This window comes from Salmonella sp. NW38 (assembly GCF_051807745.1).
GTDB classification, from domain to species: domain Bacteria; phylum Pseudomonadota; class Gammaproteobacteria; order Enterobacterales; family Enterobacteriaceae; genus Salmonella; species Salmonella enterica.
The window spans coordinates 460035-517705 of the sequence record NZ_JAMMTO010000002.1; the positions used below are offsets into that span (position 1 = coordinate 460035).

The following is a 57671-nucleotide window of genomic DNA, read 5'->3' on the forward strand; positions in this document are numbered from 1 at the left end:
AACATAAAATCTATACGGCTGCGCTCGGCGCCATATTTGACTTCACTTTTCAGAATATTGTACCCCGCCAGCGCCGGCAGGCGATTCTCCTGAATCGCTTCTTTCGTTAGCTGGTTCGCCCGCAGCGTATTCACGCAAATGAATGCGCCGGATTGCGTTTCAGTCAATTCCCAGGTATGCGGATATTTGCGTTTAGTATTTTCTGATGTCGAATACCAGACGGTATCGCCTGGCGTGGCGCAGCCGGTCATTGCGCCGGTATTAGGACAGTGCAGCGTAAGCGTCGTACCGTCAGGGGTGATCACATCGGCTAAAAAACGTTTATAGCGCTGAATCAACGTAGCGCGTTGTAAAGGGGGGGAGAATAGCATCGACATTCCTTCATTATTATTCGCCCAGCGTCCAGCGCTGCAGCTCGGCATAGCGGGTACGGCCTTGCCCATACGAAGAGGCGTAAAGCGCAAATGACGTAACCGGAAATGACCAGCAAAAGCCCGGCGGCGGGATAGCCACCGTATGGCTGGCGTCGCGCAGCAGCGTAATATGCGGGTGAAAAGGCTGCGGGCTTTGGTAACAACCGCTGCGGGCGGCCTGCGCGCGCAGCATATTAGCCAACTGCAACAACCCGTGCGGCGGCTGGCGCATCCCCAGCCACACCACGCGTGAACGCAGCCACTGACCGGCGTCATCCAGATGTAGCGTAAAGCCCGGCTGGCGAATTCGTCCGGCCAGTTGCGCAAGCGCGCGCTGCTTATCGTTACTGACGTCGCCTAAAAAGGCCAGCGTCAGGTGTAGGTTCGCCGCTGCCACGGGGCGTCCGTCTTCAGAGGCAAAATGGGTGGCGCGCCAGGCGATAATTTGCGCGCGCGCGTCGTCGGGTAAGTCAATCGCAAAAAACAGCCGTTTTGGCTCAGACATAGGGATACTCGGTTATGGATTAACACGATGCTACAATGCGGCGCAAAGAAAGTTAACCCCGTGGAGCCGTTTGTGACGTCATTGCCCGTTGCCGCCGTATTGCCTGAATTGTTGACAGCCCTCAAAACCGCGCCGCAGGTTTTGTTGTCCGCGCCTACCGGGGCGGGGAAATCCACCTGGCTGCCGTTGCAACTCCTGCAACAAGGTCCGGTTGCTGGAAAAATTCTCCTGCTTGAACCGCGTCGTCTGGCGGCGCGTAATGTCGCGCAGCGTCTGGCGGAAGCGTTGAATGAAAAGCCTGGCGAAACGGTAGGTTACCGGATGCGCGCGCAAAGCTGCGTGGGGCCGCGTACCCGGCTGGAAGTGGTGACAGAAGGCGTATTGACCAGAATGATTCAGCGCGATCCCGAATTACGCGGCGTGGGGCTGGTGATACTGGATGAATTTCATGAGCGCAGTTTACAGGCGGATTTAGCGTTGGCGCTGTTGCTGGATATCCAGCAAGGGCTTCGTGACGATCTCAGGCTGTTAATCATGTCAGCGACGCTGGATAACGACAGGCTCTGTCAGCGACTGCCTGATGCGCCGACGATCGTCTCGGAGGGGCGCGCGTTCCCGGTGGAGCGACGTTATCAACCGCTTGCGGCGCATTTGCGTTTTGATGAAGCCGTCGCGATGGCGACAGCGGAACTGCTGCGCAATGAAAACGGTTCGCTGCTGCTATTTTTACCCGGCGTAGGCGAAATACAGCGCGTTCATGAACATCTGGCGTCGCGGGTAGGGAGTGATGTCCTGCTTTGTCCGCTGTATGGCGCATTGTCTCTGGAGGCGCAACGCAAAGCGATTGTTCCCGCACCCGCCGGGATGCGTAAAGTGGTGTTGGCGACTAACATTGCCGAAACCAGTTTGACGATTGAAGGGATTCGTCTGGTCGTCGATAGCGCTCAGGAGCGCGTGGCGCGATTCGACGCGCGAACGGGACTGACGCGGCTGGTTACGCAGCGTATCAGTCAGGCGTCAATGACGCAGCGTGCGGGGCGCGCCGGACGACTGGCGCCGGGAATCTGTTTACATCTGCTGGCAAAAGAACAGGCGGAGCGGGCGGCGGCGCAAAGCGATCCGGAAATCTTACACAGCGACCTCTCCGGTTTGTTGATGGAGGTGTTGCAGTGGGGATGTCACGATCCGGCATCGCTTTTCTGGCTGGACAGGCCGCCGGAGGTGAATCTTCAGGCCGCCCGCCGTTTATTATTGATGTTAGGCGCGCTGGAGGGCGAGCGATTAAGCGCGCGGGGGCGGAAAATGGCGGCAATGGGTAACGATCCGCGTCTGGCGGCGATGTTAGTCAACGCCGACGAGGGCGATAGCGCCGCCACCGCCGCCATGCTCGCGGCCATCCTTGAGGACCCGCCGCGCGGCGGCGGTACGGATTTAAGCGTGCTATTTTCGCGGCGACAGCCGGGCTGGCAGCAGCGTAGCCAGCAGCTTTTAAAACGGCTGCAGGTGCGTAATGGCGAGCCGGATAGCGCGCTTATTATGCCGCTATTGGCCAGAGCGTTTAGCGACCGCATCGCGCGGCGCCGTGGTCAGGAAGGGCGCTATCAGTTAGCCAATGGTATGGGAGCGATGCTAGATGCGGATGACGCGTTGGGACGTCATGAATGGCTGATCGCGCCGCTGTTGCTGCAAGGGAGCGCCTCGCCGGACGCCCGAATATTGTTGGCGCAGCCGCTGGATATTGCCTCGCTGATTCAGTCGTGTCCTGATTTACTACGCCAGTCTGACACGGTTGAATGGGACGAAGCGCAGGGAACGTTGAAAGCGTGGCGCAGAATGCGTATTGGACAGTTGACGGTTAGCGTTCAGCCACTGGCGAAGCCGTCTGAAGAGGAGCTTCATCAGGCGATGCTGAACGGCATCCGCGATAAAGGTCTGGCCGTCCTTAACTGGACGCCGGAAGCGGAGCAGTTCCGTCTGCGTCTGCACTGTGCGGCGAAATGGCTGCCGGAATATGACTGGCCTGCCGTGGACGAGGCGTCGCTGCTGGCGACTCTGGAAAACTGGTTGCTGCCGCACATGACAGGCGTACAGTCGTTACGGAGTCTGAAATCTCTGAATGTGACTCAGGCGTTACGGGGACTGCTTGACTATGCCATGCTGCAACGTCTGGATAGTGAACTGCCTGGGCATTACACTGTGCCGACGGGAAGCCGAATAACGATTCGTTATCATGAAGATAACCCGCCCGCTCTGGCGGTCAGAATGCAGGAAATGTTTGGCGAAGCGAAGACTCCAACCATCGCTCAGGGCCGCGTGCCGCTGGTGCTGGAGCTGCTTTCGCCTGCGCAGCGACCGCTACAGATTACGCGCGATTTAAGCGCTTTCTGGCAGGGGGCGTATCGCGAAGTGCAAAAAGAGATGAAGGGCCGTTACCCCAAACATGTCTGGCCGGACGATCCGGCGAATACGGCCCCAACGCGGCGCACGAAGAAGTATTCGTGACGTGTTATACGTTGCCTCCAGGCCGGATAAGGCGTTAATCGCCATCCGGCAAAAGGGTAAATTGAGAGATTTCTTCTTCTGTCGTCTGGCGGAAGAATAGAGAATCGGGCCTTTGCGCCTGTATGTTGCGGAGAAAAAGCATGGCGGGGAATGACCGCGAGCCGATTGGACGTAAGGGGAAACCGTCACGTCCTGTGAAACAAAAGGTGAGCCGTCGTCGGCAGCATGACGACGATTATGATGATGACTATGAGGATGAAGAACCGATGCCGCGTAAAGGTAAGGGCAAAGGGCGTAAGCCTCGTGGCAAGCGCGGCTGGCTGTGGCTATTGCTAAAACTGTTTATCGTTTTTGTGGTGCTGTTCGCCATTTACGGCGTCTATCTGGATCAAAAAATCCGCAGCCGTATTGATGGCAAGGTCTGGCAGCTTCCGGCGGCGGTATATGGCCGGATGGTGAACCTTGAGCCAGACATGCCTGTCAGCAAAAACGAGATGGTGAAATTGCTGGAAGCGACGCAGTATCGTCTGGTGACGAAGATGACCCGTCCCGGCGAATTTACCGTGCAGGCCAATAGCATTGAGATGATCCGTCGTCCGTTTGACTTCCCGGACAGCAAAGAAGGGCAGGTGCGCGCGCGGCTGACGTTCAGTGACGGGCGTCTGGAAACCATCGTCAATCTGGATAACAACCGCCAGTTTGGCTTCTTCCGTCTCGATCCGCGGCTTATCACCATGCTTTCTTCGCCAAATGGCGAGCAGCGTTTATTCGTCCCGCGCAGCGGTTTCCCGGATCTGCTGGTCGATACGCTGTTGGCGACGGAAGACCGTCATTTCTATGAGCATGATGGCATTAGTCTTTACTCTATCGGGCGTGCGGTGCTGGCCAACCTGACGGCGGGACGCACGGTGCAGGGGGCCAGTACGCTAACCCAGCAGCTGGTGAAGAACCTGTTCCTCTCCAGCGAAAGATCATACTGGCGTAAAGCGAATGAAGCCTACATGGCGCTGATCATGGATGCCCGTTACAGTAAAGATCGTATTCTTGAGCTGTACATGAACGAGGTCTACCTCGGTCAAAGCGGGGACAATGAAATTCGCGGTTTTCCTCTGGCGAGCCTGTATTACTTTGGTCGTCCGGTAGAGGAACTGAGCCTCGATCAGCAGGCGTTACTGGTTGGGATGGTTAAAGGGGCGTCGATTTATAACCCGTGGCGCAACCCGAAACTGGCGCTGGAGCGTCGTAACCTGGTGTTACGCCTGTTACAGCAGCAGAAAATCATCGATCAGGAACTCTATGACATGCTGAGCGCGCGTCCGCTTGGCGTACAGCCGCGCGGCGGCGTTATTTCACCGCAGCCAGCGTTTATGCAGATGGTTCGTCAGGAACTGCAGGCGAAGCTGGGGGATAAAATTAAAGATCTCTCCGGCGTGAAGATCTTCACCACCTTTGACTCCGTGGCGCAGGATGCCGCAGAAAAAGCCGTTGTCGAAGGCATTCCGGCGTTGAAGAAGCAGCGTAAATTGAGCGATCTGGAAACCGCGATGGTGGTAGTGGATCGCTTTAGCGGCGAGGTGCGCGCGATGGTTGGCGGGGCGGAGCCGCAGTATGCCGGCTATAACCGTGCCATGCAGGCGCGCCGTTCCATCGGGTCGCTGGCGAAACCGGCGACCTATCTGACCGCGTTAAGTCAGCCGAACTTATACCGTCTGAACACCTGGATTGCCGATGCGCCGATTTCTCTGCGCCAGCCGAATGGTCAGGTCTGGTCGCCGCAGAACGACGATCGTCGCTACAGCGAAAGCGGGAAAGTGATGCTGGTGGATGCGTTAACTCGCTCAATGAACGTACCGACGGTCAATCTGGGGATGGCGTTAGGTTTACCGGCGGTAACCGATACCTGGACGAAGCTCGGCGTGCCGAAAGATCAGCTCAATCCGGTTCCGGCGATGCTGTTAGGGGCGCTGAACCTGACGCCGATCGAAGTGGCGCAAGCGTTCCAGACTATCGCCAGCGGCGGAAATCGCGCGCCGTTATCAGCGCTGCGTTCGGTTATTGCGGAAGATGGTAAGGTGCTGTACCAAAGTTATCCGCAAGCTGAACGCGCCGTACCGGCACAGGCGGCTTACCTGACGCTATGGACAATGCAGCAGGTCGTCCAGCGTGGTACGGGGCGTCAGCTTGGCGCGAAATATCCGGGTCTGCATCTGGCGGGTAAAACCGGGACGACAAACAACAATGTCGATACCTGGTTTGCCGGTATCGACGGCAGCCAGGTGACTATCACCTGGGTAGGCCGTGATAACAACCAGCCGACGAAATTGTACGGTGCCAGCGGCGCGATGGCGATTTACCAGCGCTATCTGGCGAACCAGACGCCGACGCCTTTAGTTCTGACGCCGCCGGAAGATGTGGTGGATATGGGCGTTGATTACGACGGTAATTTTGTCTGTAGCGGCGGTATGCGCACTCTGCCGGTCTGGACGGACGATCCAAATACGCTGTGCCAGCAGGGCGAGATGATGCAGCAACAGCAGCCGTCAGGCAATCCGTTCGATCAGTCGTCTCAGCCGCAACAGCCTGCGCAGCAACAGCCGCCGAAAGAAGAGAAGAGCGACGGCGTTGCCGGCTGGATTAAGGAGATGTTCGGCGGCAATTAATCACGGTAATAGTGCCGGGTGGCGCTGTGCTTACCCGGTCTACACCGTTACGACTCCATTACGCGCGACGTAGGCCGAATAAGATGCTTACGTCGCCATCCGGCAAATCCCCTATAAATAACATTTCAGTCTAATTTATTAACCCTTCCTTTTCATCTGGTTGTTTCTTAACCCCTTAGTTTTCGTAGGGCCGCGTATCGCTTGCCATTGCGACGATATTTCGCCTATCATGCTGCTGTTATAATAATAATTATCGTTTACGTTATCATTCACTTTCATCAGAGATATACCAATGGCGCGTCTTAAAACTGCTCAGCCAAACTCCTCACTGCGTAAAATCGCAGTTGTAGTAGCCACAGCGGTTAGCGGCATGTCTGTCTATGCACAGGCGGCGGTTCAACCGAAAGAAGAAACCATTACCGTAACCGCAGCGCCTGTCGCGCAGGAAAGTGCCTGGGGGCCGGCTCCGACCATTGCCGCGAAGCGTTCCGCCACCACCACCAAAACTGATACACCTATCGAAAAAACGCCACAGTCGGTTTCGGTGGTCACTAACGAAGAGATGCAGATGCATCAATTCCAGTCAGTAAAAGAAGCGTTGGGTTACACGCCGGGCGTAACGGTAAGCAGCCGCGGCGCTTCCAATACCTATGACTTCGTGATTATCCGTGGCTTCTCTTCCGTCGGCCTGAGCCAGAATAACTATCTGGATGGCCTGAAATTGCAGGGTAACTTCTACAACGATGCGGTTATTGATCCCTACATGCTTGAGCGTGTTGAGTTGATGCGTGGCCCAACGTCCGTTCTCTACGGTAAGAGCAACCCGGGCGGTATCATTTCGATGGTTAGCAAGCGGCCGACTACTGAGCCGCTGAAAGAAATTCAATTCAAAATGGGGACGGACAATTTGTTCCAGACCGGTTTTGATTTTAGTGATTCCCTGGATGACAACGGTGAGTTCTCATATCGTCTGACGGGACTGGCGCGTTCGACAAATGAGCAGCAAAAGAGTTCTGAGTCGCAGCGCTATGCGATTGCGCCCTCTTTTACCTGGCGTCCGGATGAGAAAACGAATTTTACGTTCCTTTCTTATTTCCAGAACGAACCAGAGACCGGCTACTACGGCTGGCTGCCGAAAGAGGGAACGGTTGAACCATTACCGAATGGTAAACGTCTGCCAACGGATTTCAACGAAGGGGCGTCAAACAACACCTATTCTCGTAACGAGAAAATGGTGGGATACAGTTTCGAGCATGGCTTCAACGACACTTTTACCGTGCGCCAGAATTTACGTTTTGTCGAAATGAAAACCGCGCAAAAAAGCGTCTATGGCACGGGGATTGCGGCGGACGGCCATACGCTTAACCGCGGTACTATCGTTGACAACGAGCGTTTACAGAATTTCAGCGTAGATACACAACTGGAAAGTAAATTCGCGACCGGCGATATTGATCATACGTTGCTGACGGGTGTCGATTTCATGCGTATGCGTAATGATATTAACGCGACGTTTGGTAGCGCGCCGTCAATCGATCTCTATAACAATTACCATCCTGAATACTTTGCTTTCGGCGGCGCTGAGCCGTACCAGATGAACGAAAGTAAACAAACAGGCCTTTATGTTCAGGATCAGGCGGAATGGAATAAGTGGGTATTTACTCTCGGCGGCCGTTATGACTGGTCTAAACAAGCGACAACGGTGCGTCAGAATTCCACTACGCCGACAGAAGGATATATTGAACGTAATGACCACCAGTTCACCTGGCGCGGTGGCGTAAACTACGTATTCGATAATGGAATTTCACCTTACTTCAGCTATAGCCAATCTTTCGAGCCAAGCGCCTTCGATTTGTGGAGCACCCCACGCGTTTCTTACAAGCCGTCAAAAGGCGAGCAATATGAAGCAGGGGTGAAATATGTACCGAAAGACATGCCGGTTGTTGTTACGGGTGCCGTTTATCAGTTGACCAAAACCAATAACCTGACCGCCGATCCAACCAACCCATTAGCGCAGGTGCCGGCAGGCGAAATTCGTGCGCGAGGTGTAGAGCTGGAAGCCAAAGCAGCATTGACGGCTAACATCAATATGACGGCGTCTTACACTTATACTGATGCTGAATACACGAAAGACACTAATCTGAAAGGGAATACGCCAGAGCAGGTGCCTGAACACATGGCGTCGTTGTGGGGCGATTACACCTTCAACGACGGTCCGTTGTCAGGTTTAACGCTGGGAACAGGCGGTCGTTTTATTGGTTCCAGTTACGGCGATCCGGCCAATAGCTTCAAGGTAGGCAGCGCAGCGGTGATGGATGCGGTCGTCAAGTACGATCTGGCGCGTTTTGGTATGGCGGGCTCCAGCATTGCGGTTAACGTTAATAATCTGCTCGACCGCGAATACGTCGCCAGCTGCTTCCAGACCTACGGCTGTTTCTGGGGCGCAGAACGTCAGGTCGTTGCAACGGCAACCTTCCGTTTCTAATTTCTTTTTGGGCACGGCTTGCCGTGCCCGTTTTACAAGTTGGCTGCGATGCAGGAAAACCACATTCATTCCGATACCACCTTTGCGCTGCGAAGCGTCGCCTTTCGTGTGCCGGGCCGCACGCTTTTACACCCTCTCTCGTTAACGTTTCCCGCAGGTCGCGTCACCGGACTTATCGGCCATAATGGTTCCGGTAAATCCACGCTGTTAAAAATGCTGGGCCGCCATCAGCCGCCTTCCGAAGGGGATATTCTGCTCGACAATCAGCCGCTGGCGAGCTGGAGCAGCAAGGCGTTTGCCCGCAAAGTTGCCTATCTGCCTCAACAATTGCCGCAGGCGGAAGGAATGACGGTGCGCGAACTGGTAGCGATTGGCCGCTATCCGTGGCACGGCGCGCTGGGGCGCTTTGGCGTCGCGGACCGGGAAAAAGTAGACGAGGCGATTACGCTGGTCGGCTTAAAACCGCTGGCGCATCGTCTGGTAGACAGTCTTTCCGGCGGCGAGCGCCAGCGCGCGTGGATTGCCATGCTGGTCGCGCAGGACAGCCGTTGTCTGCTGCTGGATGAGCCGACGTCAGCGCTGGATATCGCCCATCAGGTTGACGTGCTGGCGCTGGTGCATCGTTTAAGCCAGCAGCGCGGGCTGACGGTGGTTGCGGTGCTGCACGATATCAACATGGCGGCCCGCTACTGTGATTATTTAGTCGCGCTACGCGGCGGTGAAATGATTGCGCAAGGAACGCCTGCGGAACTGATGCGCAGTGACACGCTGGAGCAGATTTACGGTATCCCGATGGGTATCCTTCAGCATCCGGCGGGCGCGGCACCTGTGAGTTTTGTGTATTAATGCGTGATTTATATCCTCTTACTCGCCGCCGTTTATTAACGGCGATGGCGCTCTCGCCGCTGCTGTGGCAAATGAATACGGCGCAGGCTGCCGCTATCGATCCCCGCCGGATTGTGGCGCTGGAGTGGCTGCCGGTTGAGCTGCTGCTGGCGCTCGGTATTACGCCTTATGGCGTGGCGGACGTACCAAATTATAAGCTGTGGGTTAGCGAACCGCCGTTGCCGGATTCGGTGATTGATGTGGGTCTTCGCACTGAACCCAATCTCGAACTGCTGACGGAGATGAAGCCGTCGTTTATGGTCTGGTCGGCAGGTTACGGACCCTCGCCGGAAAAATTGGCGCGGATCGCGCCGGGGCGCGGGTTCGATTTTAGCGACGGCAAAAAGCCGCTGGCGGTGGCCCGACGCTCGCTGGTTGAACTGGCGCAGACGCTGAATCTGGAAGCTGCGGCAGAAAAACATCTGGCGCAATACGATCGCTTCATCGCCAGCCAGAAGCCGCATTTTATCCGCCGCGGGGGGCGTCCGTTACTGATGACGACGCTTATCGATCCACGGCATATGCTGGTGCTCGGCCCGAATTGCCTGTTCCAGGAGGTGCTGGACGAGTATGGCATTGTCAATGCCTGGCAGGGTGAAACCAAGTTTTGGGGCAGTACGGCGGTCAGCATCGATCGGCTGGCGATGTATAAAGAAGCGGATGTGATCTGCTTCGATCACGGGAATAGCACCGATATGAACGCGCTGATGGCAACGCCGCTGTGGCAGGCCATGCCGTTTGTCCGCGCCGGGCGCTTTCACCGGGTGCCCGCCGTTTGGTTCTATGGCGCGACCCTCTCCACGATGCATTTTGTCCGCATCCTGGATAACGTGTTGGGAGGCAAAGCGTGAGCAGAAAACGTGAAATGCCGGATGGCGGCGCGAAAAACGCCTTATCCGACCTACGGTTCGGGTGCTTTGTAGGCCGGATAAGGCGAAGCCGCCATCCGGCGTTGCTGTTATTGGCGCTGTTTGTTGCCGCCTGCTGGCTGACATGGGGTAACTTCTCCGTTGCGCTACCGCGCAGTCAGTGGCAACAGGCTATCTGGTCACCGGATATCGACATCATTGAGCAGATGATTTTTCATTACAGCCTGCTGCCAAGACTGGCGATTTCGCTGCTGGTGGGCGCGGGGCTTGGGCTGGTAGGCGTCCTGTTCCAGCAAGTATTACGTAACCCGCTGGCGGAACCGACCACGCTGGGTGTGGCGACCGGCGCGCAATTGGGGATCACGGTGACTACGCTTTGGGCGATTCCCGGCGCGCTGGCCACGCAGTTTGCCGCCCTGACGGGAGCCTGTATCGTCGGCGCGCTGGTGTTCGGCGTGGCGTGGGGCAAACGTCTGTCGCCAGTGACCCTGATCCTCGCTGGGTTGGTGGTTAGCCTCTATTGTGGTGCAATCAACCAGTTACTGGTGATTTTCCACCACGATCAGTTGCAAAGCATGTTTTTATGGAGCACCGGAACGCTGACGCAAACCGACTGGAGCGGCGTGCAGCGTCTGTGGCCGCAGTTGCTGGGCGGTGTGATGCTCACGTTATTGTTGCTACGTCCGATGACGCTGATGGGGCTGGATGACGGCGTTGCGCGTAATCTGGGGCTGGCGCTGTCGTTAGCGCGTCTGGCGGCGCTGTCGTTGGCGATTGTGTTGAGCGCGCTGCTGGTCAACGCGGTGGGCATTATCGGTTTTATCGGCCTGTTTGCGCCGCTGCTGGCGAAAATGCTTGGCGCAAGACGTCTGCTGGCGCGCCTGATGCTGGCGCCGCTCATTGGGGCGCTTATTTTGTGGCTATCCGATCAGATTATCCTTTGGCTCACCCGCGTATGGATGGAAGTTTCCACCGGTTCAGTGACGGCGCTAATCGGCGCGCCGCTGCTCCTGTGGCTGCTGCCGCGGCTTAAAAGCATGAGCGCGCCGGATATGAACGCCAGCGATCGTGTGGCGGCGGAGCGTCGGCATGTCCTCGCTTTTGCCGTTGCCGGTGGCGCGCTCCTGCTACTGGCAACATGGGTCGCGCTCTCTTTTGGTCGCGACGCGCACGGCTGGACGTGGGCGAGCGGAACGCTGCTTGAAGAACTGTTGCCGTGGCGCTGGCCGCGGATACTGGCGGCGTTAATGGCGGGCGTCATGCTGGCGGTGGCGGGCTGCATTATTCAGCGTCTGACCGGTAATCCAATGGCCAGTCCGGAAGTGCTGGGGATCAGTTCCGGAGCCGCGTTTGGCGTGGTGTTGATGCTGTTTTTGGTGCCGGGGAATGCCTTCGGTTGGCTACTGCCCGCCGGAAGCCTGGGCGCGGCGGCGACACTGCTGATTATTATGTTAGCCGCCGGACGCGGCGGTTTCTCGCCACAACGGATGTTGCTGGCGGGGATGGCGCTCAGCACCGCGTTTACCATGCTGCTAATGATGCTCCAGGCGAGCGGCGACCCGCGGATGGCGGAAGTGTTGACCTGGATCGCAGGATCTACCTATAACGCCACTGGCGGGCAGGTTACGCGAACCGCGATCGTGATGGTAATTTTGCTGGCAATTGTGCCATTGTGTCGCCGCTGGTTAACGATTTTGCCACTGGGCGGCGATGCCGCGCGCGCGGTGGGCATGGCGCTTACGCCGTCGCGTATCGCGCTGCTGGCGCTGGCGGCTTGTTTGACGGCAACTGCGACGATGACCATTGGGCCGCTGAGTTTCGTTGGACTGATGGCGCCGCATATTGCGCGGATGCTCGGTTTTCGCCGGACGATGCCGCATATGGTCATCTCGGCGCTGGCAGGGGGCGTTTTACTGGTCTTTGCCGACTGGTGCGGTAGGATGGCGCTATTTCCGTATCAGATCCCGGCGGGACTGCTTTCAAGCTTTATTGGCGCGCCGTACTTTATCTATTTGCTACGTAAACAGAGCCGCTGAGTTTGCCGGATGGCGGCATAAATGCCTTATCCGGCCTACGGCGTAGAATGTAGGCCGGGTAATCGTCACCCGGCAATTCATCCTTTACAATTTCGCAAACACCCGGCGCGCGGCGTCAATAGTACTATTAATGTCGTCCATGCTGTGTGCGACCGACATAAAACCCGCCTCAAACGCCGATGGCGCCAGATACACGCCTTCCTCCAGCATCAGGTGGAAGAAACGCTTAAAGCGTTCAACGTCGCACGCCATCACGTCCTGATAGCAGGTTACGCTCTCAGCGTCGGTGAAGAAAATCCCGAACATGCCGCCGACATGGTTGACGACCAGTGGGATCCCCGCTTCCTGCGCCGCTTCGCACAGCCCTTCCGCCAGACGGGTGGTGAGCTCATCCAGCGTTTCATGAATGCCGGGCTGGGCGACTTCATTCAGGCAGGCGAAACCGGCCGCCATCGCAATAGGGTTGCCGGAAAGGGTGCCCGCCTGGTAAACCGGGCCCGTCGGCGCCAGCGCATCCATTACATCGCGACGACCGCCAAACGCGCCTACCGGCATCCCGCCGCCGATGATTTTACCCAGACAGGTCAGGTCCGGCACGACGCCGTAGTAATCCTGGGCTCCGGCCAGCGCTACGCGAAAACCGGTCATCACTTCGTCGATAATCAGCAGCGCGCCGAACTCATCGCACAAGGCGCGCAGACCGGGCAGGAATTCCGGCAGCGGCGGGACGCAGTTCATGTTGCCCGCCACCGGCTCGACGATGATACAGGCGATTTCCTGCGGATATTGTTCAAACGCCGCGCGCACTGACGCCAGATCGTTATAAGTGCAGGTCAGCGTATGTTTCGCGAAATCTGCCGGCACGCCCGGCGAGTTCGGCTGACCGAGCGTCAGCGCGCCAGAACCGGCTTTGACCAGCAGGCAGTCTGCGTGGCCGTGGTAGCAGCCTTCGAATTTGATAATCTTATCGCGGCCAGTAAAACCACGCGCCAGGCGAATAGCGCTCATCGTCGCTTCGGTACCGGAGTTCACCATGCGCACCATGTCCATGGTCGGCACCAGGTTGGTGACCAGTTCCGCCATTTTCACTTCCATTTCGGTTGGCGCGCCGAAGCTTAAACCGCGCTCCGCAGCTTCGATCACCGCATTGCGGATAGCCGGGTGGTTATGCCCCAGTACCATTGGCCCCCAGGAACCGACATAGTCGATATACGCTTTGCCATCGACATCGTACAGATACGCGCCGTCCGCTTTTTCGATAAACAGCGGGGTGCCGCCCACGCCAGTGAAGGCGCGAACAGGGGAGTTCACACCGCCGGGGATCAGCTCGCGGGCCGCGCTATAGAGATTTTCAGACTTACTCATGGAAAGATTCCTGGTTCGTAGAAAAAGTGAATACCCGCTATTCTAAGTTATTCAGAGAAGGTTATGAAAGTTTTACGCATTTGAAACAATACGATTTGCAGGGGATTTTCGCGGCGTTGGCGAGTAGAATGCCGACTTTAGATTTGTATTACCAATTAATGATCTTCTGATGAAAACAGACACTTCCACCTTTTTAGCTCAGCAAATTGTGCGCTTACGGCGCAGAGATCAGATTCGCCGGTTAATGCAGCGGGATAAAACGCCGCTGGCCATCCTGTTCATGGCGGCCGTTGTCGGCACGCTTACCGGACTGGTTGGCGTCGCCTTTGAAAAGGCGGTTTCCTGGGTACAAAACATGCGCATTGGCGCGTTGGTTCAGGTCGCGGACCATGCGTTTTTGCTTTGGCCGCTGGCCTTTATCCTTTCGGCGTTACTGGCGATGGTCGGCTACTTTTTGGTACGAAAATTTGCGCCGGAAGCCGGCGGCTCGGGTATCCCGGAAATTGAAGGCGCGCTGGAGGAGTTACGTCCGGTGCGCTGGTGGCGCGTGTTGCCGGTGAAGTTTATCGGCGGGATGGGGACGTTGGGCGCAGGAATGGTATTAGGGCGCGAAGGGCCAACGGTACAAATCGGGGGCAACCTGGGGCGCATGGTGCTGGATGTTTTTCGTATGCGCAGCGCCGAAGCGCGGCATACGTTGCTGGCGACCGGCGCGGCGGCGGGGCTCTCTGCGGCGTTTAACGCGCCGCTGGCGGGTATCCTGTTTATTATTGAAGAGATGCGCCCGCAGTTTCGCTACAACCTGATTTCGATTAAAGCGGTGTTTACCGGCGTCATCATGTCGAGCATTGTGTTCCGCATATTTAACGGCGAAGCGCCGATTATTGAAGTCGGCAAACTGTCTGATGCGCCGGTTAACACGCTGTGGTTATACCTTATCCTCGGTATTATTTTTGGCTGCGTCGGGCCGGTATTTAATTCGTTGGTGCTGCGTACCCAGGATATGTTTCAGCGCTTTCATGGCGGCGAAATTAAAAAATGGGTGCTTATGGGCGGCGCGATCGGCGGCCTGTGCGGTATTCTGGGGTTGATTGAGCCGGAAGCGGCAGGCGGCGGATTTAACCTTATTCCTATCGCCGCGGCAGGTAATTTTAGCGTCGGGCTACTGCTGTTCATCTTTATTACCCGGGTGGTCACGACGCTGCTTTGCTTTTCTTCCGGCGCGCCGGGGGGCATTTTCGCCCCGATGCTGGCGCTGGGAACGCTGCTTGGTACGGCCTTCGGTATGGCGGCGGCAGTGCTTTTCCCGCAGTATCACCTGGAGGCCGGTACCTTTGCGATTGCCGGGATGGGGGCGCTGATGGCGGCGTCGGTGCGCGCCCCGTTGACGGGGATTGTGCTGGTGCTGGAGATGACCGATAACTATCAGCTCATTTTGCCAATGATTATCACCTGTCTTGGCGCGACACTATTAGCCCAGTTTTTGGGCGGGAAACCGTTATACTCAACCATCCTGGCGCGCACTCTGGCGAAGCAGGATGCGGAACAGGCGGCGAAAAACCAGAATGCGCCTGCGGGCGAGAATACTTGAACGAATTACCAGGGTATTAGATAATGACTGCCAATATTGGGTGAAAATTTATCCAATTACCGATGTCGTTTGGAGCAAAATATGAGTGATGACGTAGCGCTGCCGCTGCAGTTTACCGACGCAGCAGCGAATAAAGTAAAAAGTCTTATCGCTGACGAAGATAACCCGAATCTGAAACTGCGCGTGTATATCACCGGCGGTGGTTGCAGCGGCTTCCAGTATGGTTTTACCTTTGACGATCAGGTTAACGAAGGGGATATGACCATCGAAAAACAGGGCGTTGGCCTGGTGGTTGACCCGATGAGTTTGCAGTATCTGGTGGGTGGTTCGGTGGATTATACCGAAGGCCTGGAAGGTTCCCGCTTCATTGTAACCAACCCGAATGCGAAAAGTACCTGCGGGTGTGGCTCTTCCTTCAGCATTTGATTGCTGTTCGTTGTGCCGGATGGCGACGCGAGCGTCTTATCCGGCCTACAACATCTTTCCTGTAGGCCCGATAAGCGTAGCGCCATCGGGCAAAACAATATCAACGTCCGTTTTCATCCAGTGCAAACGTCGGCAATTTCAAATGCCAGCGAATGGCCGCCAGCCGAATGAACAGCGTGACGACCATACCCATCATGCTGGCGCTTTCCAGCGGTACTGAAAACGTATAAAACGCGGTGGCGTGAACAATCCCGCCGATAATACAGGCCGTGGCATAGATTTCGGTGCGTAGGATCATGGGAATCTCGCGTGCCAGAACATCGCGAATAATCCCGCCGCCGACGCCGGTAATCACGCCCATACAGACTGCCACTAATGGCCCCGTTTCAGCGAGGAAGGCTTTATTCACCCCAATGCCGACAAACACCGCCAGCCCGACCGCATCCAGTACCGGCAACATCCATTTCGGCAGACGTCTTGGCTGGCGAACCAGCAGGATGGTCAGCATACTGGTGACCATGGCGACGACCAAATCGGTAGGATCTTTAACCCAGAATACCGGGCCGTTATCCAGCGCCATATCGCGGATTGTCCCGCCGCCGACGGCAGTAACGACGCCGAGCACCAGGACGCCGAACGGGTCCATACGTAATTTCCCGGCCAGCAACACGCCAGAGATAGCAAATACAGCCGTGCCTACAATATCCAGCCAATAGACGAGCATTGTCGAATCCCCACTGGGAGCCTGGTAAGACAGGCTCTAATTCACCTGTGAAAGCGCATTACAGAGTTGTTTTGCGGCGAGGATAATACGCGGGCTTGCGCGTTCAAACCAGTCGCTGTTAAGCGGAATAACCGGAATTTTTAACAGGTTTCCCCAGTATTGTTCAATTTTGAGAATTTCGCCCGCTTTTCCGGCCACGATAATGGCCTGAGGATGCCTTGCCAGCACCTGTTCACGGCTGACTTGCGGCCACGGCACGCGGCTGTCAGCAAAGACGTTTTCTCCGCCGCAGGTCGTCAAAACCTGATGTTGAATAGACCCTTTACCACTGGTAAACAGAGGATTCATGCCAAACTGAAGAAAGACGCGCTTTTTAGCTTTACCGGCATACTCGGCGTTGAGCGCGGCGTACTCGTTTAGCAATGTCTGCGCTGCCTGCTGAGCCTTTTCCGGCTGCGGGCTCCAGGCGGCCAGTTGACGGAGCGTGTCGGCGATCTGTTCGATGCTTACCGCGTCCACCCATATGACCTTAATACCTAATGACGTCAGTTGGTTTACCTGGCGTTCCGCATTACCGCCGCGCCAGGCGACGACCAGATCCGGCTTCAGCGCCACAATGCGTTCCAGATTCATTCCCTGCCAGGTAGAGACCTGTTCTATTTTTTGCGCTTCGGGCGGGTAGTCGGAATAGCTGCTGACGCCAACGGGCGTAATCCCGGCGGCAAAAGCGAGCTCCGTATTGGCGGGAGAGAGGGTAATGACGCGCGGCGCAGCGTAAAGCCACACCGGGAGCGTAAGCAGCAGGGCGACCAGCGCCCTGAACATTTGCTTAGCCATGCGCCAGTTTCTGTACCAGCGTCTCGACCATCAGAGTCGACTGTTTCGCCGCCACCGCGAGGAATTCGTCAAAGCTGAGGTGCGATTGCTGATCGGCCACGTCAGAAATAGCGCGTACAACCACGAACGGCACGTTGAAGTTATAGCAGACGTGTGCGATAGCGGTGGCTTCCATCTCTACGGCGACCGCGTCGGGGAAGTTATGCCGAATTTTTGCCAGCCCGACGGAGCCGTTAATAAACGCGTCGCCGCTAACAATAAGGCCGCGTACCGCGTTCAGATTCAGCTCTCTGATGCAGGATTCTGCGGCGGCGATCAGTTTATCATCGGCCTTAAATCCGGCCGGACAGCCCGGTAATTGCCCGTATTCATAGCCGAAAGCGGTCACATCAGCGTCGTGGTAACGCGCTTCGTCAGAGACGACGATATCGCCGACCTTCAGCGTGGACGCCAGACCGCCTGCGGAACCGGTATTGATGATCACGTCCGGTTTGCAGTGCTCCAGAAGCAACGTTGCGCCCAGCGCCGCCGCGACTTTACCGATACCAGATTTCAGCAACGCCACTTCGGTGCCGTTCAACTGGCCGGTGTAAATTTCGCAGCCGCCCAGCGTAATCGTCTGACGGTTGTTAATTTTGTCACGCAGCAGCGTAACTTCTTCTTCCATTGCGCCAATGATGCCGATTTTCATAGATTTACTCGCGATAAGTCAGTTTTGAGGGCATAGTTTATCATGCGCTTATGGGGAAGCGCATTTCTCAGGCGGGGAGAGGATATGGCATCGATCGATTTCCGAAATAAAATTAACTGGCATCGTCGTTATCGTTCACCGCAGGGCGTAAAGACGGAACATGAGATCCTGCGGATTTTTGAAAGCGATCGCGGGCGGATTATCAACTCTCCGGCTATACGCCGTTTGCAGCAAAAAACGCAGGTTTTCCCGCTGGAGCGCAATGCCGCGGTGCGTACTCGCCTGACGCATTCGATGGAGGTGCAGCAGGTAGGGCGTTATATCGCGAAAGAGATTTTAAGCCGCCTGAAAGAGCAAAACCGACTGGAGGAGTACGGTCTGGATGCGCTGACCGGTCCCTTTGAAAGTATTGTGGAAATGGCCTGCCTGATGCACGACATTGGTAATCCGCCGTTCGGTCATTTTGGCGAGGCGGCGATCAATGACTGGTTTCGTCAGCGGCTGCATCCGGAAGATGCGGAAAGTCAGCCGCTCACGCATGATCGCTGTGTGGTTTCCTCGCTACGGTTACAGGAAGGCGAAGAAAATCTGAACGATATTCGCCGCAAGGTACGTCAGGATATCTGCCATTTTGAAGGCAATGCACAGGGAATTCGTCTGGTACATACGCTCATGCGGATGAATCTTACCTGGGCGCAGGTTGGCGGAATTTTAAAATATACCCGTCCGGCATGGTGGCGAGGGCCGGTGCCGGATTCCCATCGCTATTTAATGAAGAAACCGGGCTATTATCTTTCTGAAGAGAAGTATATTGCGAGGTTACGTAAAGAACTTCAGTTAGCGCCTTACAGTCGCTTTCCATTAACGTGGATTATGGAAGCCGCAGATGATATTTCTTATTGTGTTGCCGATCTTGAAGACGCGGTAGAGAAAAGAATCTTTAGCGTTGAGCAGCTTTATCACCATTTATATCACGCGTGGGGCCACCATGAGAAGGATTCGCTGTTTGAGCTGGTGGTAGGAAATGCGTGGGAAAAATCACGCGCCAATACATTAAGCCGCAGTACCGAAGATCAGTTTTTTATGTATTTACGGGTAAATACATTAAATAAACTGGTGCCCTATGCCGCTCAGCGTTTTATTGATAATTTGCCGCAGATTTTTGCCGGTACCTTCAATCAGGCGTTACTGGAAGATGCCAGCGGTTTTAGCCGCCTGCTTGAACTCTATAAGAATGTGGCGGTTGAACATGTGTTTAGCCATCCGGATGTAGAACAGCTTGAACTACAGGGATACCGGGTGATCAGCGGATTATTAGATATCTATCAGCCGCTATTAAGTTTGTCGCTTAACGACTTTCGCGAGCTGGTGGAAAAGGAACGGTTGAAACGCTTCCCCATAGAATCGCGCTTATTTCAGAAACTTTCTACGCGCCATCGTTTGGCCTACGTGGAAGTCGTCAGTAAATTACCTACGGATTCGGCGGAGTACCCGGTACTGGAATATTATTATCGCTGTCGGTTGATTCAGGATTATATCAGCGGGATGACTGACCTTTACGCATGGGATGAATATCGGCGTTTGATGGCGGTCGAACAGTAAATGGACTTTTGTAAAGATGGACAATAAATTTTTACTTTTTCCAGAAACTTTGTTCCGGAACTTCGCGTTATAAAATGAATCTGACGTACACAGCAATTTTGCGTTACCTGTTAATCGAGATTGAAACACATGAAAAAAACCACATTAGCAATGAGTGCACTGGCTCTGAGTTTAGGTTTGGCATTGTCGCCTCTGTCTGCCACGGCGGCTGAAACGTCCTCTTCAGCAATGACTGCCCAGCAGATGCCAAGCCTGGCACCGATGCTCGAAAAAGTGATGCCATCGGTGGTCAGTATTAATGTAGAAGGTAGCACCACGGTGAATACGCCGCGTATGCCGCGTAATTTCCAGCAGTTCTTTGGCGATGACTCCCCGTTCTGCCAGGACGGTTCTCCGTTCCAGAATTCTCCGTTCTGCCAGGGCGGCGGTAACGGCGGCAACGGCGGTCAACAACAGAAATTCATGGCGCTGGGCTCCGGCGTAATTATTGACGCCGCAAAGGGCTACGTCGTTACCAACAACCACGTGGTTGATAACGCCAGCGTGATTAAAGTACAGCTTAGCGATGGACGTAAATTCGATGCTAAAGTGGTGGGCAAAGATCCACGTTCTGATATCGCGCTGATTCAAATTCAGAATCCGAAGAACCTGACGGCGATTAAGCTGGCGGACTCCGACGCGCTGCGCGTGGGGGATTATACCGTCGCTATTGGTAACCCGTTTGGTCTGGGCGAAACGGTGACGTCAGGTATCGTTTCGGCGCTGGGGCGTAGCGGCCTGAACGTAGAAAATTACGAGAACTTTATTCAGACCGACGCCGCGATTAACCGCGGTAACTCCGGCGGCGCGCTGGTGAACCTGAACGGTGAGCTGATCGGTATTAACACCGCGATTCTGGCGCCGGACGGCGGCAACATCGGTATCGGCTTCGCTATCCCCAGTAACATGGTGAAAAACCTGACGTCGCAGATGGTGGAATACGGCCAGGTGAAACGCGGCGAACTGGGGATCATGGGGACTGAGCTGAATTCCGAATTGGCGAAAGCGATGAAAGTCGACGCCCAGCGTGGCGCGTTCGTCAGCCAGGTGATGCCGAATTCGTCCGCGGCGAAAGCGGGTATCAAAGCCGGGGATGTTATTACCTCGCTGAACGGTAAACCGATCAGCAGCTTTGCGGCGCTGCGCGCTCAGGTCGGCACTATGCCGGTCGGCAGCAAAATCAGCCTCGGTCTGCTGCGTGAGGGTAAAGCGATTACGGTTAATCTGGAACTGCAGCAGAGCAGCCAGAGTCAGGTTGATTCCAGCACCATCTTCAGCGGGATTGAAGGCGCTGAAATGAGCAATAAAGGCCAGGATAAAGGCGTTGTGGTGAGCAGCGTGAAAGCGAATTCACCCGCCGCGCAAATTGGCCTCAAAAAAGGTGATGTGATTATCGGCGCTAACCAGCAGCCGGTGAAAAATATCGCCGAGCTGCGTAAAATTCTCGACAGCAAGCCGTCGGTGCTGGCGCTGAATATTCAGCGTGGTGATAGTTCTATTTATTTGCTGATGCAGTAATCACCTTTGTCCCCCTTCCGCCATGGAAGGGGGCAACACTTTTCTGTGAAACCCCCCACAACTCCATACTTCTTTGCACTGTTTTGTGCATTTGCACAATGTCGAGACCTGTCATCTTCCTTATGCTTGTGCTCTGCTCACAGGAGGGATTTATGGCTGGCTGGCATCTTGATACCAAAATGGCGCAGGATATCGTGGCGCGCACTATGCGCATCATCGATACCAATATCAACGTAATGGATGCCCGCGGGCGCATTATCGGCAGCGGCGATCGGGAACGTATTGGTGAATTGCACGAAGGCGCGCTGTTAGTGCTGTCGCAGGGCCGGGTTGTGGATATCGACGACGCCGTGGCGCGACACCTGCACGGGGTGCGTCAGGGGATTAATCTTCCCTTACGCCTTGAGGGCGAAATTGTCGGCGTGATCGGCCTCACCGGCGAACCAGAGCATCTGCGTAAATATGGCGAACTGGTGTGTATGACTGCCGAAATGATGCTGGAGCAGTCGCGGTTAATGCACCTTTTGGCGCAGGATAGCCGTTTGCGCGAAGAGCTGGTGATGAACCTGATTCAGGCCGAAGAAAATACGCCGGCGCTGGTGGAATGGGCGCAGCGTTTGGGGATCGATTTGAACCAGCCACGTGTGGCGGCGGTGGTGGAAGTCGACAGCGGCCAGCTTGGCGTCGATAGCGCAATGGCGGAACTTCAGCAGTTGCAGAATGCGCTTACCACGCCGGAGCGTAACAACCTGATAGCCATTGTGTCTCTCACCGAGATGGTGGTGCTCAAACCCGCCTTAAACTCGTTTGGTCGTTGGGATGCTGAAGATCATCGTAAGCGCGTAGAGCAGCTTATCTCGCGAATGAAAGAGAATGGTCAGCTACGTTTTCGCGTGGCGCTGGGCAATTACTTTACCGGGCCGGGCAGTATTGCACGCTCATACCGCACGGCGCGCACCACGATGATGGTCGGCAAACAGCGGATGCCAGAAAGCCGCAGCTATTTTTATCAGGATTTGATGCTGCCGGTTCTGTTAGATAGCCTGCGTGGCGGCTGGCAGGCCAATGAGCTGGCGCGCCCGCTGGTAAAACTCAAAGCGATGGATAACAACGGATTATTACGTCGGACGCTGACGGCGTGGTTTCGCCATAATGTCCAGCCGCTGGCGACCTCTAAGGCACTGTTTATTCATCGTAACACGCTGGAATATCGGCTAAATCGTATTTCGGAACTGACCGGGCTGGATTTGGGAAATTTTGACGATCGGCTGTTGCTGTATGTGGCGCTACAGCTGGATGAACAGCGTTAAGTCCGGCAGCGCTTCGCTGACCAGAGCAGGGAACTTGGGCGAAGTGGTAGGCCGGATTAGGCAAAACCGCCATTCGACAACGTAATCTCACAGCGCCCGAAGACGCTGTGATGGGGGGGGGGGTTAATTCGTGGTCAGGCGCTGCAATCCCCGCGCCGTGACCTGCCAGATCACGTGTTGCGGCTGCGGCCAGCTTTCGCCATTGAGCGGGTTGCGGATAACCGACTGGTCTGCGCCCTCGGCATGAAAGACCTCAATCGTATAATCCTCACCCAGCCCGCAGACGTCAGTATAGCCGCCAAGCTGCACCGAACCTTTTATCGACTGACGGTAAACCACCGTACCGCGCGTATTATAAATCGTCACTGCCGCATATTCCGTTGCGAAGTCGCTATGCGGCACAATTGGGTATGCGGTAAAGATAAATTGTTGCGCACGGATGTCTATTTCCATACTGGCAAAACCATTTTCTTCCTTGCCAATAAGCTGCCAGCTGAATTTATCGCCATATAATGCGGCAGCATCGGAGGTATTTTTCTCTTCCGTTTGTTCCGGTGAGTCGACCTCCAGCCCATCGCTCACCACGCGCCAGCGGTTGTGTTTTTTCAGCGTGACGTTTTGCCCGGTCGTTTCATTGATGGCGTTGCAACGGTAAGGTTCGTCATGGAAGAGCTCAATGTACATTCCCGCTTGCAAAACAACCGTATCGCTATCGGCTGAATAGTGGGTGATGCCATCATAATGACGGCTATAGATAACCTCGCCGGACTCCTCCTTCACCGTGAGCGTGCTGTATGTCGCGGTATAGTAGGGATGAGGCTGCCCGGCCAGTGTTTCTATTGTCATGCGCTGTTGCCGATTATCGTAAGCAAGCTGGCAAAACGTTCTGTCGCCTTGTCCGCGTAACTGCAACGTCACGCCTTTACCGATGCCTTCGCCCGGCTCGCTGTTATCCGTCGGCAGCACATCAACGCTGTCGCGCATTAACGCGCTACGGGTCGGCTCTTCAATGTGGGAGAGCATCAGCCAGAGATCGTTTTTGCAAGCGGCATAAGGTTGCGCCATCAATGAAGGGCAGGCGCGGATAGCATCTGCGCGATGGATAAACATAGCCTGGAGATCTGCGGCAGGATCGTTGTTGAGCGAAAAATGATAAAGCCCTTCGCTATCAAGACGCAGTAACTGATATTTCGTCGACGAGACCAATGTCAGATAGCCCGGCGAGGCTTTCAGGCGGCCAGGCTCGGCATGATAAAGATAAAGGTGGTAGTGGTCGCTAAACGGCACCACAATTTTTTCGGTGGCGCAGTTTGTTCCGTTCATCTTACGTTCAAAAACCTTTTCGCCGCTGGCGGTTAACACCGTTATGCTGGCGTATAACGTATTCGCGAAGTAGCTGTGCGGCGTGGCTTTCGTGATGTCCAGAACTAATTGTCTGGCCTCATGATCCACGGCTAAACGGGCGAAGGGCATGTCGCCGTAGCCGAGGAAAATCAACTGCTCGTTATGCGCGGTGCTGTCCTGCAAGGCGGTGAAATTAACGGTAAGCGCGTTTTCCCCTTCGCGGATAACCACATAGTCCGTGTCCGGGCGGTATTTCTGCGATCGCCCTTTGGGCAGGGTGAGATGGTAAATGCCAATGGGCAGGGGAGTTAACGTGAGCGTACTGTCGTTGACGGGCAATGTATACGTGTTGCCGGCGTTGTCGTGTAGCGTTAAGGCGCGTCCATAAAGTTGCTCCGGCTGATCGATATTCAGCGTTAGCGTGAGCGTTCCCGTTTTGTTCAGCGCCGCCAGCTCGGCGTTTTCAACCAGCCAGACAAAAGAGTCCAGTCCCAACTGCTGGCGCGCGCTTTCCCATTCGCGCTCCGGCAGCAGATCGTAAAGCGGCCAGACGGGTTTTACCGCCTGTGCGGCGATCTGCTCGCGGGTGAACGCATCGACCGGTAAGCCGCACAGCTGAATAAACGGCGCGACGTCATAACCTGAGGCTGTGGCGATGGCGTCCGCCAGCAGATCGGTCAGACGATGCTCGCAGGGCAAAAAGTTTTCGTCAGCACCCAGCTCGCGGTAGTTCTGGTTAAACACCCGGAAGGCTTCTGTTCCGCCTTTAAATAACATCAGCATCAGAAATTGCAGACGGGGTCGGACGCCCCAGGCGCTAATCGGCGTGCGATTCCGCAGATGGGTAATGAATTGCAATTCCTGCTCAGACTGCCGTCCGTAATCATAGAGCCAGCCGTCGGTATAAAGATGGTTCCCCTGGTTCAGGTTAAGCTGCTGGAAAAACGCGGCGTAAATGTTGTTCCACACCTCACCGACTGGCAGGTCGACGTCATTCATAAAGACGCCCTGATAGCCGTGACCGATTTCATGCAGAATCGTCCACTGCGTGACGACATTATCGATCCACCCCTGGCTTAATGTTGCAGCCGTTTGCGCGCACCACCAGGGGAGATAATAAGCCGCGCCGACGCCGTGTTTATCCGCTTTAATAAAATAGCGGTTAGCGACATTTTGATTAAGCGGCGAAGCAGGGCTATCGCTGAGACCAGTCCAGTCATTATAGGCGTCGATCACTCGCGTATAGTACGCATCCAGCGCGGTGATACCGGCGTTGATGACATTAGCGCGATCCGCCCAGGGCAGCAGAAAACGCACACGGTCCAGTTCCAGCAGGGCAAAAGGCGACGCCTGTTCTTCCCAGGTCTGGAAAAAAGTGTCTTCGGATTGCCCCTTACGCCAGTGTGGCAAATTTTTATTGCTGGTTGGCTGTCGGTAGATCACCGAAAACTCGCCGCCCTGCGCAAAAAAGAGGGTATCAATAAAGGGAACGGAATCGACCGTTGTGCTGATCGTTTGCCAGTTGCCGTTCAGCGTAAGCGACTTCTCACACGCTGAGTCATTGCACAGCAGACGGAGTCTGGCGTTACCGGCGTTGTTATTTGGCTGGCGGATTTGCAGCTGCGTATTCGCTGGCAGAATAAATCCCAGCGCCTGGCGGTCGTGCTCGCGCCCCTTTTCAAATTTGATGTTATCCAGTCCGGGGGCCGCAGGCAGCGAATAACATGTTAGCGTGATTTCCTGAGTCATATAACCTCCATAAATAGGGAGGATGAACATAGCTTTTTATTTTTATTAATAAATACAGCAGGATAACGAAATGATATGTATTGAGCCGCTGTGAGGCATAGTGATGAAAAATGGTGGTAGCCGTGAGGCGGATGAGAGGGAGCAGCAGAGTGAGAGGGGCCCGAAATGAAGCCCCGGCAGCTTTTTTATTTGCGGGTAAGCTTGTCCAGATCGGCTTCGATTTCACTGATCTTATTCGCGACGACGCTTTCCAGGTGGCGCAAGTCGTCGAGGATCTTACGTTTGAGATCGAGTTCTGAGCGGTCGCGCTGGCAGATTTGGTCCAGCTCGTCAATCACATAGCGTAGGTTAGGGCTAATCTCCTGTACTTCTTTATAACCCTGACCGATGCCATCGGCCACCACCGTTTTACGCTGGCGTGGATACTTAAACTTCACGCTTTTAGCAAAGAATTCACCTCTATCCTTTTGAAAATAGATTTTCAGGATATCGTTATTGGCTTCTTGCCGCAGGCTGTAACGATCGATTTCCTCAGGATTGGTAATGCCCAGACTTTTTAGATTGTCATACATAGCGGTATCCTTCATCACACTATAACTTTTGAATAATTAACGAAAAGTTGGTTTTTCGCCACCAATGGATACAAAAAAAGCGCGGTTGATCGCAGAAGACGTCTCGGCAACGTCATGAGTAAAAGGGCGGTGGTTATTGATAGTTTAAGTAATTCAACGCGATATTCCGTTTATAGAGAAAGCGTTTGAGGTCAGTGTGGAAAATTGACCGGAGGTAGTGGTCGATAACCTTGAGAGGCGGAGTCTATGTCCGGAACGTATAATGCTACTATTCGCCGGGTGGTGATTTCCGCCTGGATAGGAAACTCCATTGAATATTATGATTTTCTATTATACGGCCTGGCAAGCGCGCTGATATTTGGCCCGCTTTTTTTCCCTGGCGCCAGCCCATTGACTGCAACGTTATCTTCTTTTGCCAGTTTCGGCGTGGGATTTATTTCCCGGCCGCTGGGCGCGCTATTTTTTGGCAACAGGGGAGATACGCTTGGGCGTAAAAACACGTTATTAATCACGTTAGGTGGGATGGGCGCGGTCACGTTTCTCATCGGTTGCCTGCCTTCTTACGCCAGTATTGGCGCGCTGGCGCCTGCCTTACTGGTTATTCTGCGTTTTCTGCAGGGATTTATGGTTGGAGGCGAATGGGGAGGCGCCATGTTAATGGTCGTGGAATATGCTGCTGGAAAGCACCGGGGGCGGTTAAGCGCGCTATCGCAAACAGGAGGACTCACGGGACAATTATTGGCGACAGGCGCATTTATAGTCGTGACCCAATTACCGAAGGATGCGTTGTTATTGTGGGGATGGCGTATTCCTTTTCTGCTCAGTGCGCTTTTGGTGCTGCCTGGATTATATATGCGTCATCGTCTGGATGAGACGCCTGTCTTCCGTGCGTTTAAAAAGCAGCAGGCCATTAAGCATATGCAGCAAAAAGAAGAAAGGCCGGTGGTCAAAGTGGTACGAGAACAATGGCGCAGCATTTTGCTGATTATAATTCTACGTTTTGCGGAAAGCGTTCCCTTTTTTCTTGCCACCGTCTTCGCGGTTTCCTGGGCGACGACGCAGCTTGGGATTGCCAGCCTGACTATTCTGTACATTGTAATGTTCACCTGTCTGCTGGCGTATCCCATGCACGTGCTATTTGGCATCATGTCGGATCGGCGTGGCTGCCGTCAGGTGTATATTTTCGGCGCGCTTTTTGTCGCGGCAATGGCTTTTCCCTTTTTCTGGCTGCTGGAAAGCCGTTCGCTCATACTGATGACAATGGGCTACGTTCTGCTTATTAACATTGGTCATAATTCACTGAATGCCGTGCAACCTTCTTTTTTCGCCGGACTGTTTCATCCGCCTGTACGCTACAGCGGTTCATCAATTGGCGCTCAGTTGGGGGCGGTTGTGGCAGGGGGATTCACGCCGTTTATCGCTAAAGCGTTAAGCGCAGTCTATGATAACAGTTGGACTTTGGTTGCCGGTTATGTCGTTTTGACTGCGTTGGCTTCGGCATTTGCGGCAAAGATTGCGCCGGAAACCGTGTTACCGCATTCGCCGTAATGCAAAGGGGGGCTGTCGCCCCCGCTTTTCACTCGCTTAATCAATAGTGCGCAATAATTCGTTAATGCCCACTTTGCCACGCGTTTTGGCGTCGACTTTTTTCACGATCACCGCGCAGTACAAACTGTACTTACCGTCTTTTGACGGCAGGTTGCCGGAAACGACCACGGAGCCCGCCGGTACGCGGCCATAGTGAACTTCACCGGTTTCGCGATCGTAGATTTTGGTGCTCTGGCCGAGGTATACCCCCATGGAAATGACGGAACCTTCTTCGACAATGACGCCTTCCACGACTTCAGAACGCGCGCCAATAAAGCAGTTGTCTTCAATGATGGTCGGGTTAGCCTGCAGCGGCTCCAGTACGCCGCCGATACCCACGCCGCCGGAAAGGTGAACATTTTTACCAATCTGCGCGCAGGAACCCACCGTCGCCCAGGTATCAACCATGGTGCCTTCGTCAACGTAGGCGCCGATGTTAACGTAAGACGGCATCAGCACGGTGTTGCGGGCGATAAATGCGCCCTGACGAACGGCTGCAGGCGGAACGACGCGGAAGCCTTCTTTCTGAAAACGCGCTTCGTCGTAATCAGCGAATTTCATCGGGACTTTATCGAAGTAGCGGCTTTCCGCACCGTCGATAACCTGGTTATCGTTAATACGGAAAGAGAGCAGAACCGCTTTCTTCAACCACTGGTGAGTGACCCACTGACCGTCGATTTTTTCTGCGACACGCAGCGCGCCGGAATCAAGTAGAGAAATGACCTGGTTTACCGCCTCTCGGGTCACGGTATCTACATTAGCCGGCGTAATATCGGCGCGGCGCTCAAAAGCGGTCTCAATAACGTTCTGTAACTGCTGCATTGTTAAACTCTTTCATATAAATAAACACACTACCCTTTATCGTTTGGATTGAGGGCCGCTGTCAACCGTTGTTGCACCTCAAGTTGCAGCACATTATTAAGCGCGCGCCGATCCGCTGTGGCGATTATGAATAAATCTTCTACTCGTTCACCAATGGTTGTAATTCGGGCGCCATGAAGCGAAATTCCCAGATCGGCAAAAATTTGTCCGACCCTGGCCAGCAGACCAGGTTGATCGAGCGCGATCAATTCCATGAATGATTTTCTGTCGGTATGGGTGGGCAGAAAATTGACTTCCGTTTCGACCGTAAAGTGTCGTAACTTTGCCGGTTGCCGACGCGGCTGCGGCGGCTGCCAGCTACGCTGCGTAATGGTCTGTTCAAGTCCGGTGCGAATAACGTCATGGCGATCCGCCGCCAGCGGGCTGCCGTCTGGTTCCAGAACGATAAACGTATCCATTGCCATGCCGTCGCGAGTGGTAAAGATCTGCGCGTCATGGACGCTTAAATTACGCCTGTCCAGCTCGGCGCAGACGGCGGCAAACAGATAGGGTCTGTCCGGACTCCAGATAAAAATTTCGGTTCCGCCGCGCGTGGCCTGCGGACTGAGCAACACTAACGGTTGGCGCAGATCGTGCTGCAATAAATGGCGTGCGTGCCAGGCGAGCTGATTTGGACTATGACGAACAAAATAGTTAGCGCGACAGCGGGTCCAGATTTTGTGCAGCGCGGCTTCATCAATATTGTCCATTCGCAGTAGCGCCAGCGCCTGAAGCTGATGGTGACGCACGCGCTCACGCATATCCGGCGTATTTTGCATTCCACGTCTGAGCTGTTTTTCAGTGGCGAAGTACAGCTCGCGCAGCAGGCTCTGTTTCCAGCTATTCCACAAGGTTTCGTTGGTCGCGCAGATGTCCGCGACGGTCAGGCAGACCAGAAAACGCAGCCGTGTTTCGGTTTGCACCTCTTCGGCAAACTGCTTGATGACTTCCGGATCCTGGATGTCGCGGCGCTGGGCGGTGACCGACATCAGCAGGTGTTGGCGCACCAGCCAGGCGACCAGTTGCGTTTCGCGTGAGTTCAAACCGTGCAGTTCGGCGAAGGTGAGTACATCCTGCGCGCCCAGTACCGAATGGTCGCCGCCGCGTCCTTTCGCAATATCGTGGAACAGCGCGGCGATCAGGATCAGTTCCGGATGGGGAAGCCGCGGCCAGAGATCGACGCATAGCGGATGGCGCTGGCGCGTCTCTTCTTTCGCGAAGCTCTCCAGTTTGAGCATTACGCGGATGGTGTGTTCATCCACCGTGTATGCGTGGAACAGGTCAAACTGCATTTGTCCGACGATGTGCGACCACTGCGGCATATAAGCCCACAGTACGCTGTGGCGATGCATGGGCAGCAGGCCGCGGCTGACCGCGCCGGGATGGCGCAGCATACTCAGAAACAGAGTGCGCGCCTCCGGGATGTAACACAGCGGTTGGCTCAGGTGGCGGCGGGCGTGGCGCAAATGGCGTAACGTCGTAGAGTAGATGCCGGTGATCGCGCTATTGCGCACCATCATATAAAACATGCGCAGGATCGCTTGCGGTTCGCGGATAAACAGCGTGTCGTCACGCAGATCAATGAGCGTGCCGCGCAGTTGAAACTCATCGTCAACAGGACGTGGTTTTTCATCCGCAGGCAGCGCCAGAATCGCCTCGTCAAATAGCTGAAGCAGCATCTGATTAAGTTCGCTCACCCGACGCGTAACCCGGAAGTAGTCTTTCATCATCCGCTCAACCGGATCATTGCCCTCGCCGCTGTAGTTAAGGCGTTGAGCGACGCTTAACTGGCGGTCGAACAGCAGGCGGTTATCGTAGCGGCTGACCACCAGATGTAGCGCAAAGCGAATGCGCCACAGGATATGCAGGCACTCGTTGAGCTCCGCGCGCTCAGCCGGGGTTAAAAAGCCGAACCCCACCATCTCATCGAGCGAGGTGGCGCCGAAGTGACGTCGGGCGACCCACTGCAATGTATGGATATCGCGCAGGCCGCCGGGGCTGCTTTTAATATCCGGCTCCAGATTATAGCTGGTGCCGTGATAGCGCTGGTGGCGCTGGTTCTGCTCTTCTACTTTGGCGGCGTAAAATTTGTCGGACGGCCAAAAACCTTCGCTGAAAATATGTTTTTGCAGTGCCAGAAACAGAGCGACATCACCGATCAGCAGACGCGTTTCGATGAGGTTTGTCGCAACGGTTAAATCAGACAGACCTTCCAGCAGACACTCTTCCAGCGTACGTACGCTATGTCCGACATCCAGCTTGACGTCCCATAATAAAGTCAGCAGTTCGCCGACCTTTTGCGCCTGTTCATCGGGCAGCTTTTTGCGGCTTAAAATGAGCAGATCAATATCGGAAAGCGGATGCAGTTCGCCGCGTCCATAGCCGCCGACGGCGACCAGCGCCAGATCGGCAATCTGACCGAAACCGGCCTCAATCCACAGGCGTTGCAACAACTGGTCGATAAATTCGGTACGAGCTTCAATAAGCTGTTCAGCACAAATGCCGCTGTCAAATGCCTCGCCCAGCCAGTGTTGAAAGATGTCGATGCGGGCTTTGATACCAGCGACGGTCAGTTCAGCGCGCGGCCAGACGCCAGGGTTTTGCGGCTGGTCCGGGAGGGTGGGGAGTGCGGTATTCGCGTGCTGTTCAGGAAGAGTATTCATATGCGCCACCCATTAAAAAGCCGGATGGTAGCGTGAACGCCTTATCCGGCCTACGTATTTACTCTTCATCCTTCAAGTTGCTTCTACGTTGGCTGCGCTCGTTCACTCCAGTCACGTACTTATGTACGCTCCTGAAGATTCACTCTCTTGCCGCCTTGAGGCAACTCGAATGATTTTGAGTAAAGGTGTAATTTGTAGGCCTGATAAGATGCGAAGGCATCGCCATCAGGCAAAACATTATTCGTCGTGTGTGATGATCGCCGGGATGGTGTCATCTTTACGCAGCGTCAGAATTTCACAGCCGTTTTCCGTTACCACAATAGTATGCTCGTACTGAGCAGACAAGCTGCGGTCTTTGGTTTTTACCGTCCAGCCGTCTTTCATGGTGCGGATACGGTAATCCCCGGCGTTCAGCATCGGTTCAATGGTAAAGGTCATGCCAGGCTGCAACACGACGCCGCCATCGTCTGCATCATAATGCAGCACCTGCGGTTCTTCATGGAAGCCGCGACCAATACCGTGTCCGCAGTATTCACGTACCACGGAGAAACCTTCGCCTTCGGCATATTTCTGGATGGCGGCGCCAATTGTGCGCAGGCGGATGCCCGGTTTCACCATTTTGATGCCCAGATACAGGCTCTCTTGCGTGACGCGGCACAGACGCTCGCCCAGAATGGTCGGTTTGCCGACGATAAACATCTTCGAGGTATCGCCGTGGAATTCATCTTTAATCACGGTCACGTCGATGTTGACGATATCACCATCTTTCAGATGTTTAGCGTCATCCGGAATGCCGTGGCACACCACTTCATTAATAGAGATACAGACGGATTTCGGATAGCCGTGGTAGCCGAGGCAGGCGGAGATCGCGTGTTGTTCGTTAACGATGTAATCGTTACAGATACGGTCCAGTTCGCCGGTGGTGACGCCCGGTTTGATATACGGTTCGATCATTTCCAGCACTTCGGCTGCCAGACGGCCCGCGACGCGCATTTTTTCGATGTCTTCAGATGTCTTGATTGAGATAGCCATGAATTCTGTCCATCAGTGCCGATGATTTCGGCAATAATTGTGTAAGTGCTGACAATGGTATCAGTCAGGGGTGTACCCTGCCAAATTGAGAATCATTCTGAACTTCGCCTTTCGTGCCACAAGTGCGTTGGCGACATTTTTTCACCCCAGTCACTTACTGGCCGTAAGCTCCAGGGGATGCAAAAATTTGCCGCCTGCCTGTAACACGAAATTCATCGTTCAATTCAGCACTGAGTGCCAACAATTATTGGTGTCGGTGGCGTATTTGTGGTATAAAGCGCGCCGGACTTCCGATCCATTCGAAGACTACACACGATGGACGGGAGCGACAAATCTCACTTTGTGTAACAACACACACGTATCGGCACATATTCCGGGGTGCCCTTTGGGGTCGGTAATATGGGATACGTGGAGGCATAACCCCAACTTAATCTATAGAGGTTTTAAATCATGGCAACTGTTTCCATGCGCGACATGCTCAAGGCTGGTGTTCACTTTGGTCACCAGACCCGTTACTGGAACCCGAAAATGAAGCCTTTCATCTTCGGCGCGCGTAACAAAGTTCACATCATCAACCTTGAGAAAACTGTACCGATGTTCAACGAAGCTCTGGCTGAACTGAACAAGATCTCTGCTCGTAAAGGTAAAATCCTTTTCGTTGGTACTAAACGCGCTGCAAGCGAAGCGGTGAAAGAAGCTGCTAACAGTTGCGACCAGTTCTTCGTGAACCATCGCTGGCTGGGCGGTATGCTGACTAACTGGAAAACAGTTCGTCAGTCCATCAAACGTCTGAAAGACCTGGAAACTCAGTCTCAGGACGGTACTTTCGAAAAGCTGACCAAGAAAGAAGCGCTGATGCGTACTCGTGAGCTTGAGAAACTGGAAAACAGCCTGGGCGGTATCAAAGACATGGGCGGTCTGCCGGACGCTCTGTTCGTTATCGATGCTGACCACGAGCACATTGCTATCAAAGAAGCGAACAACCTGGGTATCCCGGTATTTGCTATCGTTGATACCAACTCTGATCCGGACGGCGTTGACTTCGTTATCCCGGGTAACGATGACGCAATCCGTGCTGTTAGCCTGTACCTGGGCGCTGTCGCTGCAACCGTTCGTGAAGGCCGTTCTCAGGATCTGGCTTCCCAGGCGGAAGAAAGCTTCGTAGAAGCCGAGTAATAAGGCTTGATAACTCCCTAAAATAGTTCGAGTTGCAGGAAGGCGGCAAGCTCGAGAATTCCCGGGAGCTTACATCAGTAAGTGACCGGGATGAGCGAGTGAAGGCAACGCACCTGCGGCTCGAAATATGAAGGGGAGAGCCCTTATAGACCAGGTAGTATCACGTTTGGTTAGGGGGCCTGTATATGGCCCCCTTTTTCACTTTTATATCTGTGCGGTTTGATGCCGGGCAGATCAAATCTTTCGAGGATTTTAGAATGGCTGAAATTACCGCATCCCTGGTAAAAGAGCTGCGTGAGCGTACTGGCGCAGGCATGATGGATTGCAAAAAAGCGCTGACTGAAGCGAATGGCGACATTGAGCTGGCAATCGAAAACATGCGTAAGTCCGGCGCTATCAAAGCGGCGAAAAAAGCAGGCAACGTGGCTGCTGACGGCGTAATCAAAACCAAAATCGACGGTAACGTCGCTTTCATTCTGGAAGTTAACTGCCAGACTGACTTCGTGGCTAAAGATGCTGGCTTCCAGGCATTTGCTGACAAAGTGCTGGACGCCGCTGTTGCTGGCAAAATCACTGACGTAGAAGTCCTGAAAGCGCAGTTCGAAGAAGAGCGCGTTGCTCTGGTAGCGAAAATTGGCGAGAACATCAACATTCGTCGCGTAGCTTCCCTGGAAGGCGACGTTCTGGGTTCTTACCAGCACGGTGCGCGCATCGGCGTTCTGGTTGCTGCTAAAGGCGCTGACGAAGAGCTGGTTAAACAGCTGGCGATGCACGTTGCGGCAAGCAAGCCGGAATTCGTTAAGCCGGAAGACGTGTCTGCTGACGTGGTAGAGAAAGAGTACCAGGTACAGCTGGACATCGCGATGCAGTCCGGTAAGCCGAAAGAAATCGCAGAGAAAATGGTTGAAGGCCGCATGAAGAAATTCACCGGCGAAGTTTCTCTGACTGGTCAGCCTTTCGTCATGGAACCGAGCAAATCTGTTGGCCAACTGCTGAAAGAGCACAACGCTGACGTGACTGGCTTCATCCGCTTTGAAGTGGGCGAAGGCATTGAGAAAGTCGAGACTGACTTTGCAGCAGAAGTTGCTGCGATGTCTAAGCAGTCCTGATTTTCCTGAGGAGCCGCCTGAGGGCGGCTTCTTTTTGCGCCTCTCTTGTAAAATCAGCCGACGCTTGGCGTCTGCGCTGAAATGCGACGTACAATGTCGCCGGAATTAACTCATATCAATCGTTGACAGTCTCAGGAAAGAAACATGGCTACCAATGCAAAACCCGTCTATAAACGCATTCTGCTTAAATTAAGCGGCGAAGCTCTGCAGGGTACGGAAGGCTTCGGTATTGATGCAAGCATACTGGATCGTATGGCTCAGGAGATCAAAGAACTGGTTGAACTGGGTATTCAGGTTGGTGTGGTGATTGGCGGTGGTAACCTGTTCCGTGGCGCAGGTCTGGCAAAAGCGGGGATGAACCGCGTTGTGGGCGACCACATGGGCATGTTGGCCACCGTCATGAACGGCCTGGCAATGCGTGATGCGCTTCACCGCGCCTATGTGAACGCCCGCCTGATGTCGGCAATTCCTTTAAACGGCGTATGCGACAACTACAGTTGGGCCGAGGCTATTAGCCTGCTGCGTAATAACCGTGTTGTGATTCTGTCTGCAGGTACGGGTAACCCGTTCTTCACTACCGACTCTGCGGCCTGTCTGCGCGGGATCGAAATTGAAGCGGATGTCGTACTGAAAGCGACCAAAGTGGATGGCGTATTCACTGCCGATCCGGCAAAAGATCCTTCCGCGACCATGTACGATCAGCTGACCTACAGCGAAGTGCTGGATAAAGAGCTGAAAGTGATGGATCTGGCGGCGTTCACGCTGGCTCGTGACCACAAACTGCCGATTCGTGTTTTCAACATGAACAAACCGGGCGCGCTGCGTCGTGTGGTGATGGGCGAAAAAGAAGGGACGTTAATCACGGAATAATTCCCGTGAGCGCCAAATACGGGTAAGATTCTGTTCTATTGACGGGTCTTATTACCTGGCAGAAATTAAACGAGACTATACTTAGCACATCTTTGTATTGTGTGACCGTCTGGTCTGACTGAGACTAGTTTTCAAGGATTCGTAACGTGATTAGCGATATCAGAAAAGATGCTGAAGTACGCATGGAAAAATGCGTTGAAGCGTTCAAAACCCAAATCAGCAAAGTGCGCACGGGTCGTGCTTCTCCCAGCCTGCTGGATGGTATTGTCGTAGAATACTATGGCACTCCGACCCCGCTGCGCCAGTTGGCAAGCGTAACGGTAGAAGACTCCCGTACCTTAAAAATTAACGTGTTTGACCGTTCTATGGGGCCAGCCGTTGAAAAAGCGATCATGGCGTCAGACCTCGGTTTGAATCCAAGCTCTGCGGGCACCGACATTCGCGTTCCGCTGCCGCCGCTGACCGAAGAACGTCGTAAAGATCTGACGAAAATTGTCCGTGGCGAAGCGGAGCAGGCGCGTGTCGCCGTTCGTAACGTCCGCCGTGATGCGAACGATAAAGTAAAAGCTCTGCTGAAAGATAAAGCGATCAGTGAAGATGACGATCGTCGCTCTCAGGAAGAAGTACAGAAAATGACCGACGCGGCAATTAAGAAAGTGGATGCGGCGTTGGCAGATAAAGAAGCAGAACTGATGCAGTTCTGATTGATCTGTACGCAGATATAAACTCATTCCACCGCTAAACCTGGCGGATGAGTGGTGTACAAAGCGCCGCGCAGAAGACATTATCAGGTCTCCTGTGCGGCGTTTTGCTTTTTATTCCGTTTCAACACTTCTGGACGTTTCATGAAGCAATTAACCATTCTGGGCTCGACCGGCTCTATTGGTTGCAGCACACTGGACGTGGTGCGCCATAATCCTGATAGCTTCCGCGTTATCGCGCTGGTGGCGGGTAAAAATGTCGCCCGCATGGCGGAGCAGTGCCTGGAATTCTCGCCGCGTTATGCCGTGATGGACGATACGTCGAGCGCAGAACAGCTCAAAATAATGCTTCAGCAGCATGGCAGCCGCACCGAGGTTCTGAGCGGTCAGCAGGCTGCCTGTGAGATGGCGGCGCTTGATGAGGTCGGGCATGTGATGGCGGCCATTGTGGGCGCGGCTGGTTTACTGCCGACCCTGGCGGCGATTCGCGCAGGGAAGACGATTCTGCTGGCGAATAAAGAATCGCTGGTGACCTGCGGGCGGCTGTTTATGGACGAAGTAAAACGCAGCAACGCCCGGCTTTTACCCGTCGATAGCGAACATAACGCGATTTTTCAGAGTTTGCCGCAATCTATTCAGCATAATCTGGGATACGCTGACCTTGAGCAAAATGGTGTAACGTCGATTTTGCTTACCGGGTCTGGTGGCCCGTTTCGTGAAACGCCAATGTGCGATCTGGCAGCGATGACGCCGGATCAGGCATGTCGTCATCCGAACTGGTCGATGGGGCGGAAAATCTCCGTCGACTCCGCCACCATGATGAATAAAGGTCTGGAATACATTGAAGCGCGTTGGTTATTTAATGCCAGCGCACGTCAGATGGAAGTGTTGATCCATCCGCAATCGGTCATTCATTCGATGGTGCGTTATCAGGACGGCAGCGTCCTGGCGCAGCTTGGAGAACCTGACATGCGTACGCCTATTGCGCATACGATGGCATGGCCGAATCGCGTCGCGTCCGGCGCGCAGCCGCTCGATTTTTGCAAACTCAGCGCGCTGACGTTTAGCGCGCCAGATTATCAGCGTTATCCATGCCTGAAGCTGGCGATGGAGGCGTTTGAGCAAGGTCAGGCGGCAACGACGGCGCTCAATGCGGCAAACGAAATCACCGTTGCCGCGTTTCTGGCGCAACAGATTCGTTTTACCGATATCGCCGGGCTCAATTTAGCGGTGCTGGAGAGGATGGATTTACAGGAACCGGCAAGCGTTGAGGACGTATTGCAGGTTGACGCCATCGCGCGTGAAGTAGCCAGAAAACAAGTGATACGGCTCTCACGCTGACGATTATCCCGCGACAGAAGATCGTGCTATTTGTTAGCGTTGGGCTTCGGTGATATAGTCTGCGCCACCTGATCGCAGGTTTTTGGCTTTTTTCGGTCAGGTTAGCCGTGGTTTTACACGGCTTTTTTGTGGATACACAAAATCATTCAGGACGCATCGGGACGGCAGGCGAATACGTTCCCGGCGTGCGCAGACAGCGCACGACAGGGGCGATGACGCGCAGCCATCCGCGAAGCGGACCGAAGAGAATGTGTATAAAGGCTTCAGTATTCCTGAGTACCGCTAAATCCTTTCAGGGACAAAAAACGCGTTATGTTGTCTGCAACTCAACCAGTAAGCGAAAATTTGCCAGCGCATGGCTGCCGTCATGTTGCAATAATTATGGATGGCAATGGTCGCTGGGCGAAAAAGCAAGGGAAGATCCGGGCCTTTGGGCATAAAGCCGGGGCGAAGTCCGTCCGGCGAGCGGTCTCTTTTGCTGCCAATAACGGTATTGATGCGTTAACGCTGTATGCCTTTAGTAGTGAAAACTGGAACCGACCGGCGCAGGAAGTGAGCGCGTTAATGGAGCTGTTTGTGTGGGCGCTGGATAGCGAAGTCAAAAGCCTGCACCGCCATAACGTTCGCCTGCGTATTATCGGCGATATCAGCCGATTCAACTCACGTTTACAAGAACGTATTCGCAAATCAGAAGCGCTTACCGCCCATAATACGGGTCTAACGCTGAATATCGCTGCGAATTACGGCGGACGTTGGGATATTGTCCAGGGAGTCCGACAACTGGCGGAACAGGTGCAGGCTGGAGTGCTGCGCCCCGATCAGATTGATGAAGAGAGACTAGGCCAGCAAATCTGTATGCATGAGCTGGCGCCTGTGGATTTAGTAATTAGGACTGGGGGAGAGCATCGCATTAGTAACTTTTTGCTTTGGCAAATTGCCTATGCCGAACTTTACTTTACGGATGTTCTTTGGCCCGATTTCGATGAACAAGACTTTGAAGGTGCGCTGCATGCCTTTGCTAATCGAGAGCGTCGTTTCGGCGGTACCGAGCCTGGTGATGACAAAGCCTGATGGGGGTTGCTTTTGCTGAAGTATCGCCTGATTTCTGCTTTTGTGTTAATACCCGCGGTCATCGCTGCGCTTTTTTTATTGCCGCCGGTGGGGTTCGCCATTATTACGCTGGTTGTCTGTATGCTGGCCGCGTGGGAATGGGGACAGTTAAGCGGTTTCGCCGCGCGTTCACAGCGGGTTTGGCTGGCGGTGCTGTGTGGTCTGTTATTGGCGCTGATGCTATTTTTGTTGCCTGAGTATCATCACAACATTCGTCAACCGCTGGTTGAGATGTCGCTTTGGGCATCGTTAGGATGGTGGGTTGTCGCGCTACTGCTGGTGCTATTTTATCCCGGTTCGGCGGCAATCTGGCGCAACTCAAAAACATTGCGTCTCATTTTCGGTTTGTTAACTATTGTGCCATTTTTCTGGGGAATGCTGGCGCTGCGCGCCTGGCACTATGACGAGAATCATTACAGTGGCGCAATATGGCTACTCTATGTCATGATCCTGGTCTGGGGAGCGGACTCTGGCGCGTATATGTTTGGTAAATTATTTGGCAAACATAAGCTGGCGCCGAAGGTTTCCCCGGGTAAAACCTGGCAAGGGTTTATCGGCGGGCTTGCTACGGCTGCCGTGATCTCATGGGGTTACGGTATGTGGGCGAATCTGAATGTTGCGCCTGTTATCTTGCTGATTTGCTCTGTGGTGGCGGCTCTGGCTTCTGTACTGGGCGACCTCACCGAGAGTATGTTTAAGCGCGAAGCAGGAATTAAGGATAGCGGCCACTTGATTCCAGGCCATGGCGGCATTCTGGACCGAATTGACAGCCTGACGGCTGCCGTACCGGTCTTTGCTTGCCTGTTGTTACTGGTGTTCAGGACGCTCTAACGGAAGGTTTTATGCTGAGTATTCTCTGGAATCTGGCTGCATTCATCATCGCACTGGGCGTGCTGATCACTGTGCATGAATTTGGTCATTTCTGGGTTGCCCGGCGCTGCGGTGTGCGAGTTGAGCGCTTTTCCATCGGCTTTGGCAAAGCGCTCTGGCGTCGTACCGATCGGTACGGCACCGAGTATGTCATCGCCCTGATCCCGCTGGGCGGCTACGTCAAAATGCTGGATGAACGCGCCGAACCGGTAGCGCCGGAATTGCGTCGTCACGCCTTCAACAACAAAACGGTGGGCCAGCGCGCTGCAATTATTGCCGCAGGTCCGGTTGCGAACTTCATTTTTGCTATCTTTGCTTACTGGCTGGTCTTTATCATCGGCGTCCCTGGCGTTCGTCCGGTCATTGGCGAAATAACGCCCAACTCGATTGCTGCGCAGGCGCAAATTGCGCCTGGTACGGAACTTAAAGCCGTTGATGGTATCGAAACCCCTGATTGGGATGCCGTGCGTTTACAACTGGTGTCCAAAATTGGCGATCAGCAGACGACGGTGAGCGTCGCGCCGTTTGGCAGCGACCAGCGGCAGGACAAAACGCTTGATTTACGTCACTGGGCATTTGAGCCTGATAAGCAAGATCCTGTATCTTCTTTAGGGATTCGGCCCCGCGGGCCACAGATTGAACCGGTACTGTCAGAAGTGCAGGCGAATTCCGCAGCCAGTAAAGCGAGTTTGCAAGCGGGCGACAGGATCGTTAAAGTCGATGGTCAGCCGTTAACGCAGTGGATGAAATTCGTGACGTTTGTACGCGATAATCCCGGTAAGCCGTTAGCGTTAGAGATTGAAAGGCAGGGGAGCGCCTTGTCGTTGACGTTAACGCCGGATACGAAATCGGTTAACGGAAAGGCGGAAGGGTTTGCAGGCGTGGTGCCTAAAATTATTCCTCTGCCGGAAGAGTACAAGACTATACGCCAGTATGGGCCTTTTAGCGCCATCCTCGAAGCCACGGATAAGACGTGGCAGTTGATGAAGCTGACGGTCAGTATGCTGGGTAAATTGATAACCGGTGATGTGAAACTGAACAACCTCAGTGGGCCGATTTCTATCGCTCAGGGGGCTGGGATGTCAGCGGAGTTCGGGGTGATTTATTACCTGATGTTCCTTGCGCTAATCAGCGTGAACTTAGGGATAATTAACCTGTTTCCGCTGCCCGTTCTTGACGGGGGTCATCTGCTGTTCCTGGCGATTGAAAAGCTTAAGGGCGGGCCGGTATCCGAGCGGGTTCAAGACTTTAGTTATCGCATTGGCTCGATTTTGCTGGTGTTGTTAATGGGGCTTGCACTTTTCAATGATTTCTCTCGGTTGTAAGAGAGTTAGTTAGGAAGAACGCATAATAACGATGGCGATGAAAAAGTTGCTCATAGCGTCGCTGCTGTTCAGCAGCGCCACCGTATACGGTGCTGAAGGGTTCGTAGTGAAGGACATTCATTTCGAAGGCCTGCAGCGAGTCGCCGTTGGTGCGGCTCTCCTCAGTATGCCGGTGCGCACAGGCGACACGGTTAATGATGAAGATATCAGTAACACCATTCGCGCTCTGTTCGCCACCGGCAACTTTGAGGACGTCCGCGTCCTGCGCGATGGTAATACCCTTCTGGTTCAGGTAAAAGAACGTCCGACCATTGCCAGCATCACTTTCTCCGGGAACAAGTCGGTGAAAGATGACATGCTCAAGCAAAACCTCGAAGCGTCTGGCGTACGTGTTGGCGAGTCTCTGGATCGCACCACGCTGTCTGATATCGAAAAAGGTCTGGAAGACTTTTACTATAGCGTAGGTAAATACAGCGCCAGCGTTAAGGCGGTCGTCACGCCGCTGCCGCGCAACCGTGTTGATCTTAAACTGGTGTTCCAGGAGGGCGTATCGGCGAAGATCCAACAGATCAACATCGTCGGTAACCATGCCTTTAGCACCGAAGAACTCATTTCTCATTTCCAGTTGCGTGACGAAGTGCCGTGGTGGAACGTCGTCGGCGATCGTAAATACCAGAAACAGAAGCTGGCGGGCGACCTTGAAACCTTGCGCAGCTACTATCTGGATCGCGGCTACGCGCGTTTCAATATTGACTCCACGCAAGTGAGTCTGACGCCGGATAAGAAAGGGATCTACATCACCGTCAATATCACCGAAGGCGATCAGTACAAGCTTTCCGGGGTTCAGGTGAGCGGTAACCTGGCCGGACATTCCGCTGAAATTGAGAAACTGACGAAAATTGAACCGGGCGAGCTCTATAACGGCACCAAAGTGACCAAAATGGAAGATGACATCAAAAAGCTTCTGGGTCGCTATGGTTACGCCTATCCGCGCGTGCAGTCACAGCCTGAAATTAACGATGCTGACAAAACCGTAAAACTGCGCGTAAACGTCGATGCGGGCAACCGTTTCTACGTGCGTAAGATCCGCTTTGAAGGCAACGATACCTCAAAAGATTCCGTTCTGCGCCGTGAAATGCGCCAGATGGAAGGGGCGTGGCTGGGCAGCGACCTGGTTGACCAGGGGAAAGAGCGTTTGAACCGTCTCGGCTTCTTTGAAACCGTCGACACCGACACGCAGCGCGTTCCGGGTAGCCCGGATCAGGTTGATGTGGTGTACAAGGTGAAAGAGCGCAACACCGGTAGCTTCAACTTCGGTATCGGTTACGGTACAGAAAGCGGCGTGAGCTTCCAGGCCGGCGTTCAGCAGGACAACTGGTTAGGTACCGGTTATTCCGTGGGGATTAACGGCACCAAAAACGACTACCAGACCTACAGCGAACTGTCCGTTACTAACCCATACTTTACCGTTGATGGCGTGAGCCTCGGTGGTCGTATCTTCTATAACGACTTCCAGGCGGACGATGCAGACCTGTCCGACTATACCAACAAGAGTTACGGTACGGACGTGACGCTTGGCTTCCCCATCAACGAGTACAACACGTTGCGTGCTGGTCTGGGTTATGTCCATAACAAACTGTCCAACATGCAGCCGCAGATCGCGATGGATCGTTATCTTGAGTCGATGGGACAATCTGCTGATACCAGCAGTTTTGCCGCTGATGACTTCACCTTTAACTACGGCTGGACCTATAACAAGCTTGACCGTGGTTATTTCCCGACGGACGGCTCGCGAGTCAACCTGACGGGTAAGGTGACGATTCCAGGTTCCGACAACGAATACTACAAAGTGTCGCTGGATACCGCGACCTATGTGCCTATTGATAACGATCACAAGTGGGTGGTTCTGGGGCGTACTCGTTGGGGTTATGGCGATGGTTTAGGCGGCAAGGAAATGCCGTTCTATGAGAACTTCTATGCCGGTGGTTCCAGTACCGTGCGTGGTTTCCAGTCGAATACTATCGGCCCGAAAGCGGTCTATAAAAATGGCGCCCACACTAGTGGGGACGATAATGATGATTACGAAGACTGTACTCAGGAATCAGGCTGTAAATCAGATGATGCGGTAGGTGGTAATGCCATGGCTGTCGCCAGCCTGGAATTTATTACCCCGACGCCGTTCATCAGCGACAAGTATGCCAACTCGGTTCGTACCTCCTTCTTCTGGGATATGGGTACCGTTTGGGATACGAACTGGGATCCGTCATCTGCGCCGTCAGATGTACCGGATTACAGCGATCCAGGCAACATCCGTATGTCCGCGGGTATCGCATTACAATGGATGTCCCCATTGGGGCCGTTGGTCTTCTCCTACGCCCAGCCGTTTAAAAAGTACGATGGAGACAAAGCCGAGCAGTTCCAGTTTAACATTGGTAAAACCTGGTAATTGTTCACTGCAAAGGAATGCATTGGTAGTGTAGCGATGACTTTTGGCGATGCCCCCAGGGATCGCCAGGCCACGCAAAGAGCTGTACCTTCGGGTGCAAATGGGATGGTAAGGAGTTTATTGTGAAAAAGTGGTTATTAGCTGCAGGTCTTGGTTTGGCGATGGTAACGTCCGCACAGGCTGCTGACAAAATTGCAATCGTCAACATGGGTAATCTGTTCCAACAGGTTGCGCAGAAGACGGGTGTATCCAATACACTGGAAAACGAATTTAAAGGCCGTGCGGCTGAACTGCAAAAAATGGAAACTGATCTGCAATCTAAAATGCAGCGTCTGCAATCCATGAAAGCAGGTAGCGATCGTACTAAGCTGGAAAAAGACGTGATGTCTCAGCGCCAGACTTTCGCGCAAAAAGCGCAGGCTTTTGAGAAAGATCGCGCTCGTCGTTCCAACGAAGAACGCAACAAACTGGTGACTCGTATCCAGACTGCAGTGAAAAAAGTGGCTAACGACCAGAGTATCGATCTGGTGGTAGACGCAAACACCGTTGCTTACAACAGCAGCGATGTGAAAGACATCACTGCTGACGTACTGAAACAGGTTAAATAAGTAATGCCTTCAATTCGACTGGCTGACTTAGCAGAACAGTTGGATGCAGAATTACACGGTGATGGCGATATCGTCATCACCGGCGTTGCGTCCATGCAATCTGCAACAACAGGCCACATTACGTTTATGGTAAATCCTAAGTACCGTGAACACTTAGGTTTATGCCAGGCTTCTGCGGTTGTCATGACGCAGGACGATCTTCCTTTTGCTAAGAGCGCGGCGCTGGTAGTTAAAAATCCCTACCTGACCTACGCGCGCATGGCGCAAATTTTAGATACTACGCCGCAGCCCGCGCAGAATATCGCGCCAAGCGCCGTGATTGATGCGACGGCAACGCTGGGTAGCAATGTTTCAGTCGGCGCGAATGCGGTGATTGAATCTGGCGTACAACTGGGCGATAACGTGGTTATCGGCGCAGGCTGTTTCGTCGGAAAAAATAGCAAAATCGGGGCGGGTTCACGCTTGTGGGCGAACGTAACGATTTACCACGACATTCAGATCGGTGAGAATTGCCTGATCCAGTCCAGTACGGTGATCGGCGCGGACGGTTTTGGCTACGCTAACGATCGTGGCAACTGGGTGAAGATCCCACAACTGGGCCGGGTCATTATTGGCGATCGTGTCGAGATCGGCGCTTGTACCACCATTGACCGTGGCGCGTTGGATGATACTGTTATTGGCAATGGCGTGATTATTGATAATCAGTGCCAGATTGCACATAACGTCGTGATTGGCGACAATACGGCAGTTGCCGGTGGCGTCATTATGGCGGGTAGCCTGAAGATTGGCCGTTACTGCATGATTGGCGGCGCCAGCGTGATCAATGGGCATATGGAAATATGCGACAAAGTCACGGTAACTGGCATGGGTATGGTGATGCGTCCCATCACGGAACCGGGCGTCTACTCCTCAGGCATTCCGCTGCAACCCAACAAAGTATGGCGTAAAACTGCTGCACTGGTGATGAACATTGATGATATGAGCAAGCGTCTCAAAGCGATTGAGCGCAAGGTTAATCAACAAGACTAACGTTCCGCCTTGTAGTTGCCATTCTTTTCCGGCCTGTCACATTCATACGATTGCGGCAGGCCGTGTTATTATTGCCTTTTTGTATATTTGGACAGGAAGAGTATTTTGACTACTAACACTCATACTCTGCAGATTGAAGAGATTTTAGAGCTTCTGCCGCACCGTTTTCCGTTTTTACTGGTCGATCGCGTGCTGGACTTTGAAGAAGGTCGTTTTCTGCGTGCGGTGAAAAATGTCTCCGTCAACGAGCCGTTTTTCCAGGGGCATTTCCCGGGCAAACCGATTTTGCCAGGCGTGCTGATTCTGGAAGCGATGGCGCAGGCAACCGGTATTCTGGCGTTTAAAAGCGTTGGTAAACTGGAACCTGGCGAACTGTATTATTTCGCGGGTATTGATGAAGCGCGCTTTAAGCGTCCGGTTGTGCCAGGCGATCAGATGATCATGGAAGTCACTTTCGAGAAAACGCGCCGTGGCCTGACCCGCTTTAAAGGGGTTGCGCTGGTCGACGGTAAAGTCGTGTGCGAAGCAACCATGATGTGTGCTCGTAGCCGGGAGGCCTGATTCGTGATTGATAAATCCGCCTTTATTCATCCTACCGCCATTGTGGAGGACGGCGCTGTAATTGGCGCTAATGCCCACATTGGTCCCTTTTGTATTGTTGGGCCGCAGGTCGAAATTGGTGAGGGAACCGTACTGAAGTCTCATGTGGTCGTGAATGGTCAAACCAAAATCGGCCGCGACAACGAGATTTATCAGTTTGCCTCCATCGGTGAAGTGAACCAGGATCTGAAATATGCGGGTGAGCCGACCCGTGTGGAAATTGGCGATCGTAACCGCATCCGCGAAAGCGTCACCATTCATCGTGGTACAGTGCAGGGCGGTGGGTTGACGAAGGTGGGTAGCGATAACCTGCTGATGATCAATGCGCATGTCGCACATGATTGTACGGTAGGTAATCGCTGTATCCTCGCCAACAACGCCACGCTGGCGGGGCACGTATCAGTCGATGATTTTGCGATCATCGGCGGTATGACGGCAGTTCATCAATTCTGCATTATCGGTGCGCATGTGATGGTCGGCGGCTGCTCCGGCGTGGCGCAGGATGTCCCTCCGTATGTGATTGCGCAGGGTAACCATGCGACGCCGTTCGGGGTAAATATCGAAGGGCTGAAGCGTCGCGGCTTTAGCCGTGAAGGGCTGGTGGCGATTCGTAATGCCTACAAACTGTTGTACCGCAGTGGTAAAACGCTCGACGAAGCGAAGCTGGAAATCGCTGAACTTGCTGAAAAGCATCCGGAAGTGAAGGCGTTTACCGAGTTCTTTGAGCGTTCAACGCGCGGTCCGATTCGTTAATGGTGGCACAGCGTCCTTTAACGATTGCCCTGGTCGCCGGTGAAACGTCCGGCGATATTCTTGGCGCAGGCTTAATTCGTGCGCTGAAAGCGCGCGTACCCAACGCCCGCTTTGTGGGCGTTGCGGGGCCGCGTATGCAGGCCGAAGGGTGTGAAGCCTGGTACGAAATGGAAGAGCTGGCGGTCATGGGCATTGTTGAAGTGCTCGGTCGTTTACGCCGTTTGTTGCATATCCGCGCCGATCTGACCCGTCGTTTTACCGAACTCAAGCCCGATGTCTTTGTCGGGATTGATGCCCCTGATTTCAACATTACCCTCGAAGGTAATCTGAAAAAACAAGGGATTAAGACCATTCATTATGTCAGCCCGTCTGTTTGGGCCTGGCGACAGAAACGCGTTTTCAAAATAGGCAGATCCACCCATATGGTGCTGGCTTTTCTGCCTTTCGAAAAAGCGTTTTACGATAAATTTAACGTCCCGTGCCGCTTTATCGGTCACACCATGGCGGATGCAATGCCGCTGGACCCGGATAAAAATGCGGCGCGCGACGTGCTGGGTATCCCGCATGACGCCCATTGTCTGGCGCTACTGCCAGGCAGCCGTGGCGCGGAAGTGGAAATGCTCAGCGCCGACTTCCTGAAAACCGCACAATTGCTGCGACAGCGCTATCCCGATCTGGAAGTGGTCGTGCCGCTGGTGAACGCGAAACGCCGCGAGCAGTTTGAAAAAATTAAAGCGGAGGTTGCGCCGGATCTCGCCGTTCATTTGCTGGACGGCATGGCGCGCGAGGCGATGATCGCCAGCGACGCGGCTCTGCTGGCCTCGGGTACGGCGGCACTGGAGTGTATGCTGGCAAAATGCCCGATGGTAGTGGGGTATCGTATGAAGCCCTTCACTTTCTGGCTGGCGAAACGTCTGGTAAAAACGGAGTATGTGTCTTTGCCTAACCTGCTGGCGGGAAGAGAATTAGTCAAAGAGCTGTTGCAGGAAGAGTGCGAACCGCAAAAACTCGCCGAAGCGCTGTTGCCGCTACTGGCGAACGGTAAAACCAGCCATGCGATGCACGACACCTTCCGTGAATTGCATCAGCAGATCCGCTGTAATGCCGATGAGCAGGCGGCAGATGCCGTCCTGGAGTTAGCACAATGATCGAATTTGTTTATCCACACACCCATTTAGTGGCGGGTGTGGATGAAGTGGGCCGTGGCCCGCTGGTGGGCGCCGTAGTGACCGCCGCCGTGATCCTCGATCCGGCTCGTCCGATCGTCGGTCTGAATGATTCCAAAAAATTGTCTGAAAAGCGTCGTCTGTCATTGTATGACGAGATTAAAGAAAAGGCGTTAAGCTGGAGTCTGGGACGCGCGGAAGCGCATGAAATTGATGAGCTGAATATTTTGCATGCCACCATGCTCGCCATGCAGCGCGCTGTCGCTGGTCTGCATATTGCGCCAGAATATGTGCTGATCGACGGCAATCGCTGTCCGGCGCTGCCTGTGCCGTCAATGGCCGTGGTGAAAGGCGACAGCCGCGTGGCGGAGATTAGTGCGGCGTCTATTCTGGCGAAAGTCACCCGCGACGCAGAAATGGCGGCGCTGGATATCGTTTTTCCTCAGTATGGCTTTGCGCAGCACAAAGGCTATCCAACCGCTTTTCATCTGGAAAAGTTGGCACAGTATGGCGCGACGGCGCACCACCGACGCAGTTTTGCGCCTGTTAAACGCGCTCTGGGACTTGTGTCCTGATTCTTGTATCGAGAAATCTGAAGATGTCTGAACCACGTTTCGTTCACCTGCGGGTGCACAGCGACTACTCTATGATCGATGGGCTGGCGAAGACCGGGCCGCTGGTGAAAAAGGCGGCCTCATTAGGTATGCCTGCGCTGGCGATCACCGATTTTACCAACCTCTGCGGTCTGGTGAAGTTCTACGGAGCGGGTCATGGCGCGGGCATTAAACCCATCGTCGGGGCGGACTTTAACGTTCACAACGAACTGCTGGGAGATGAGCTGACTCATCTGACGGTACTGGCGGCGAATAATACGGGATACCAGAACTTGACGTTGCTGATCTCGAAAGCGTATCAGCGCGGCTACGGCGCGGCAGGCCCGATTATTGAGCGCGACTGGCTGGTAGAGCTTAAAGAAGGTTTGATCCTGCTTTCCGGCGGGCGCATGGGCGACGTAGGCCGCTGTCTGCTACGCGGCAACCAGGCGCTGGTGGAGGAGTGCGTTGCTTTCTATGAAGCGCATTTTCCCGATCGCTACTTCCTGGAACTGATCCGTACCGGCAGACAGGATGAAGAGACCTATCTCCATGCTGCGGTTGAACTGGCTGAGGCACGTGGTTTGCCGGTTGTCGCGACAAACGATGTCCGTTTTCTTGAAAGCGATGATTTTGACGCCCATGAAATTCGTGTCGCGATCCACGACGGTTTCACGCTTGACGATCCTAAGCGTCCGCGCAATTACTCGCCGCAGCAATATATGCGCAGCATCGATGAGATGTGCGAACTGTTCGCCGATATTCCGGAGGCGCTGGAAAATACGGTGGAGATTGCCAAACGCTGCAACGTAACGGTGCGTCTGGGTGAATATTTCCTGCCGCAGTTCCCGACCGGCGATATGACCACCGAAGATTATCTGGTCAAAAAATCGAAAGAGGGGCTGGAAGAGCGTCTGGCTTTCCTGTTTCCGGACGAAGAAGAGCGCAAAAAGCGTCGCCCGGAATATGACGAGCGTCTGGATATTGAACTACAGGTTATCAACCAGATGGGGTTCCCTGGCTACTTCCTCATCGTGATGGAGTTTATCCAGTGGTCAAAAGATAACGGCGTGCCGGTAGGGCCGGGACGTGGCTCCGGGGCCGGTTCGCTGGTGGCCTACGCGCTGAAAATTACCGACCTTGATCCGCTGGAATTTGACCTGTTGTTCGAACGTTTCCTGAACCCGGAACGTGTCTCGATGCCTGACTTCGACGTTGACTTCTGTATGGAGAAACGCGACCAGGTGATTGAGCACGTCGCAGACATGTACGGGCGTGATGCGGTATCGCAAATTATCACCTTCGGTACGATGGCGGCGAAAGCCGTTATCCGCGATGTGGGACGCGTGCTGGGGCATCCGTACGGTTTTGTCGATCGTATCTCGAAGCTGGTGCCGCCCGATCCGGGCATGACGCTGGCAAAAGCCTTTGAAGCGGAACCGCAACTGCCGGAAATTTACGAGGCGGATGAAGAGGTCAGAGCGCTGATCGATATGGCGCGTAAGCTTGAAGGCGTCACGCGTAACGCCGGTAAACACGCTGGCGGCGTGGTCATCGCGCCGACCAAAATTACCGACTTTGCGCCGCTGTACTGCGATGAAGAGGGCAAGCATCCGGTTACCCAGTTTGATAAAAGCGACGTGGAATATGCCGGGCTGGTGAAGTTCGACTTCCTCGGTTTGCGTACGCTGACCATCATCAACTGGGCGCTGGAGATGATCAACAAGCGGCGCGAGAAAAACGGCGAGCCGCCGCTGGATATCGCCGCCATTCCGCTGGACGATAAAAAAAGCTTCGACATGCTGCAGCGCTCGGAAACCACGGCGGTCTTCCAGCTTGAATCGCGCGGCATGAAAGATCTGATCAAACGTCTGCAGCCGGACTGCTTTGAAGATATGATCGCGCTTGTGGCCCTGTTCCGTCCCGGCCCGTTGCAGTCAGGGATGGTAGATAACTTTATCGACCGTAAGCACGGTCGTGAAGAACTCTCTTACCCGGACGTTCAGTGGCAGCATGAAAGCCTGAAGCCGGTACTGGAGCCGACTTACGGCATCATTCTGTATCAGGAACAGGTGATGCAGATTGCCCAGGTACTTTCCGGGTATACTCTCGGCGGCGCGGATATGCTGCGTCGTGCGATGGGTAAGAAAAAGCCGGAAGAGATGGCCAAACAGCGTTCCGTTTTTGAAGAGGGCGCGAAAAAGAACGGTATCGACGGCGAACTGGCGATGAAAATCTTTGACCTGGTGGAGAAATTCGCCGGTTACGGGTTTAACAAATCGCACTCCGCCGCTTATGCGCTGGTTTCTTATCAGACGCTATGGCTAAAGGCGCACTATCCGGCTGAATTTATGGCGGCGGTGATGACTGCCGATATGGACAACACCGAGAAGGTCGTCGGCCTGGTGGACGAGTGCTGGCGGATGGGACTGAAAATTCTGCCGCCGGATATTAACTCCGGATTGTACCATTTCCACGTTAACGATGAGGGCGAGATCGTCTACGGCATCGGCGCGATCAAAGGCGTCGGCGAAGGGCCGATCGAAGCGATCATCGACGCGCGTAATCAGGGCGGCTATTTCCGCGAACTGTTTGATCTGTGCGCGCGGACCGACACGAAAAAGCTCAACCGCCGGGTGCTGGAAAAGCTGATCATGTCCGGGGCGTTCGACCGCCTGGGGCCGCACCGCGCCGCGCTGATGAACTCATTGGGCGATGCGCTGAAAGCCGCCGACCAGCACGCCAAAGCGGAAGCTATCGGTCAGGCGGATATGTTCGGCGTACTGGCGGAAGAGCCGGAGCAAATCGAGCAATCCTATGCCAGCTGCCAGCCGTGGCCGGAGCAGGTGGTGTTAGATGGGGAACGTGAAACGTTGGGGCTGTACCTGACGGGCCACCCCATCAATCAGTATTTAAAAGAAATTGAGCGCTATGTCGGCGGGGTAAGGCTCAAAGACATGCATCCGACAGAACGTGGTAAAGTCACCACGGCTGCGGGGCTCGTGATTGCCGCAAGGGTTATGGTCACCAAGCGCGGCAATCGTATCGGCATCTGTACGCTGGATGACCGTTCCGGGCGTCTGGAAGTGATGTTATTTACCGACGCGCTGGATAAATACCAGCAGTTGCTGGAAAAAGACCGCATACTTATCGTCAGCGGACAGGTCAGCTTTGATGACTTCAGCGGGGGGCTTAAAATGACCGCCCGCGAAGTGATGGATATTGACGAAGCTCGCGAAAAATACGCTCGCGGGCTTGCTATCTCGCTGACGGACAGGCAAATTGATGACCAGCTTTTAAACCGACTCCGTCAGTCTCTGGAACCCCACCGCTCGGGGACCATTCCAGTACATCTCTACTATCAGAGGGCGGATGCGCGTGCGCGGCTGCGTTTTGGCGCAACGTGGCGTGTCTCTCCGAGCGATCGTTTACTTAACGATCTGCGTGGCCTCATTGGTTCGGAGCAGGTGGAACTGGAGTTTGACTAATACAGGAATACTATGAGTCTGAATTTCCTTGATTTTGAACAGCCGATAGCAGAGCTGGAAGCGAAAATCGATTCTCTGACTGCGGTAAGCCGCCAGGATGAGAAACTGGATATTAATATCGATGAAGAAGTCCATCGCCTGCGCGAAAAAAGCGTAGAACTGACGCGCAAAATCTTCGCCGATCTCGGCGCATGGCAGGTAGCCCAACTGGCGCGCCATCCGCAACGTCCGTACACCCTGGATTATGTCCGTCTGGCGTTTGATGAGTTTGATGAGCTGGCGGGCGATCGCGCCTATGCGGATGACAAAGCCATCGTCGGCGGTATCGCGCGTCTGGAAGGGCGACCGGTGATGATCATTGGTCATCAGAAGGGTCGTGAAACCAAAGAAAAAATTCGTCGTAACTTTGGCATGCCAGCGCCGGAAGGCTACCGCAAAGCGCTGCGCCTGATGGAAATGGCTGAACGCTTCAACATGCCGATTATCACCTTCATCGACACCCCGGGCGCTTACCCAGGCGTGGGCGCGGAAGAGCGTGGTCAGTCTGAAGCTATCGCCCGCAACCTGCGTGAGATGTCTCGTCTGAACGTACCGGTCATCTGCACCGTGATTGGCGAAGGCGGCTCCGGCGGCGCATTGGCGATTGGCGTGGGTGATAAAGTGAATATGCTGCAATACAGCACCTATTCCGTTATCTCCCCGGAAGGTTGCGCCTCTATTTTGTGGAAGAGCGCCGACAAAGCGCCATTGGCTGCTGAAGCGATGGGCATCATCGCGCCGCGTCTGAAAGAGCTGAAGCTAATCGATTCCATCATTCCGGAGCCGCTGGGCGGCGCGCACCGTAATCCAGAAGCGATGGCGGCGTCGCTAAAAGCGCAGCTGCTGGAAGATTTAGCCGATCTCGATGTGTTAAGCACCGATGATTTAAAAAACCGTCGTTACCAGCGTTTGATGAGCTACGGTTACGCTTAATCATTTACCTCATTTTCCCAGGAGGCCGGATAATCCGGCCTCTTTTTTTTGGACGAGGAAAAATGAGACGCCGATGAGTTGATGTGATTAAACGCAACAGCATGTTCTCCCTGACACTGTAGCAACTGCCAGGCGTGTGGCCAGGGCAGGCAGTGAACTACCCTTCAAGGAGAAAATTATGGGATTGCAAAAAACACTGGCGCTCAGCGCCGTGGCGGCAGGAATCATGTTGAGCTTATCCGGTGCGCAGGCCGCGCCGCTGCTTAGCAGTAGTGAGCCAATGACCATCAACGCCAGCGATCTGGCGGCGAAAGAGAAAGCGCTGACGGATTTTCCGTTAATGGAGGCAGTGAAATCCTCTATCCAGACGTTGGATAACAGCGCGGTCGAACAAATCGAACCGGGGCGCGCCGCTAACCCGGCAAACGTAAAACGCGTTGAAAGTATTCTGAAAGAGGCCGACTGGGATTATCTGTTCCCGATGCGCGCACCGGAATACACTTACTCTAACTTCCTGAAAGCGATAGGTAAATTCCCGGCGGTTTGTGGTACCTACACCGATGGACGCGATAGCGACGCTATCTGCCGTAAAACCCTGGCTACTATGTTTGCGCATTTTGCCCAGGAGACGGGCGGTCACGAAAGCTGGCGTGACATTCCGGAATGGCGTCAGGCGCTGGTCTATCTGCGCGAAGTCGGCTGGACAGAAGGGCAGAAAGGCGGCTACAACGGCGAATGTAACCCGGATGTATGGCAGGGCCAGACCTGGCCGTGCGGTAAAGATAAGGACGGCGATTTCCTCAGCTATTTTGGTCGCGGGGCAAAACAGCTTTCTTATAACTACAACTATGGGCCTTTCTCTGACGCGATGTATGGTGACGTTCGCCCTCTGCTGGATAAACCCGAGCTGGTGGCGGATACCTGGATGAACCTGGCGAGCGCCGTCTTCTTCTTTGTGTATCCGCAGCCGCCGAAGCCGTCTATGCTACATGTGATTGACGGTACCTGGCAGCCAAACGATCGCGATAAAACAAACGGCCTGGTATCAGGTTTCGGCGTCACCATTCAGATCATCAATGGCGGCGTGGAGTGCGGCGGCGCAGATGAGAATGCGCAGTCGCTTAACCGTATCGCCTACTACAAAGAGTTTGCCAACTACCTGAAAGTGCCGGTGCCGGCTGACGAAGTGTTGGGCTGTAAAAAGATGAAGCAGTTCGATGAAGGCGGCGCTGGCGCGTTACCGATCTATTGGGAACAAGACTGGGGCTGGAGCGCCGATACTGCGGACGGTAAAACCTATTCCTGCCAGTTAGTGGGATATCAGACGCCGTATACCGCCTTTAAAGAGGGCGACTACACGAAATGTGTACAGCATTATTTCAACGTTAATGTCGTCGATGATAACGGAACCACTGAACCGGATGTCACGCCAACTCCAGCGCCAGTGACGGATGAAAACGTGGCGCCAGTCGCGCGTATTGCCGGGCCGGTCGGGGCGGTGGAAGCCGGTAGCCCGGTTTCACTCAGCGCGGAAGGATCGACCGACGCGAATGGCGACAAGCTCACCTATACCTGGATGTCGCAGGATGGCAAAACGCTGAGCGGCCAGGATAAAGCCGTTGTGATTTTCAACGCGCCGGATGTCACTCAGAACACCCAGTATGTGGTGAATCTGACCGTTAGCGACGGTACGCTCTCCAGCACTGCGGTTTATACGCTGAATGTGAAAGCGAAGGCCGCCGCTGCGGATGACGAAGATAAGACCACCAGCTACCCTGCCTGGAGCAGCAGCCAGAAATGGAATCCGGGCGACATCGTCAACAATAATGGCGCATTGTACCAGTGCAAACCGTTCCCGGAAGGCTCATGGTGTAATGTTGCGCCTGCCTACTATGAGCCCGGCGTAGGGATTGCCTGGGCCGATGCATGGAACGCATTGTAATAAGATAAATCCTGTCGGTGCTTTGCATCGGCAGGATTGTTACTATGCTTATCTCAGGTTTTTTCAGGAGAAAGCATGAACATCATCGCCATTATGGGGCCGCACGGGGTTTATTATAAAGATGAACCCATCAAGGAGCTTGAGCGTGCATTACAATCCCTGGGATTTCAAATTATCTGGCCGCAAAATAGCGTTGACTTGTTGAAGTTTATTGAACATAACCCGCGCATCTGCGGCGTTATTTTTGACTGGGATGAATACAGTCTCGACCTTTGTAGCGAAATCAACCAGCTAAATGAATACCTTCCTCTCTACGCCTTTATCAATACCAACTCCACGCTGGACGTTAGCGTTCACGATATGCGCATGGCGCTGTGGTTTTTTGAGTATGCGTTGGGGCTGGCTGAAGATATCGCGACGCGCATTCATCAATATACAAACGAATATCTCGATAATATTACGCCGCCGTTTACCAAAGCGCTGTTTACCTACGCCAAAGAAGGAAAATATACCTTTTGTACGCCGGGTCATATGGCAGGAACGGCGTATCAGAAAAGCCCGCCAGGCTGTCTGTTTTATGACTTTTTTGGCGGCAATACCTTAAAAGCTGATGTGTCGATTTCGGTGACTGAACTGGGATCGCTGCTGGATCACACCGGGCCGCATCTGGAAGCGGAAGAGTATATCGCCCGTACTTTTGGCGCCGAGCAGAGTTATATGGTGACGAACGGTACGTCGACCTCGAATAAAATTGTCGGTATGTATGCCGCGCCTGCGGGAAGTACGCTACTTATTGATCGTAATTGCCATAAATCGCTGGCGCATTTGCTGATGATGAGCGATGTGGTGCCTCTCTGGTTAAAGCCGACGCGCAATGCGCTCGGTATTCTCGGCGGTATTCCTAAGCGTGAATTTACCCGCGACAGCATTGCGCGTAAGGTGGCGGAAACCGCGCAGGCGCAATGGCCAGTTCATGCGGTTATCACCAATTCGACTTACGATGGTCTGCTGTATAACACTAACTGGATCAAGCAGATGCTGGACGTTCCCTCGATCCATTTTGATTCCGCTTGGGTACCCTATACCCATTTCCATCCGATCTACCAGGGGAAAAGCGGGATGAGCGGCGATCGGGTGCCCGGAAAAGTGATTTTCGAAACGCAATCCACCCATAAAATGCTGGCGGCTTTTTCGCAGGCGTCGCTTATTCATATCAAAGGGGAATATGACGAAGAGACGTTTAACGAAGCGTTTATGATGCACACTTCCACATCGCCGAGCTATCCCATTGTCGCCTCTATCGAGACCGCAGCGGCGATGCTGCGCGGCAATCCAGGGAAAAGATTGATTAATCGTTCGGTGGAGCGGGCGCTCCATTTTCGTAAAGAGGTACAGCGGTTACGTGAAGAGTCCGATAGCTGGTTCTTTGATATCTGGCAGCCGGAAGAGGTTGATGAGGCCGAATGCTGGCCGGTCACGCCGGGAGAAACCTGGCATGGCTTCACCGATGCTGATGACGATCATATGTTTCTCGATCCGGTTAAGGTGACAATCCTGACGCCGGGGATGGATGAACAGGGCAACATGAGCGAAGAGGGGATACCCGCCGCGCTGGTGGCGAAGTTCCTCGATGAGCGAGGCGTAGTGGTGGAAAAAACCGGGCCGTATAATCTGCTGTTTTTGTTCAGCATAGGGATTGATAAGACCCGTGCGATGGGGCTGCTGCGCGGGCTGACGGAATTTAAACGGGCCTACGATCTTAACCTGCGCGTTAAAAATATGTTGCCGGATCTGTATGCGGAAGATCCGGATTTTTATCGCAATATGCGCATTCAGGATCTGGCGCAGGGGATCCATAAACTGATCCGCCAGCACGATCTTCCGGGGCTGATGTTGCGGGCGTTCGAGGTTTTACCGGAGATGATCATGACCCCGCACCAGGCCTGGCAGCGTCAGATCAAAGGCGAGGTGGAAACCGTGGCGCTCGATCAACTGCCAGGGCGCGTTTCCGCGAATATGATCCTGCCTTATCCGCCAGGCGTTCCGCTGTTGATGCCCGGCGAGAGGATCACGCAACAGAGTCGGGCCGTGCTCGATTTTCTGCTGATGCTCTGCTCGATTGGCCAGCATTATCCCGGTTTTGAAACGGATATTCACGGCGCGAAACGGAATGAAGACGGGGTGTACCAGGTACGAGTCTTAAAACACGCCTGTTAGCTTGCCTGACGGGAATGTGACGAGTAACGTACTGATAATCAATAAAGGAGACGCTATGCTGGGATTAAAACAGGTTCATCACATCGCGATCATTGCGACAGACTATGCGGTGAGCAAGGCGTTTTACTGCGATATTCTGGGGTTCGATCTGCTAAGCGAAGCCTGGCGGGAAGAGCGTGACTCGTGGAAGGGCGATTTGGCGCTAAACGGGCAGTATGTAATTGAGCTTTTCTCTTTTCCCTTCCCTCCGGCGCGTCCAAGCCGACCTGAAGCCTGCGGCCTGCGCCATCTGGCTTTCAGCGTGGAAAATGTGGAAAACGCCGTTGCGCATCTGGAAAAGCATCAGGTTAAGTGCGAACCGATACGCATCGATCCGTATACCGGGAAGCGCTTTACTTTTTTCAACGATCCGGACGGTTTACCGCTTGAGCTGTATGAGCAGTAAGGCTTGTCATTAAGACGCTCGCCAGGTAACGTTGCCGGGCTAAGTCACTATAAGCATGGATCATGACCACTCTCACGTTGAATACCTCGTTACTCTCTTCTCGCCGTATTCTGGCTGCCTTTAGCGGCGGCCTGGATTCTACGGTGCTTCTGCATCAACTGGTGTTGTGGCGAGAACGCCATCCTGACGTCACGCTGCGTGCTATCCATATTCATCACGGTTTAAGCCCTCATGCTGATAGCTGGGTGCGGCATTGCGAAACCGTATGCGAACGCTGGCAGGTTCCGCTGGTAGTGGAGCGGGTGACGCTGGCGGATAATGGCCTGGGTATCGAGGCCCATGCGCGTGAAGCGCGCTACCGGGCGTTCGCACAGACGCTATTGCCTGGCGAAGTGCTGGCAACCGCGCAGCACCTTGACGATCAATGTGAAACATTCCTGCTGGCGTTAAAGCGCGGCAGCGGTCCGGCCGGACTTTCCGCGATGGGAGAACGCTCGCCTTTTGCCGGAACTCTGCTTCTTCGCCCGCTGTTGAGAGAAACGCGGAAGACGCTGGAACAGTGGGCTGTGCATCATGGCTTATGCTGGATTGAAGATGAAAGCAATCAGGATGACGCCTACGATCGCAATTTTTTACGCCTGCGCGCG

The 57671-nt window shown here is 54.2% G+C and carries 44 protein-coding genes (2 of these 44 cut by a window edge); 33 read left to right on the forward strand and 11 right to left on the reverse strand.

Going from position 1 to position 57671, the window contains the following annotated elements; genetic code table 11:
• A protein-coding gene (gene sfsA, locus NA624_RS05960) for a DNA/RNA nuclease SfsA (RefSeq protein ID WP_000899412.1) crosses the window boundary here: on the reverse strand, positions 1-371 show its 5' portion. 334 nt of this gene lie to the left of the window's left edge; 371 of the gene's 705 nt are visible here — the first part of the coding sequence; it begins with the start codon at positions 369-371; its stop codon lies beyond the left edge, outside the window.
• 16 nt (positions 372-387) lie between these two features.
• Positions 388-918, reverse strand: coding sequence for an RNA 2',3'-cyclic phosphodiesterase (gene thpR, locus NA624_RS05965; protein ID WP_001294182.1), 531 nt, complete (start codon positions 916-918; stop codon positions 388-390).
• 72 nt (positions 919-990) lie between these two features.
• On the opposite strand from thpR, the gene hrpB reads away from it, so the two are divergent.
• The 6 genes from hrpB to fhuB all read left to right on the forward strand — a co-directional run bounded on the left by hrpB (position 991) and on the right by fhuB (position 12352).
• Entirely contained in the window at positions 991-3420 is a 2430-nt protein-coding gene (gene hrpB / locus NA624_RS05970) for an ATP-dependent helicase HrpB (protein WP_024134452.1), read from the forward strand.
• A gap of 140 nt (positions 3421-3560) precedes the next feature.
• The gene (gene mrcB / locus NA624_RS05975) at positions 3561-6080 is read left to right on the forward strand and encodes a bifunctional glycosyl transferase/transpeptidase (RefSeq protein WP_000918126.1); all 2520 of its coding nucleotides are present in this window, start codon (positions 3561-3563) and stop codon (positions 6078-6080) included.
• Between the two features lie 292 nt (positions 6081-6372).
• Positions 6373-8562: a ferrichrome porin FhuA gene (gene fhuA, locus NA624_RS05980; protein WP_000113229.1), complete on the forward strand. Its 2190-nt coding sequence runs from the start codon at positions 6373-6375 to the stop codon at positions 8560-8562.
• Between the two features lie 48 nt (positions 8563-8610).
• Positions 8611-9408, forward strand: a complete 798-nt coding sequence (gene fhuC, locus NA624_RS05985) for a Fe3+-hydroxamate ABC transporter ATP-binding protein FhuC (protein WP_001157205.1) — start codon at positions 8611-8613, stop codon at positions 9406-9408.
• Complete coding sequence (fhuD, locus tag NA624_RS05990) at positions 9408-10298, forward strand: Fe(3+)-hydroxamate ABC transporter substrate-binding protein FhuD (RefSeq protein ID WP_001205355.1); 891 nt, start codon at positions 9408-9410, stop codon at positions 10296-10298. The genes fhuC and fhuD overlap by 1 nt, the downstream gene beginning before the upstream one ends.
• A 14-nt stretch (positions 10299-10312) precedes the next feature.
• Complete coding sequence (gene fhuB / locus NA624_RS05995) at positions 10313-12352, forward strand: Fe(3+)-hydroxamate ABC transporter permease FhuB (protein WP_001542777.1); 2040 nt, start codon at positions 10313-10315, stop codon at positions 12350-12352.
• An 84-nt stretch (positions 12353-12436) separates the two neighbouring features.
• Here fhuB and hemL read toward each other — a convergent pair whose 3' ends face one another.
• The gene (gene hemL, locus NA624_RS06000; RefSeq protein WP_000045246.1) at positions 12437-13717 is read right to left on the reverse strand and encodes a glutamate-1-semialdehyde 2,1-aminomutase; all 1281 of its coding nucleotides are present in this window, start codon (positions 13715-13717) and stop codon (positions 12437-12439) included.
• Between the two features lie 169 nt (positions 13718-13886).
• Between hemL and clcA the strand changes: the two genes are divergently transcribed.
• Both clcA and erpA read left to right on the forward strand, forming a co-directional pair.
• Positions 13887-15308: a H(+)/Cl(-) exchange transporter ClcA gene (clcA, locus tag NA624_RS06005; protein ID WP_000845430.1), complete on the forward strand. Its 1422-nt coding sequence runs from the start codon at positions 13887-13889 to the stop codon at positions 15306-15308.
• An 81-nt stretch (positions 15309-15389) separates the two neighbouring features.
• On the forward strand, positions 15390-15734 hold the full coding sequence (gene erpA / locus NA624_RS06010) for an iron-sulfur cluster insertion protein ErpA (protein ID WP_001278668.1): 345 nt from the start codon (positions 15390-15392) through the stop codon (positions 15732-15734).
• Positions 15735-15834: 100 nt separating this feature from the next.
• Here the strand turns inward: erpA and NA624_RS06015 are convergent, their stop codons facing one another.
• Genes NA624_RS06015 through mtnN form a run of 3 tightly spaced genes read right to left on the reverse strand, consistent with a single transcriptional unit; the run spans position 15835 to position 17986 of the window.
• On the reverse strand, positions 15835-16458 hold the full coding sequence (locus NA624_RS06015; protein ID WP_000964234.1) for a TRIC cation channel family protein: 624 nt from the start codon (positions 16456-16458) through the stop codon (positions 15835-15837).
• 36 nt (positions 16459-16494) lie between these two features.
• Positions 16495-17295: a vitamin B12 ABC transporter substrate-binding protein BtuF gene (btuF, locus tag NA624_RS06020; RefSeq protein ID WP_001118835.1), complete on the reverse strand. Its 801-nt coding sequence runs from the start codon at positions 17293-17295 to the stop codon at positions 16495-16497.
• Complete coding sequence (gene mtnN / locus NA624_RS06025; protein WP_000689861.1) at positions 17288-17986, reverse strand: 5'-methylthioadenosine/S-adenosylhomocysteine nucleosidase; 699 nt, start codon at positions 17984-17986, stop codon at positions 17288-17290. Before mtnN ends, btuF begins: the two co-directional genes overlap by 8 nt.
• Positions 17987-18070: 84 nt before the next feature.
• Here mtnN and dgt point away from each other — a divergent pair, with 84 nt between their 5' ends.
• From dgt to cdaR, 3 genes are all read left to right on the forward strand, one after another.
• Positions 18071-19588: a dGTPase gene (dgt, locus tag NA624_RS06030; protein WP_000146450.1), complete on the forward strand. Its 1518-nt coding sequence runs from the start codon at positions 18071-18073 to the stop codon at positions 19586-19588.
• Positions 19589-19717: 129 nt separating this feature from the next.
• Positions 19718-21145 (forward strand): serine endoprotease DegP, encoded by a 1428-nt coding sequence (degP, locus tag NA624_RS06035; RefSeq protein WP_000753958.1) that lies wholly within the window; start codon positions 19718-19720, stop codon positions 21143-21145.
• A 152-nt stretch (positions 21146-21297) separates the two neighbouring features.
• Positions 21298-22455, forward strand: coding sequence for a DNA-binding transcriptional regulator CdaR (gene cdaR / locus NA624_RS06040; protein ID WP_000929420.1), 1158 nt, complete (start codon positions 21298-21300; stop codon positions 22453-22455).
• 123 nt (positions 22456-22578) lie between these two features.
• On the opposite strand, the gene NA624_RS06045 is transcribed toward cdaR, so the two are convergent.
• Positions 22579-25548 (reverse strand): putative mucin/carbohydrate-binding domain-containing protein, encoded by a 2970-nt coding sequence (locus NA624_RS06045; RefSeq protein WP_000191148.1) that lies wholly within the window; start codon positions 25546-25548, stop codon positions 22579-22581.
• A 185-nt stretch (positions 25549-25733) separates the two neighbouring features.
• Entirely contained in the window at positions 25734-26120 is a 387-nt protein-coding gene (locus NA624_RS06050) for a DUF3461 family protein (RefSeq protein WP_000272193.1), read from the reverse strand.
• A 246-nt stretch (positions 26121-26366) separates the two neighbouring features.
• Here NA624_RS06050 and NA624_RS06055 point away from each other — a divergent pair, with 246 nt between their 5' ends.
• Positions 26367-27668 carry an MFS transporter gene (locus NA624_RS06055; RefSeq protein WP_000017173.1) on the forward strand — a complete coding sequence of 434 codons (1302 nt, stop codon included), beginning with the start codon at positions 26367-26369 and terminating at the stop codon, positions 27666-27668.
• A gap of 36 nt (positions 27669-27704) precedes the next feature.
• Here the strand turns inward: NA624_RS06055 and dapD are convergent, their stop codons facing one another.
• The 3 genes from dapD to map all read right to left on the reverse strand — a co-directional run bounded on the left by dapD (position 27705) and on the right by map (position 32263).
• Complete coding sequence (dapD, locus tag NA624_RS06060) at positions 27705-28529, reverse strand: 2,3,4,5-tetrahydropyridine-2,6-dicarboxylate N-succinyltransferase (RefSeq protein WP_001186673.1); 825 nt, start codon at positions 28527-28529, stop codon at positions 27705-27707.
• A gap of 29 nt (positions 28530-28558) precedes the next feature.
• Complete coding sequence (gene glnD / locus NA624_RS06065) at positions 28559-31231, reverse strand: bifunctional uridylyltransferase/uridylyl-removing protein GlnD (RefSeq protein WP_001094519.1); 2673 nt, start codon at positions 31229-31231, stop codon at positions 28559-28561.
• Positions 31232-31468: 237 nt separating this feature from the next.
• Complete coding sequence (gene map / locus NA624_RS06070; protein WP_001018214.1) at positions 31469-32263, reverse strand: type I methionyl aminopeptidase; 795 nt, start codon at positions 32261-32263, stop codon at positions 31469-31471.
• A 450-nt stretch (positions 32264-32713) separates the two neighbouring features.
• On the opposite strand from map, the gene rpsB reads away from it, so the two are divergent.
• The 21 genes from rpsB to tilS all read left to right on the forward strand — a co-directional run.
• On the forward strand, positions 32714-33439 hold the full coding sequence (gene rpsB / locus NA624_RS06075; RefSeq protein ID WP_000246886.1) for a 30S ribosomal protein S2: 726 nt from the start codon (positions 32714-32716) through the stop codon (positions 33437-33439).
• A 257-nt stretch (positions 33440-33696) separates the two neighbouring features.
• Positions 33697-34548 (forward strand): translation elongation factor Ts, encoded by an 852-nt coding sequence (tsf, locus tag NA624_RS06080; protein ID WP_000808106.1) that lies wholly within the window; start codon positions 33697-33699, stop codon positions 34546-34548.
• Positions 34549-34692: 144 nt separating this feature from the next.
• The gene (gene pyrH, locus NA624_RS06085; protein WP_000224567.1) at positions 34693-35418 is read left to right on the forward strand and encodes a UMP kinase; all 726 of its coding nucleotides are present in this window, start codon (positions 34693-34695) and stop codon (positions 35416-35418) included.
• 146 nt (positions 35419-35564) lie between these two features.
• Complete coding sequence (gene frr / locus NA624_RS06090) at positions 35565-36122, forward strand: ribosome recycling factor (protein WP_000622423.1); 558 nt, start codon at positions 35565-35567, stop codon at positions 36120-36122.
• Between the two features lie 141 nt (positions 36123-36263).
• Complete coding sequence (gene ispC, locus NA624_RS06095; RefSeq protein WP_000811899.1) at positions 36264-37460, forward strand: 1-deoxy-D-xylulose-5-phosphate reductoisomerase; 1197 nt, start codon at positions 36264-36266, stop codon at positions 37458-37460.
• Between the two features lie 312 nt (positions 37461-37772).
• Positions 37773-38531 (forward strand): (2E,6E)-farnesyl-diphosphate-specific ditrans,polycis-undecaprenyl-diphosphate synthase, encoded by a 759-nt coding sequence (ispU, locus tag NA624_RS06100; RefSeq protein ID WP_000947413.1) that lies wholly within the window; start codon positions 37773-37775, stop codon positions 38529-38531.
• 12 nt (positions 38532-38543) lie between these two features.
• Positions 38544-39401, forward strand: coding sequence for a phosphatidate cytidylyltransferase (gene cdsA, locus NA624_RS06105; protein WP_000922422.1), 858 nt, complete (start codon positions 38544-38546; stop codon positions 39399-39401).
• An 11-nt stretch (positions 39402-39412) separates the two neighbouring features.
• Positions 39413-40765 carry a sigma E protease regulator RseP gene (gene rseP, locus NA624_RS06110; RefSeq protein WP_000949020.1) on the forward strand — a complete coding sequence of 451 codons (1353 nt, stop codon included), beginning with the start codon at positions 39413-39415 and terminating at the stop codon, positions 40763-40765.
• A gap of 31 nt (positions 40766-40796) precedes the next feature.
• Positions 40797-43211, forward strand: a complete 2415-nt coding sequence (bamA, locus tag NA624_RS06115) for an outer membrane protein assembly factor BamA (RefSeq protein ID WP_001240928.1) — start codon at positions 40797-40799, stop codon at positions 43209-43211.
• A 122-nt stretch (positions 43212-43333) separates the two neighbouring features.
• Positions 43334-43819, forward strand: coding sequence for a molecular chaperone Skp (gene skp, locus NA624_RS06120; protein ID WP_000758966.1), 486 nt, complete (start codon positions 43334-43336; stop codon positions 43817-43819).
• 3 nt (positions 43820-43822) lie between these two features.
• Entirely contained in the window at positions 43823-44848 is a 1026-nt protein-coding gene (gene lpxD, locus NA624_RS06125; RefSeq protein ID WP_001139265.1) for a UDP-3-O-(3-hydroxymyristoyl)glucosamine N-acyltransferase, read from the forward strand.
• A gap of 105 nt (positions 44849-44953) precedes the next feature.
• The gene (gene fabZ / locus NA624_RS06130) at positions 44954-45409 is read left to right on the forward strand and encodes a 3-hydroxyacyl-ACP dehydratase FabZ (RefSeq protein WP_000210741.1); all 456 of its coding nucleotides are present in this window, start codon (positions 44954-44956) and stop codon (positions 45407-45409) included.
• A gap of 3 nt (positions 45410-45412) precedes the next feature.
• Positions 45413-46201, forward strand: a complete 789-nt coding sequence (gene lpxA, locus NA624_RS06135; RefSeq protein WP_000565950.1) for an acyl-ACP--UDP-N-acetylglucosamine O-acyltransferase — start codon at positions 45413-45415, stop codon at positions 46199-46201.
• Positions 46201-47349: a lipid-A-disaccharide synthase gene (gene lpxB, locus NA624_RS06140; protein ID WP_000226531.1), complete on the forward strand. Its 1149-nt coding sequence runs from the start codon at positions 46201-46203 to the stop codon at positions 47347-47349. The genes lpxA and lpxB overlap by 1 nt, the downstream gene beginning before the upstream one ends.
• Positions 47346-47942, forward strand: a complete 597-nt coding sequence (gene rnhB / locus NA624_RS06145; protein WP_000569411.1) for a ribonuclease HII — start codon at positions 47346-47348, stop codon at positions 47940-47942. The genes lpxB and rnhB overlap by 4 nt, the downstream gene beginning before the upstream one ends.
• A 23-nt stretch (positions 47943-47965) precedes the next feature.
• The gene (gene dnaE / locus NA624_RS06150) at positions 47966-51448 is read left to right on the forward strand and encodes a DNA polymerase III subunit alpha (protein WP_001294832.1); all 3483 of its coding nucleotides are present in this window, start codon (positions 47966-47968) and stop codon (positions 51446-51448) included.
• Between the two features lie 12 nt (positions 51449-51460).
• Positions 51461-52420, forward strand: a complete 960-nt coding sequence (accA, locus tag NA624_RS06155; protein WP_000055753.1) for an acetyl-CoA carboxylase carboxyl transferase subunit alpha — start codon at positions 51461-51463, stop codon at positions 52418-52420.
• Between the two features lie 178 nt (positions 52421-52598).
• Positions 52599-54362, forward strand: coding sequence for a chitinase (locus tag NA624_RS06160; RefSeq protein WP_000524173.1), 1764 nt, complete (start codon positions 52599-52601; stop codon positions 54360-54362).
• Between the two features lie 75 nt (positions 54363-54437).
• Positions 54438-56579 carry a lysine decarboxylase LdcC gene (gene ldcC / locus NA624_RS06165; RefSeq protein WP_001021044.1) on the forward strand — a complete coding sequence of 714 codons (2142 nt, stop codon included), beginning with the start codon at positions 54438-54440 and terminating at the stop codon, positions 56577-56579.
• Between the two features lie 55 nt (positions 56580-56634).
• Entirely contained in the window at positions 56635-57024 is a 390-nt protein-coding gene (locus tag NA624_RS06170) for a VOC family protein (RefSeq protein WP_000901086.1), read from the forward strand.
• 62 nt (positions 57025-57086) lie between these two features.
• Positions 57087-57671, forward strand: partial view of a tRNA lysidine(34) synthetase TilS gene (gene tilS / locus NA624_RS06175; protein ID WP_000210053.1) — the beginning only. 708 nt of this gene lie beyond the right edge of the window; only the first 585 of its 1293 coding nucleotides appear in the window; the start codon lies at positions 57087-57089; the stop codon falls past the right edge of the window.

Coding starts and splice junctions, on each gene's coding strand:
- thpR (WP_001294182.1), bottom strand. CDS start 918: ATGTCTGAGCCAAAACGGCTGTTTTTTGCGATTGACTTACCCGACGAC.
- mrcB (WP_000918126.1), top strand. CDS start 3,561: ATGGCGGGGAATGACCGCGAGCCGATTGGACGTAAGGGGAAACCGTCA.
- fhuA (WP_000113229.1), top strand. CDS start 6,373: ATGGCGCGTCTTAAAACTGCTCAGCCAAACTCCTCACTGCGTAAAATC.
- fhuC (WP_001157205.1), top strand. CDS start 8,611: ATGCAGGAAAACCACATTCATTCCGATACCACCTTTGCGCTGCGAAGC.
- fhuD (WP_001205355.1), top strand. CDS start 9,408: ATGCGTGATTTATATCCTCTTACTCGCCGCCGTTTATTAACGGCGATG.
- fhuB (WP_001542777.1), top strand. CDS start 10,313: ATGCCGGATGGCGGCGCGAAAAACGCCTTATCCGACCTACGGTTCGGG.
- hemL (WP_000045246.1), bottom strand. CDS start 13,717: ATGAGTAAGTCTGAAAATCTCTATAGCGCGGCCCGCGAGCTGATCCCC.
- clcA (WP_000845430.1), top strand. CDS start 13,887: ATGAAAACAGACACTTCCACCTTTTTAGCTCAGCAAATTGTGCGCTTA.
- erpA (WP_001278668.1), top strand. CDS start 15,390: ATGAGTGATGACGTAGCGCTGCCGCTGCAGTTTACCGACGCAGCAGCG.
- NA624_RS06015 (WP_000964234.1), bottom strand. CDS start 16,458: ATGCTCGTCTATTGGCTGGATATTGTAGGCACGGCTGTATTTGCTATC.
- btuF (WP_001118835.1), bottom strand. CDS start 17,295: ATGGCTAAGCAAATGTTCAGGGCGCTGGTCGCCCTGCTGCTTACGCTC.
- mtnN (WP_000689861.1), bottom strand. CDS start 17,986: ATGAAAATCGGCATCATTGGCGCAATGGAAGAAGAAGTTACGCTGCTG.
- dgt (WP_000146450.1), top strand. CDS start 18,071: ATGGCATCGATCGATTTCCGAAATAAAATTAACTGGCATCGTCGTTAT.
- degP (WP_000753958.1), top strand. CDS start 19,718: ATGAAAAAAACCACATTAGCAATGAGTGCACTGGCTCTGAGTTTAGGT.
- cdaR (WP_000929420.1), top strand. CDS start 21,298: ATGGCTGGCTGGCATCTTGATACCAAAATGGCGCAGGATATCGTGGCG.
- NA624_RS06045 (WP_000191148.1), bottom strand. CDS start 25,548: ATGACTCAGGAAATCACGCTAACATGTTATTCGCTGCCTGCGGCCCCC.
- NA624_RS06050 (WP_000272193.1), bottom strand. CDS start 26,120: ATGTATGACAATCTAAAAAGTCTGGGCATTACCAATCCTGAGGAAATC.
- NA624_RS06055 (WP_000017173.1), top strand. CDS start 26,367: ATGTCCGGAACGTATAATGCTACTATTCGCCGGGTGGTGATTTCCGCC.
- dapD (WP_001186673.1), bottom strand. CDS start 28,529: ATGCAGCAGTTACAGAACGTTATTGAGACCGCTTTTGAGCGCCGCGCC.
- glnD (WP_001094519.1), bottom strand. CDS start 31,231: ATGAATACTCTTCCTGAACAGCACGCGAATACCGCACTCCCCACCCTC.
- map (WP_001018214.1), bottom strand. CDS start 32,263: ATGGCTATCTCAATCAAGACATCTGAAGACATCGAAAAAATGCGCGTC.
- rpsB (WP_000246886.1), top strand. CDS start 32,714: ATGGCAACTGTTTCCATGCGCGACATGCTCAAGGCTGGTGTTCACTTT.
- tsf (WP_000808106.1), top strand. CDS start 33,697: ATGGCTGAAATTACCGCATCCCTGGTAAAAGAGCTGCGTGAGCGTACT.
- pyrH (WP_000224567.1), top strand. CDS start 34,693: ATGGCTACCAATGCAAAACCCGTCTATAAACGCATTCTGCTTAAATTA.
- ispC (WP_000811899.1), top strand. CDS start 36,264: ATGAAGCAATTAACCATTCTGGGCTCGACCGGCTCTATTGGTTGCAGC.
- ispU (WP_000947413.1), top strand. CDS start 37,773: ATGTTGTCTGCAACTCAACCAGTAAGCGAAAATTTGCCAGCGCATGGC.
- rseP (WP_000949020.1), top strand. CDS start 39,413: ATGCTGAGTATTCTCTGGAATCTGGCTGCATTCATCATCGCACTGGGC.
- bamA (WP_001240928.1), top strand. CDS start 40,797: ATGGCGATGAAAAAGTTGCTCATAGCGTCGCTGCTGTTCAGCAGCGCC.
- lpxD (WP_001139265.1), top strand. CDS start 43,823: ATGCCTTCAATTCGACTGGCTGACTTAGCAGAACAGTTGGATGCAGAA.
- lpxB (WP_000226531.1), top strand. CDS start 46,201: ATGGTGGCACAGCGTCCTTTAACGATTGCCCTGGTCGCCGGTGAAACG.
- rnhB (WP_000569411.1), top strand. CDS start 47,346: ATGATCGAATTTGTTTATCCACACACCCATTTAGTGGCGGGTGTGGAT.
- dnaE (WP_001294832.1), top strand. CDS start 47,966: ATGTCTGAACCACGTTTCGTTCACCTGCGGGTGCACAGCGACTACTCT.
- accA (WP_000055753.1), top strand. CDS start 51,461: ATGAGTCTGAATTTCCTTGATTTTGAACAGCCGATAGCAGAGCTGGAA.
- NA624_RS06160 (WP_000524173.1), top strand. CDS start 52,599: ATGGGATTGCAAAAAACACTGGCGCTCAGCGCCGTGGCGGCAGGAATC.
- ldcC (WP_001021044.1), top strand. CDS start 54,438: ATGAACATCATCGCCATTATGGGGCCGCACGGGGTTTATTATAAAGAT.
- NA624_RS06170 (WP_000901086.1), top strand. CDS start 56,635: ATGCTGGGATTAAAACAGGTTCATCACATCGCGATCATTGCGACAGAC.